This window comes from Actinophytocola sp. (assembly GCF_050699935.1).
Lineage (GTDB): Bacteria > Actinomycetota > Actinomycetes > Mycobacteriales > Pseudonocardiaceae > Actinophytocola.
In genome coordinates this window covers 1-47765 of sequence record NZ_JBOHGB010000040.1, presented here as the reverse complement: position 1 = coordinate 47765, position 47765 = coordinate 1, and the positions used below count along the sequence as shown (strand labels likewise).

Below are 47765 nucleotides of genomic sequence, written 5' to 3'. Positions count from 1 at the left end.
GACGATGGGCTGGCGGCACACCGACGCCCTCGTCCGCGCGGTCGCGTGCGGCTTCGGGCTGGCCGTCGCGGGCGTCCTGCTGCACCGGCTGGAGCTCCTGCTCGTCGGGGCGCCGCTGTTGGTCAGCGCGCTGCTGGTGACGCCGCCGACCGGCCGGCCCAAGATCACCGCCGCCACGCTCGTGGATACCGCCGAGGCCGGGCGGACCAACGAGGTGACCGTGACGATGGAGCCGGGGCAGGGCGCGGTGCTGGCCGCGCTGCGGATGCCGATGCCGTCGCGCTCGGGCGTCGGGCCCGTCCACCTGCTGCCCGCGGTGAACGGGCGGATCCACGCGAAGATCAAGTGGAGCACCTGGGGCCAGTCCGACTACCTGCGCCCGGACCATCTGATGGCCGCCCACGACGCGCTGTACGTGCTGGGCCCGGTGGTCGGCCGGACCGCGAGCCACGTCGTGCTGCCACCGGTCGAGCCGCTGCCCGCCGCGCCGCTGCCGCCCCGCGCCGCCGGGCTGGTCGGCGCGCACCGCTCCGCACGCCCCGGCGACGGCATGGAGCTGCGCGACATCCGGCCCTTCCAGATCGGCGACCGGCTGCGCCGGGTCGACTGGCGGGTCTCGCTGCGGTCCGCGGCGGCGACCGGGGGCGAGCTCGTGCCGGGCACGCTGCACGTCCGCGAGCGGCACGCCGAGTCCGACGCCGACCTCGTGCTGGCGCTGGACACCACGCTCGACGTCAGCCCGAAGATCGCCGAGTGGGCGGAGATCGCGCGGGGCGCCGAGGCGCGCGTGCACGGCAGCCTCGACCTCGGGGTGCGGGCGGCCTGCTCGCTGGCGGCGGCGTTCCTGCGGCAGGGCGACCGGGTCGGCCTGATCGACCTCGGTCACCCGCGTGGCGGTGTGCCGGCCGGGACGGGCCAGCGGCAGCTGCAGCGGATCCGGCACTCGCTGGTGCTCTCCGCGCAGCGGGTGGCCGGTTCGGGGGAGCCGGTGCTGCGCGCCTCGCAGTACCCGCCCGGCGCGACCGTGGTGGTGCTCTCGCCGTTCATGGCGGACGAGCTCGTCGACCTGGCCGTGACGGTGGCGCGGCGCGGCAACCTGGTGCTCGCCGTCGACCTGCTGCCGGCCGACCTGGTGGCGGACGAGGAGAGCCCGTGGGGCGAGGCGGTGCGCGCCATCATGGTCGCCGAGCACCGGGTCCGGCTCGCGGTGCTCGGCGAGCACGGCGTTCCGGTCGCGCGGTGGGAGGACGGGACCGCGGTCGGCACGCTCCTGCGCGCCGCGCGGCGTAGGCCGAGGGTGCTCCGGTGACCCGCCCGGTGACTCCCGGCGCGACTCGCCGAGCGACCCGCGGAGCGCCGCTGGACGTGCCCCGGCTGGGCCGCGGCGTACCCGCCTGGCTGCTGCGTCTCGCGGTCCTGCTCACCGGGGCGCTCGTGATCGCGATCCCGTCCACCGAGGGCGCCATGTCGGGCGCGCTGTTCATCCTCTGCCCGGCGATCCTCGCCTCGGCGTACGCGCCGGCGTCCCCGGTGCCCACGGCGGTGGTCATCGGCGCGGCCGTGCTCGCGGCGCTGACCGGCGACGACCCGCTGCGGCCCGCGGTGCTGGCGTTGATCCCGGCGGTGCACCTGTTCCACCTCTCGTGCGCGTTCGCCGGCCTCGTACCGATGCGCGGCCGGCTGCACGCGCGCGCGTTCGTCCGGCCCGCGATCCGGTTCGTCGCCGTCCAGGCCGTCGTGTTCGCGTTCGTGGGGGTGGCGGCGCTGCTGCCGGTCACCGAGATCCCGGCCACGCTGGAGATCATGGCGCTGGCCGGGCTGGTGGCGGTCGGGCTGATCATCGTGTGGTGGCACCGGCACCGTGGCGACGACTCTCACACCGGGGGCGGCGGGCGATGAGCAGGTAGAGGTGCCACGATGGAGTCATGGGGCGAGCGAAGACCGCGCCGACCCGGATCCTCATTCTCGGTGGCGGCTACGTAGGGCTGTACACGGCACTCGGCCTGCAGCGGAAGCTGCGTGGCGGCGAGGCGTCCGTGACCGTCGTCGACCCGCAGCCGCACATGACCTACCAGTCGTTCCTCCCCGAGGCGGCGGCCGGTGCGATCGAGCCGCGGCACGTGGTCGTGCCGCTGCGGCGCGTGCTCAAGCGCTGCCACGTGTTGACGGTCCGCGTCACGAAGATCAGCCACGGCGAGAAGAAGGTCACCGTGGAGGCCCCGGACGGGCACCAGGAGGACATCGCGTACGACGTGCTCGTCGTCGCACTCGGCTCGGTGGCCCGGGTGATGCCCATCCCCGGGCTCGCCGAGCAGGGCATCTCGTTCAAGACCATCGGCGAGGCGATCTACCTGCGCAACCACGTCCTGTCCAAGTTGGACGCGGCGAGCAGCTGCGCCGACGACGAGCTGCGCCGCAAGCTGCTGACGTTCACGTTCGTCGGCGGCGGGTTCGCGGGCATCGAGGCGCTCGGCGAGCTCGAGGACATGGCGCGCTACGCGACCCGCTACTACGAGAACATCGAGCCGTCGGACCTGCGCTGGGTGCTCGTCGAGGCGGCCGGGCGGATCCTGCCCGAGGTGCGGGAGAGCCTGGGCGTCTACACGGTGCTGCAACTGGAGCGGCGCGGCATCGAGGTGTATCTGTCCACTCTGGCCGAATCGTTCGAGCACGGGCACGTGATCCTCTCGGACGGCACGGAGTTCGACAGCGACACGATCGTGTGGACCGCCGGCGTGAAGTCGAACCCGGTGCTCGCAAGCTCGGACCTGCCCATCGACGACCGCGGCCGGCTACGTGCCAAGGCGACGTTGCAGGTGGACGGTGTGGCCGACGCGTGGACCGCGGGCGACAACGCCGCGGTGCCGGACCTGTCGCGAATCGACGAGGACCCGGCCGCGCTGTGCGCGCCCAGCGCCCAGCACGCGGTGCGCCAGGCCAACCTGCTGGCGAAGAACATCGTGGCCGTGCTGCGCGACCGCGAGCCCAAGCCGTACTTCCACCGCAACGTCGGCTCGGTCGCGACCCTGGGGCTCCACAAGGGAGTCGCGGACGTGTACAACGTCAAGGTCAAGGGCTTCATCGCGTGGGCCATGCACCGCGGCTACCACGTCGCGCGGGTGCCCACGTTCAACCGGAAATTCCGCGTAGTAGCCGACTGGTTACTGGGTGGACTGTTACGGCGTGAGGTCATCTCGATGGGTCAGATCAACAATCCGCGGGCCGAGTTCGATCGCGTCTCCCGGGCCTGACCACGCCATTTCCGGGCGTTGCCCCGGGTAGCCTTACCGAGCCATCTTCGGGTACAGCTAAATGGCGTATCCCGGGTTGGTCCAGCGGACCCAAGTTGTGGGAAACCCGTCCGTAGCCTAGTGATCACGGCTTAGGCTGCGCCTGCCCCCGTAGCCCAACTGGCAGAGGCAGCCCCCTTAAAAGGGGTGGAGTGCCGGTTCGAATCCGGTCGGGGGCACCGCGATCCGGCAAATTTTCTCGCCATCGCGTCGCGACTGTTAGCAATTGTTTTGACACTCAGCGTGGCGCGCATTCTCGACCCATTTTCTTCGCGAGTCCAACCCTCCCGACCCGCGAGTCCAACGCTCCCGACCCGCGAGTCCAACGCTCCCGACCCGCGAGTCCAACGCTCCCGACCCGCGAGTCCGACACTCGCGGTTGACACGGTGGACTGCCACGGCGCATAGTGAACCTGAAGGTTAATTAACTAGGTGGTTGAGCCCATGAGCGTTGATCAGCTGAGTGCCACGTTCGCCGCGCTGGCCGACCCGACCCGACGAGCGATCCTGGCCCGGCTGGCCAAGGGCGAGGCCACGGTCACCGAACTGGCCGCGCCGTTCGAGATGAGCCTGCCCGCCGTCTCCAAGCACCTGAAGGTCCTCGAGCGCGTAGGCCTCATCGCCCGCGGCCGCTCCGCGCAGTGGCGGCCCTGCCGGCTCGAGCCAGGGCCGCTGCGGGACGCGAACGAGTGGCTGGCGAGCTACCGGCGGTTCTGGGACGGCGGCTTCGACCGCCTGGACGAACACCTGCGCGAGCTTCAGCGCGGACAGGAGGAGCAGAAGGATGCGGACGATGAATGACCCGGCCACCGATCACGAGCTCGTGATCACCCGGCTGTTCGACGCGCCGCGCGAGCTGGTGTTCCGGTGCTGGACGGAGCCGGATCACCTCGCCGAGTGGTGGGGGCCGACCGGGTTCACCGCGCCGTCGGTCACGGTGAACGCGACCGACGGCGGTACCTGGCGGACGTGCATGCGCGACACCGAGAGCGGCCGCGAGTACTGGGCGAGCGGTGTCTACCTGGAGATCGTCCCGCCGGAGCGGCTCGTGTTCAGCTTCCGGTGGGACCGGCGGGAGGACCAGCCGGTCGAGGACACCCTGGTCACGATCACCTTCGCCGAACGCGACGGCAAGACCGAGATGACCTTCCACCAGTCCGGCTTCGCGACCGTGGCGTCCCGCGACGGGCACGCCGAGGGCTGGACCGAGACCTTCGACGACCTGCACGGCTACGTGCGACGCGGGCGGTCGTCCGAGACGTACGAGTCGTGATGGGAGCTGTGATGAGCCTGCCGAACGTGGTCTCCGCGCGGGAGTGGCAAGCCGCGCGGGATGAGTTGCTGGTCAAGGAGAAGGCGGCCACGCGAGCGCTCGACGCCCTGGGCGCCGAACGCCGCCGGCTGCCGATGGTCGAGATCACGAAGGACTACCGGTTCGAGGGCCCGGACGGCACGCGGTCCATGGCCGACCTGTTCGATGGCCGCCGCCAGCTGATCGTCTACCACTTCATGATGTTCGCCGGCGACGACCACCGCTGTCCCGGCTGCTCGCTGCTGGTCGACAACATCGCCGACCTCGCCCACCTGCACGCACGGGACACCACGCTGGTGCTCGCCTCGCCCGCGCCGCGTTCGGAGATCGAACCGTTCCGGCAACGGATGGGCTGGACCGTGCCCTGGTACACGGGCACGCAGGAGTTCGCCGACGACTGCGGCTCCGGGCGCGGCTTCGGCATCAGCGTGTTCCTCCGGGACGGCGAACGGGTCTACCGCACCTACTTCACCACCGGCCGGGGCGGCGAGTTCGTCCTCGCCACGCTGCGATGGCTGGACCTGACGCCGCTCGGCCGCCAGGAGGCCTGGGAGGAGGCCGGCCACGGCGACAGCGCCCCGGGCAGTTGGTGGCGCCTCCACGACGAGTACTGAACTGAGAGGCCGCGCGAGTAGGCATGGCGGCGCCCGCCGCACCGCGATGCATCCACCTCGATCACGGCGGGCATCCACCTGGCCCACTCGCGCGGCCTCTTATGTGTAAATCACGGTAACGTGTTCGGTCATGACTCGTGAGCCGATCGAGGTCGCGTTCGAGCGCCGGGGGAGCGGCAGCCCGCTCGTCCTGCTGCACGGCATCGGTCACCGCTGGCAGGCGTGGGAGCCGGTGCTGGACCGGCTGGCCGCCGCGCACGACGTGATCGCCGTGGACCTGCCCGGCTTCGGCAGCTCCCCGCCGCTGCCCGAGGGACGCGGGTACGACATGCCGAGCGCGGTGCGGGCGTGCGCGGACATCTTCGCGGATCTCGGACTGGACCGGCCGCACGTGGCGGGCAACTCGCTGGGCGGGGTGCTCGGTCTGGAGCTCGCCTCGCGCGGCCTGGTCTCGTCCGCGACCGCCCTGGCGCCGGCCGGGTTCTGGACGCCGCGGGACCGCGCGTGGGCGCTGTGGGTGCTGCGGATGATCAGGAGGAGCGGCCGGCTGCCCGGCGGGACGCGGCTGCTGCGCCGGCGGTACTTCCGGCTGGTCGCGGGCGCTCTGCTCTACGGGCACCCGTCGCGGACGACCGCGGAGATCATGCTCGCGGACCTGGTGTCGATGGTCGGCTCGCCAGCGTTCGACCTGGTCGCCGCGGCCGGGCGGGACTACGTCTACGACTCGCCCGCGCCGTCGGTGCCGGTGGCCGTGGCGTGGGGGACGCGGGACCGGGTCCTGTGGCCGCGGCAGGCCCGGCGGGCCGCGGAGCTGCTGCCGCGAGCCCGGCACGTGTGGCTGTACCGCTGTGGGCACGTGCCGATGATCGACGAGCCGGAGCACGTGGCGTCGCTGATCCTCGAGACCTGCGCGGCGGCGTCGGAGTCGGAGGCGGCTTGAGCTCGTGCGCGCTGGAGGTTGCAGAATCAGCGCCATGGAAGATCGCCTCATGGCCCTGCTGAGCGGTACCCGGAACGGCGTGCTGACGACGATCAAGCGGGACGGCCGCCCGCAACTGTCCAACGTGTCGTACACCTTCACGGACGGCGTCGTGCGCGTCTCGGTCACCGCTGGCCGGGCGAAGGTCGCGAACCTGCGCCGCGACCCGCGGGCGAGCTTCTACGTGTGCGCGCCGGACTTCCGCTCGTACGTGGTGGCCGAGGGCACCGCGCGGCTGACCGCGGTGGCGAAGGACCCACAGGACGAGACGGTCGAGGAGCTGGTGGACGTCTACCGCGGGATCACCGGCGAGCACCCGGACTGGGACGAGTACCGCGAGGCCATGGTCAACGACGCCCGCCTGGTGATTCGCCTCCCGGTGACCAGGATCTACGGCGCGATCGTCTGACCGCCGGTCGCGGGACTCGCGGGAGTCGTGACCGCCGAGCCGTTAGCGCTTCGCCGGCTGGGAACCCGGTTGGGACCGGCGGGCGCGCTGTGGCGGGACCCGTTCGCCGTTGCCGGATCCCGAGGACTCGGGTTTCCAGGCGGGGTCGGCCTTGCCGGGCTTGGCGGCCGGGGTGGTCGTCGGCTTGGTCGCGGGTTCGGTGGCCGGTCGGGTCGGTGGCTCGACGGGGGACTCGGTCGAGTCGGTGGCCAGCTCGGTCTCCGGCAGGCCGGGCTCGGGCCGGGGAACGGGCATCCGCTCAGGAGTCGGCTCGGCCACCGCGTCGGGCGTCGGCTCTGGCGCCGGCTCCGTCGCCTCGGGTGGCTCGGGCGCATCGGGCCGGGTCGGCGGCTCAGGCATCGGGAGCTGGCCCTCCTCGGTCAGCTCCGCCTCCTGCTCCGTCGGCTTCAGCAGGTCGACGCTGCGTTCCAGCAGCTCCTGCGTACCGCGCAGCCGCTCGGAGAGCTCCGTTCGCACCTTGGTCAGCCGCTTGACCTGCTCGGAAACCGTCGCCATGCGTTGCTTGGCCTCGACCTCGGCATCGCGCAGCTTCTTCTCGACCTCCGCCACGCACGCCTCGCGCCGCTGCGTCAGCTCACGCTCCAGCGCCGCCCGCTTCGCGTTCATCGACTCGGAGAACTCCCGGTCGATGCGCACCCGGTCGCGCTCGGCAGCCGCGTCCAGCTCGCGGCGGCGGCGCTCGGCGACCGAGGTCAGCTCCTCGGCCTGCCCACGTGCCGCGGTGATGATCGACTTGTGCGTGGCGTGGATCTCCGCGTGCTGGCCGTCCAGCTCGGTCAGCATCCTGCGGTACTTCTCCCGCAGCTCGCTCGAGGCCTTCTCCGCCGCCGCCCACGAGTCCTCCGCCGCGGCCCGCGCCCGCGTCGTGATCTCGCTGGCCTGCGACTTCGCTACATCCACCAGCCGCGCGGAGCTCGCCGACGAGTCCGCGTCCGGCGTGCCGAGCGCGTCGAGCCGCTCGGACAGCGCGGCGATCTCACGGCGCGCGATCTCGAGCTCGCCCTGCAACTCGGCGACCTGCTGACGCGCCTCGGCGCGGTCGGCGTCGGCGCGCTCGGCCCGGTCGGTCAGCTCGCGCACATGGGTCTTGACCTGGGTTCGGTCGAAACCGTGGCGGGTCACGGTGAAGCTGACATCCGGCGGAAGGTGGTCATCAGCCATGAAGTGACCGTACCGGTGTGAGCGCCGACCGCAACAGGATCAAACGTCGTAGTCCATGTAGTCCATAGTGGACATAGATCAGGGCAGGTCATACCCGGTGGCGTGCCGCGGCTCGTAGAGGCCGAGCGAACCGGCGCCGGGCACGTCGAGCGAGGTCAGCAGGCCCCAGCCCGCGTCGCTCACCTCGCTGGTGAACGTCACGCCCTTGGCCGCCAGCTCGGCCATGGTCTTCTCGATGTCGTCGCACATGAGGTACAGCTCGTGCTTGGGCGCCCCGTCGGTGGGGTGCACCGCCAGCTCGGCGGGCGGCGACCTGAAGATCAGCCAGCCGCCGCCGACATCCACATTGGACAGGCCGAGCACGTCGCGCAGGAAGGCCCGCGCCGCGTCCGCGTCGGTCGCGTAGAGGATGGTGTGCGCTCCGGTGATCACCAGTGGAAACCTCTCGTCAGCCGGGCGAGGGCCGTCGCCGCCGCGCCGAGGTGACGTTCACCCTTGCCGATCTTCAGCCGGCCGCCGCCGCCGGCCGCCGTGGAGTCCGGGAAGATCCGGTAGCCCTGGTAGGCGATGGCATCGACCAGACCCGGCGCGACAGTGTACGCGGCCGAGATCATCTGCCCGGTCGGTGTGCCGATGTGCTTGGGCCGCTTGAGCAGGGCCTCCAGCACCATGTCGGCGGCCTGCTCCGGCGACTTGGTCGGGAACGCGTCGTAGATCTTGGTCGGCCGGATCATTGGCGTGCGGACCAGCGGCATGTGCACGGTCGTGAACGTGATCCCGGCGCCGTGGGTCTCGGTCGCGACGATCTTGGAGAAGTAGTCCAGCGCCGCCTTGGACGCCACGTACGCGGAGAACCGCGGCGCGATGCCCTGCACGCCGATCGAGGAGACGTTCACGACGTGGCCGAACCGCCGCTCGATCATGTGCGGCAGCAGCGCGAGGATCAGCCGGACCGCGCCGAAGTAGTTGATGGCCATCGCGCGCTCGTAGTCGTGCATCCGGTCGTAGGACAGCTGCACCGACCTGCGGATCGACCGGCCGGCGTTGTTGACCAGCATGTCGATGCCGGGCTGTTCGCTCAGCATCGCCTCGACGGTCTTGGCCACCGACTCGTCGTCGGTCAGGTCGCACGGGTAGACGAAGGACTGCCCGCCGGCCGCCGCGATCTCGGCCCGGACCTCCTCCAGCTCGGGCTGGCGGCGCGCGACCAGCAGCGGGACCCCGCCGGCCGCGGCGACCTTCAGTGCGGTCGCCCGCCCGATGCCCGACGAGGCACCGGTGATCACCACGCGCCGGCCGTCGAGTTGGCCGCGGTGCCCGTGCCGGCGCGCGCGGAACGGGTCGAGGTGCTCGCGCCAGTAGCGCCACAGGACGTCGGCGTAGTCCTCCAGCGGCGGCACGTCGATGCCTGCGCCGTTGTCGCCGTCGGCCAGCTCCGTGCGGGTCGCGGTCGAGTCGAAGACCGGCTGGAAGGTCAGCGTGGACAACAGGATCGGCGGGATGCCGAGCCGGTCCAGCACCGCGTCGCGGGCGATCGTCACGCCCGGCATGTGCTCGGCGAGCTTGACGAGCCCGAGCAGCGGGTTCGCCAGCCGGTGGTCGAGCTCCACGGTTGCGAGGGGTGCACCGGCCGCGCCGGCGAACGCGTTGTAGACGCCTCGGGCCGACTGCGGCTCGGGGTTGACCAGGTGGAACGCGCGCCCGTCCAGTCCCGGCCGGGTGACCAGGTGCGCCATCGCGGCGGCCACGAAGTCGACCGGCACGATGTTGGTGTCGCCGATGTCCGGGAAGAGCACCGGCACGCTCGGCACCGAGCTCAGTCGGGCGAGCGCGGAGAAGAAGTAGTACGGCCCGTCGACCTTGTCCATCTCGCCGGTCGCCGAGTTGCCGACGACGATCGCCGGGCGGTACACGCGCCACGGCACCAGGTCCTGCGTGCGGACCAGCCGCTCGGACTCGAACTTCGTCCGGTGGTAGGCCGTGACCAGCCGCTGGCCGGCGTCGAACATGTCCTCGGTGAACCGCCCCCGGTAGTCACCGGCGACCGCCGCGGAGGACACGTGGTGCAGGCAGCCGGCCCGGACCGCGGCCGCGAGCTCGATGACGTGCCTGGTCCCGTCCACGTTGGCGGCGATGCTCGCGTCGTCGTCGGCCGCGATGTCGTACAGGGCGGCCAGGTGCACGAGGTGGTCCACCTTGCCGGTGAGCTCCGCGAGCGCGTCCTCGCCGACGCCGAGCCCGGGCGCGCGCACGTCGCCCAGCACCGGTCGGGTCAGCTCGACGTTCGGCCACGAGCGCGCGGCCGCGGCCAGCCTGTCCTGGGAGCGCTCGCGAACGAGCAGCCACACCCGCTCGGTGTCCGGCCGGGCCAGCAGCTCGGCGACGAAGTGCCTGCCGATGAGGCCGGTCGCACCGGTAACCAGATAGGTCGCCATCGCCTGTCCCTTCACCTCGGGTGACGCCGGTGCACAGCATTCCACCGCCGGGCCGCCGACGCCGCACCCGGCGGAAACCGGATGAGAACCGGCACGCGGACGGGCGACCATTGGCAGATGGTGTGGGACGGCGTCGGCGGCAACCGGGTCCGCTGGGCGGAGCTGCCGGACATGGTCCGGAAGTCGATCGAGGTCGCGGTCGGCTCGACCGTGGTCGACGCGGTGAGCCAGCCGGGCGGGTTCTCGCCCGGGCTCGCGGCGCGGCTGCGGCTCGCGGACGGCCGGCGGGTGTTCGCCAAGGCGGTCAGCGGCACGCGGCTCGCGGAGGCGGTGGCCTTCCACCGGCGGGAGGCCGGCGTCGCGGGCCGGCTGCCGGCCGGGGTCACCGCGCCCCGGCTGCTCTGGAGCGGCGGCGGAGACGACTGGGCGGCGCTGGTATTCGAGGACGTCGCCGGGCACACCCCGGCGCTGCCGTGGCGGCCGGCGGACTGGCGGCGGGTGCACGACGCCCTCGTCACGCTGGCCGCCGACCTCACCCCGAGCCCGGTGGACCTCCCGCCGATCGGTCACGACCCCGGCCTGTTCTCCGGCTGGCGCTCGCTAGCCGCCGAACCCGCGCTGGCGGCCGTGCTGGAACCGTGGGCCCGCGACGTCGACCGGCTTGCCGAGCTGGAGGCCGGCTGGCCCGAAGCGGCCGCGGGCGACACGCTCGTGCACTTCGACCTCCGCGCGGACAACATCCTGCTGGCCGGCGAGCGCGTGCTGTTCGTGGACTGGCCGCACGCGGCGGTCGGCGCGCCCTGGGTGGACCTGCTCTGCATGCTGCCCAGCGTGGCCATGCAGGGTGGTCCGGCACCGGCCGACGTCTGGCGGGCCTCGCCGCTCACGGTCCGCGCCGACCCGGCCGCGGTCGACCGCGTCCTGGCCGCGCTCACCGGCTTCTTCGTGCACTCGTCGCTGCTCCCCGCGCCGCCGGGGCTGGTGACCCTGCGGCGATTTCAGCGACTGCAGGGAGAGCAGGCCCTCGCCTGGCTGCGGTCGCGGCTCAGGTGAGCTGCGCGTGCGGCATGGTGCGGTAGGTGTCCAGCACCTCCGGGTCCTGCAGCTTCATCCACTTGATGACCTGGGTGTAGGTCGTGCACACGGTCTGCGTGCGGACGCAGACCTCGCGCATGAACTGCTCGGTCGCCGCGCTGAACGCGCCGCCGGACCAGTCGTTGAAGTGCGTGCCGACGGTCAGCGGCGCACGGTTGGTGTTCAGCGCGGCCTGGTAGGCGGCCCGGTACGTGTCGAGCGTCACCTCGGTGAACTCCTTGTCCCGCGACGGGTCCTCGCGGGCGCCGTTGAGCGCGTACCAGAGGTTGTAGTCGGCCATGATCACCTTCTTGCCGTCCAGCGCGGGCACGCGGACCACCGGGACCGCGAACTCCCAGATGCCGGCGCCGTCGGTGCTGCGCAGGTACGGCCACGCGATGCCGGCGGAGGTGAGGCTGGAGTCGTAGGCGAGGCCGTGCGTGGCGAGCGCGGGCGCGAGCTTGTCGAAGTCGCCCTCCAGGCACGGGATCCTGCTGCCCTCGATCATGCTCTCGTCGACCAGCAGGCCGTGGGTGACCGCGTCGCGGACGAAGTCGAAGAACTGGTCTAGCTCGGCGTTCCACTGCGCGGTCGACCAGTGCCGGCCGCTCGGCTCGTTGCCGGTGCAGAAGTGCCCGTTGTAGTGGGTGCCGATCTCGTGCCCGCGCTCGACGGCGTCGTTGAGGTCGGCGATGCGGGTGTCGACCTCCTGCTGGGAGCCGCCGAAGCTGATCGCCGCGCGCCCGGGCTGGTGCCCCGGCCCGATGTACTCGCCACGCCGGGAGTCGGGCAGCAGGTAGATGCCGGACAGGAAGCCGGTGACGCGCGCGTCGACCTTCTCGGCGATCGGGAGGATCCGGCGCCAGTGGCCGTGCGAGCCAGCGCCGTCGAAGGAGAACAGCACGAACTGGGGCGGCTTCTCGCCCGGGCGCAGCTTGCGCATCCAGTCCGGCGGTCCGGTGGAGCCCTGCGCGGCCGGGGTGTCCTCGTCCTGCCCGGGCGGTTCGACGGTGCCGAGCCCCACCAGGATCGCGAACGTCAGCGCCAGCGCTACGCCGGTGACGATCGGCCCCCAGCGACGCCTCATCGCACCTCCCGACTCTGCTGTCCGTAAAGGTTAGGGAGACTAGTAGGCGGGTTGGGGGACGCCCGGCCGGGGAGCCAATCACTTCTTGGCGTCACCGCTCGCGGTGGTTTCACCCGCACGACGGAGCGGTAGGGGCTACTGTGAGCAAGCGATCTCGGGTGCCGGGTTGCTTGGCAACGTTCTCGCGAAGGCGGGTAAAGTCATCTTTACCCGACCGGGGAACTGGCCGGCATGGTTGGTCGTTGAATCCGGTGCAGGAGCCATCAGGCCCAGGAGGAACAGGTGCGTTCTACCAGTAATCCCGCGTTCCGGAACCTGCCGAGCGGCGGGTTCGGCGGCGGCTACGCGGGCTTCCAGACTCAGCCGCAGGCCAGCACGCCGGGATACGGCGGCTATCAGGCGCCGCCGACCACGGACGAGCGCCCAATGACGGTGGACGACGTGGTCACCAAGACCGCGATGACCATCGGCCTGGTCCTGGTCACCGGCATCATCACGGCGTTCGCGGTGCTGAGCGAGAGCATCAGCCCGTATCCACCGATGATCGGCGGCCTGATCGTCGGCCTCGTCATGGCGCTGATCATCATCTTCAAGCGGACCCCCAACCCCGCGCTCGTGTTGACGTACGCGGCCGCGGAAGGCGTGTTCCTCGGCGCGATCACCGGTGTGTTCGAGGCGTTCTTCCCGGGCATCGCGATCCAGGCGATCCTGGGCACCGCTCTGGTGTTCGTCGTGATGCTGACCCTGTACAAGACCGGCGCGGTGCGGGTGACGCCCAAGCTGACCAAGTGGGTCATCGGTGCGGCCATCTCGGCCGCCGCGATGATGCTGATCAACCTGCTGTTCGGTGGCGCGCTCGGCATCCGGAACGACAGCCCCCTCGGGCTCGTGTTCAGCATCGTGGTGATCGGCATCGCAGCGTTCATGCTGCTGCTCAACTTCGACGAGACGGACCAGATGATCCGTGCCGGCATGCCGGTCAAGTGGGCCTGGTACGCGGCGTTCGGTCTCGTCGTCACCCTGGTCTGGCTCTACCTCGAGATCCTGCGGCTGCTCGCGATGCTGCAGAGCGAGTAAGACTCTTCCCGGAGAAGGGGCGTCCGGCCAACCAAGGCCGGACGCCCCTTCTGTCATGCAGGGGGGAAGTTGGTTGGGAGTAAGGGGATCTGGCTTCGCGAGGGGTTTGGGCGGGTTCTAGACTGGGGCAGGACGCCTTGTGAAGCGCTTCACAACCTAGCTTGTGAATGTTTTCACAAGCTAGACGGCCCGTCAGGTTAGGTGCGCCTAACCACCGGCCGTCGGATGACCACCCCATAGGGTGCCCGGCGAGGGAGCGGGAAAGGACGGCGATGGTGTCAGTACTCGCAGTCAGCACATCTGTAGCACAGAACGCGGAGGTGTCGGCAGGCCTGGGGAGCTATCTGCCGCTGTTCCTGCTCTTCGTTCTCGCGGGGGCCTTCGCGTTGTTCTCCGCGTTGCTCGGACCCCTCCTCGGACCCCGGCGCTACAACAGGGCGAAGTTCGAGGCCTACGAGTGCGGCATCGAACCGTCGCCGCAACCGGTCATCGGCGGCGGACGGGTGCCGATCGCCTACTACCTCACCGCGATGCTGTTCATCCTCTTCGACATCGAGATGGTGTTCCTGTACCCGTTCGCCGTGTCGGCGGACGCGCTCGGTTTCTTCGGGCTGGTGGAGATCGTGCTGTTCATCGCGACGCTCGGCTTCGCGTACGCCTACGTGTGGCGGCGCGGCGGCCTCGACTGGAACTAGGAGGGACGGCATGGGTCTCGAGGAGCGCCTCCCGAACGGAATCCTGTTGGCCAGCCTGGAGAAGCTGGTCAACTGGGGCCGCAAGAACTCGCTGTGGCCGGCCACCTTCGGCCTGGCCTGCTGCGCGATCGAGATGATGACCACCGGCGGCCCGCGCTACGACATCGCGCGCTTCGGCATGGAGCGGTTCAGCGCCACGCCCCGCCAGGCCGACCTGATGATCGTCGCCGGCCGGGTGACCAACAAGATGGCCCCGGTGCTGCGCCAGATCTACGACCAGATGGCCGAGCCCAAGTGGGTGCTCGCCATGGGCGTGTGCGCCTCCTCCGGCGGCATGTTCAACAACTACGCGGTGGTGCAGGGCGTCGACCACGTCGTGCCGGTCGACATGTACCTGCCCGGCTGCCCGCCGCGGCCGGAGATGCTGCTGGACTCGATACTCAAGCTGCACGCCAAGATCCAGGACGAGCCGATCAACGCCCGCCGCGCGGCACTGCGGGCCGAGCGCGGGGACCGCACCCCGATGATCGCCTCCTCCGTGAAGTACGCGAAGAAGTGAACGACATGGCTAGCGACGACAAGCCCGAGAACAGCACGCCGCAGCCCGGCGGCGAGCAGTCCAGCGCCGAGCGGACCAGCGAGGTCGAGCAGCGCCCGGCCGGGGACGCCGCCCGGCCCGCGGCGCCGGCCGAGCCGCTGGTCGCCGGCAAGACGCGTCGCGGCATGTTCAACGTGTCCGGCAGCGGCGATACCTCCGGCTTCGGCGGCCTGCGGCTGCCGGCCCACGTGGCCGCGCCGGCCGAGCGTCCCTACGGCGGCTGGTTCGACGAGTTCACCGACCAGCTGCTGGCCGGCATGCGCGACAAGAAGATCCCGGTCGAAGCGATCCAGCAGGTGACCGTCGACCGCGGAGAGATCACCTACCACGTCCAGCCCGAGCACCTCGTGGCACTGTGCAGGCTGCTGCGTGACGACCCGACGCTGCGCTTCGAGCTCTGCGCCTCGGTGTCCGGAGTGGACTACGGGGTGGACGTCCCGCAGCGGATCCACTCCGTCTACCACCTGACCTCGATGACCTACCGCCGCCGCATCCGGCTGGAGGTGGCCATCGACTGGTCGCCCGAGGACGGCGGCAACCCGCGCTGCCCGTCGGTCGTCGAGGTCTACCCGACCGCCGACTGGCACGAGCGCGAGGCCTGGGACATGTTCGGCATCGTCTACGACGGGCACCCGGCGCTCACCCGGATCCTCATGCCGGACGACTGGGACGGCTACCCGCAGCGCAAGGACTACCCGCTGGGCGGCATCCCCGTGGAGTACAAGGGCGCGGAGATCCCGCCCCCAGACCAGCGGAGGTCCTACTCATGAGAACGGGTCGTCGCGCAACACGGAAGGCGCACGAATCGCGTGGCTGCCAGCCGCGCCTAAGGGGAACGGGACGCAAGCCAGCCACTGGTACGCGCCGAACCGTGTGGTTTCACTCGAAGGTGACCACAAGTGTTAATTCCGGGGAGGCGGAACAGTCGTGACCGACCCGTATGCCACCGAACGCGAGACCACCGAGGGCCGCATCTACACGGTCACCGGTGGGGACTGGGACTCCGCGCTCGACGACGCGGTCAGCGACGAGCGCATCGTCATCAACATGGGCCCGCAGCACCCGTCCACGCACGGAGTGCTGCGGCTGGTGCTCGAGCTGGAGGGCGAGGCCGTCACGCAGGCCCGGTCGGTGATCGGCTACCTGCACACCGGGATCGAGAAGAACTGCGAGTACCGCAACTGGACCCAGGGCGTCACCTTCGTGACGCGCATGGACTACCTCGCCCCGCTGTTCAACGAGGCCGCCTACTGCCTCGGCGTGGAGAAGCTGCTCGGCATCACCGCCCCGCCGCGCGCGCAGGTCATCCGCGTGCTGCTGATGGAGATCAACCGGATCGCCTCGCACCTCGTGGCCATCGCCACCGGCGGTATGGAGCTCGGTGCGCTGACCGGGATGACGTCCGGCTTCCGCGAGCGTGAGGAGTGCCTGCACCTGCTGGAGTTCCTGACCGGCCTGCGGATGAACCACGCGTTCATCCGGCCCGGCGGCCTCGCGCAGGATCTGCCGGAAGGCTACGAGCACGCCGTCGGCGAGTTCGTCAAGACGATGGACAAGCGGCTGCCGGACTACGACAAGCTGCTCACCGGCCAGCCGATCTGGAAGAACCGGCTGATCGGCATCGGCTACCTGCCGCTCGACGCGTGCGTCGCGCTCGGCGTCACCGGCCCGATCCTGCGCTCCGCGGGCCTGCCGTGGGACATGCGCAAGGTCGAGCCCTACCTCGGCTACGAGGACTACGACTTCGAGGTGCCGACCTCGACCGCGGCCGACGCCTACGCGCGCTACCTGCTGCGGGTCGAGGAGATGCACCAGTCGCTGCTGATCATCCGCCAGGCGCTCAAGAGGCTGGAGCCCGGTCCGGTGATGGTCGACGACGGCAAGGTCGCGTGGCCGGCGAAGCTCTCGATCGGCGCGGACGGCATGGGCAACTCGCTCGAGCACGTCCGCAGGATCATGGGCCAGTCGATGGAGGCGCTGATCCACCACTTCAAGCTGGTGACCGAGGGTTTCGCGGTGCCGGCCGGCCAGGTCTACACCGCGGTCGAGTCGCCGCGCGGCGAGCTCGGCTACCACCTGGTGTCCGACGGTGGCACCCGGCCGCTGCGGGTGCACGTCCGCGAGCCCAGCTTCGTGAACCTGCAGTCGATGCCCGCGATGTCGGAGGGCGGCCTGGTCGCCGACGTCATCGCGGCCATCGCCTCGATCGACCCGGTGATGGGAGGGGTTGACCGTTGACCGGTAAGGAAAAGCTGTCCACCGGGGCCACCTACGGAGGGTCCAGCGTCGGCGCGGGGGAGACCCACGTGGCCGCCGGCCCGGACGTCGACGTGGTCGCGGCCTCCGCGGTCACTCCGGCCGAGACCGAGCGGCTGGTCTCCGAAGCGAAGCCGGGGGCGACACCGGACCTGTCGGTGTTCGGCCCGGACATCGAGGCCAAGGCGGCCGAGCTGATCGCCCGCTACCCGGAGTCCCGTTCGGCGCTGCTGCCGATGCTGCACCTCGTCCAGTCGGTCGAGGGGTACGTCAGCCAGGCCGGCATCCAGTTCTGCGCGAACCAGCTCTCGCTGTCCGACGCCGAGGTCAGCGGGGTCGTCACGTTCTACACGATGTACAAGCGCAAGCCGTGCGGCGAGCATCTGGTCAGCGTGTGCACCAACACACTGTGCGCGGTGCTCGGCGCAGATGTGATCTACCGGACGCTGGCCGAGCATCTCGGGGAGGACGGCGAGGCGCTCAAGCACGAGGACACCGCCGGCGCGCCCGGCGAGACCGGCTCGATCACCCTGGAGCACGCCGAGTGCCTCGCGGCCTGCGACCTCGGCCCGGTGTTGCAGGTCAACTACGAGTTCTACGACAACCAGACGCCGGACTCGGCGGTGGCGCTCGTCGACGCGCTGCGCCGCGGCGAGAAGCCCGCACCGACCCGGGGCGCCCCGCTGACCAGCCTGCGTGACGTCTCGCTGCAGCTGGCCGGGTTCTTCCCCGCGGACGAGGCGACCTATCGGTCCGATGTGGACGGTCCGTCGGCAGCGGTGGAGACCCTGCGCGGCGCTCAGCTCGCCGCCGACCGCGGCTGGACCGCCCCGACGATGCCGGAGAAAGCCCCAGCACTCCCGGAGGTCGAGAAGAAATGACAATCGATGTGTCGGCCTCAGGTCGTCGGGCGGCGCGGAGCCCGGGGGACCTCCGTGGCTGCCAACCGCACCCAAGGGGAACGGGACGCAAACCAGCCACAAGTACGTGGTCGACGGGACCGTCATATCCCAACGGAACCAACAGTAGGAATTCCGGGGAGGCGGAACAGTGACCCCGGACCCGGTGACCCCGGTGCTCACCAAGCGCTGGCTCTCGCCGAAGTCGTGGCGGCTCGCGACCTACGAGCGGCTCGAGGGCTACACGGCGCTGCGCACCGCGCTCGCCGGCACCCCGGAGCAGCTGGTCCAGCTGGTCAAGGACTCGGGCCTGCGCGGCCGCGGCGGCGCGGGCTTCCCGGCCGGCGTGAAGTGGTCGTTCATGCCGCCCAACGAGGACAAGCCGCACTACCTGGTGATCAACGCCGACGAGGGCGAGCCGGGGACCTGCAAGGACATCCCGCTGATGATGGCCGACCCGCACTCGCTCATCGAGGGCTGCGTCATCACCGCCTACGCGATGCGCTCGCACCACTGCTTCATCTACGTCCGCGGCGAGGCGCTGCACTGCTTCCGCCGGCTCTACGCGGCGGTGCGCGAGGCCTACGACGCCGGCTACCTGGGCAAGGACATCCTCGGCTCGGGCTTCGACCTGGACATCACCGTGCACGCCGGCGCCGGCGCGTACATCTGCGGCGAGGAGACCGCGCTGCTCGACTCGCTCGAGGGCCGCCGCGGCCAGCCCCGGCTCAAGCCGCCGTTCCCGGCCGCCGCGGGCGTGTACGGCATGCCCACCACGGTCAACAACGTCGAGACGATCGCGAGCGTGCCGTTCATCGTGAACGGCGGTGCGGACTGGTTCCGCACGATGGGCTCCGAGCGCTCGCCCGGCCCGAAGATCTTCTCGATCTCCGGCCACGTCGAGAAGCCCGGCCAGTACGAGGCGCCGCTGGGCACCACGCTGCGCCAGCTGCTCGAGCTCGCCGGCGGCATGAAGGACGGCGTCCCGCTCAAGTTCTGGACCCCGGGCGGCTCCTCCACCCCGCTGTTCACCTCGGAGCACCTCGACGTCCCGCTGGACTTCGAGGGTGCCACGGAGGCCGGCTCGATGCTCGGCACCACCGCGATCATGGTCTTCGACGAGACGGTGTCCGTGCCGTGGGCCGTGATGAAGTGGACCGAGTTCTACGAGCACGAGTCCTGCGGCAAGTGCACGCCGTGCCGGGAGGGCACCTACTGGCTCGCCGGGATCCTGCGGCGGATGGTGGCCGGCCACGGCACCGAGTCCGACATCGAGACGATGCTCGACGTCTGCGACAACGTGCTCGGCCGGTCGTTCTGCGCGCTCGCCGACGGGGCGGTCAGCCCGATCACCAGCGGTATCCAGTACTTCCGGGACGAGTTCCTCGCCCTGTGCGAGCGGAAGGCCGTCTCGGAGAACCCTGCACTCGCGGGAGCTCACTAAATGACTGCGATCGAAGAGAAGCCTGCCGCCGCCGCGGTGCCCGAGGGCCATGTGCTGCTGACCATCGACGGCCAGGAGGTCATCGCGCCCAAGGGTGAGCTGCTGATCCGCACCGCCGAGCGGCTGGGCACGGTCATCCCGCGGTTCTGCGACCACCCGCTGCTCGACCCGGCCGGTGCGTGCCGCCAGTGCCTGGTCGAGGTGGAGATGGGCGGCCGGCCGATGCCCAAGCCGCAGGCGTCGTGCACGATCACGGTCGCCGACGGCATGGTCGTCAAGACGCAGAAGACGTCGCCGGTGGCCGACAAGGCCCAGCAGGGCATCATGGAGATGCTGCTCATCAACCACCCGCTGGACTGCCCGATCTGCGACAAGGGCGGCGAGTGCCCGCTGCAGAACCAGGCGATGTCCAACGGGCGGGCCGACTCCCGGTTCGTGGAGGCGAAGCGAACCTGGCCCAAGCCGATCCCGATCTCCTCTCAGGTGCTGCTGGACCGCGAGCGGTGCGTGAGCTGCGCGCGGTGCACCCGCTTCTCCGACCAGATCGCGGGCGACCCGTTCATCGACCTGTTCGAGCGTGGCTGGCACCAGGAGGTCGCCATCGCGCAGGACAAGCCGTTCCAGTCCTACTTCTCCGGCAACACGATCCAGATCTGCCCGGTCGGCGCGCTCACCAGTGCCGCCTACCGGTTCCGGTCGCGGCCGTTCGACCTGGTGTCCACGCCGAGCATCTGCGAGCACTGCTCGTCGGGCTGCGCGGAGCGCACCGACTGGCGGCGCGGCAAGGTCATGCGCAAGCTCGCCGGCGAGGACCCCGAGGTCAACGAGGAGTGGATCTGCGACAAGGGCCGGTTCGCGTTCCGGTACGTGACCGCGGCCGACCGGATCACCCGGCCGATGGTGCGCGACGCCAAGACCGGTGAGCTGGTCGAGACCTCCTGGACCGACGCGCTGCGGGTCGCCGCTGAGGGCCTGACCAGGGCGCGGGACGGCAAGGGCGTCGGCGTGCTGCCCGGCGGCCGGCTGACGGTGGAGGACGCCTACGCCTACGCGAAGTTCGCCCGGATGGCGTTGCGCACCAACGACATCGACTTCCGGGCCCGCCCGCACTCGGCCGAGGAGCTGGACTTCCTCGGGTCCACCGTGGTCGGCGCGACGCCGGAGACCGGCGTGACGTTCCGGGCCATCGAGGCGGCGCCCGCGGTGCTGTGCGTCGCGCTGGAACCGGAGGAGGAGGCGCCGATCGTCTTCCTGCGGCTGCGCAAGGCCGCCCGCAAGGGCCGGACCAAGGTGTTCCACATCGGACAGTGGACGAGCCCGTCGGTGGCGAAGACGATCCGGCCGCACGGACCGGACAAGCCCGCCGCCGGCTCACTGCTGGCCTGCCCGCCCGGTGGCGAGGCCGCCGCGGTCGAGGGCCTGCCGAGCCACGCGCCGGACGTCGCCGACGCGCTCGGCGGCGCGGGTGCGGTCATCCTGGTCGGCGAGCGGGCCGCGCAGGTGCCCGGTCTGTACACCGCGATCGTGAAGCTGGCCGAGACCACCGGCGCGCGCGTCGCGTGGATCCCGCGCCGGGCGGGCGAGCGGGGCGCGCTGGACGCCGGCGCGGTTCCGACGTTGCTGCCCGGCGGCCGGCTGGTCAGCGACACGAAGTCCCGCCTGGAGGTCGAGAGGACCTGGGGCATGCAGGCCGGCACGCTGCCCGGCCGCCGCGGCCGGGACACGAACGGGATCCTCGAGGCCGCGACCGCCCGCAAGCTCGACGGCCTGGTGGTCGGCGGCGTGCAGCTCGAGGACCTGCCCGACCCGGCACTCGCCGAGCAGGCCCTGGCCGAGGTGGGCTTCGTGGTCAGCCTGGAGCTGCGGGCGAGCGCGGTCACCGAGCGCGCCGACGTCGTGCTCCCGGTGGCGCCCGCGGTGGACAAGTCGGGCAGCTACCTCAACTGGGAGGGCCGCCGCCGCGACTTCGGCACCACGCTGGAGGGCACGGGCGCGCTGTCCGACTGCCGCGTCCTCGACACCCTGGGCGTCGAGATGGACATCGACCTGTTCACCCAGACCCCGCGGGCCGCGGCCGCGGACCTCGCCCGGCTGCCCGCGGTGCTGCGCGCCGCGCCGCCACCAGCCGAGGTAGCCGCCGACGTGCCCACCCCCGAGGACGGGCAGGCGCTGCTCGCGACCTGGCGGCAGCTGCTGGACAACGGCTCGCTGCAGTCCGACGAGCCGCACCTGGCCGGCACCGTCCGCACCACCGTGGCCCGGCTCTCGCCGGCCACCGCCGAGCGGATCGGCCTCAACGGCACCGTGACCGTCAAGACCGAACGCGGTTCGATCACCCTGCCGGCCGAGCACGCGGACCTGCCCGACGAGGTCGTCTGGCTGCCCGCGAACTCGGGTCCGTCGACCGTCGCGCGCACGCTCGGCGCGGGCCACGGCGAAGTCGTCACGGTTGAGGCGGGAGAAGAAGGGTGATGATCTCCCTCATGTCAGAGCCGCGTGCTGCCCAACCGCACCTAAGGGGAACGGGACGCAAACCGGCCACAAGTACGTGGTCAAGGGAAACATCAGATCCCAACGGAACCAACCGTAAAAATTCCGGGGAGGCGGAACTGTGACCAGGGCCGAGCTTCTCGCCGATGACCCGCTCTGGCTGATCCTGATCAAGGTCGTCGTCCTGCTGCTGATCGGGCCGATCATGACGATCTTCCTGATCATCTGGGAGCGCAAGGCGATCGGCCGGATGCAGCAGCGGCCCGGCCCGAACCGGGTCGGGCCCGGCGGCTACCTCCAGTCCATCGCGGACGCGATCAAGCTGCCGTTCAAGGAGCAGATCATCCCGGCGAGCGCGGACCGGAAGATCTACTTCCTCGCGCCGGTCATCGTGGTGATCCCGGCGATCGTCGCGTTCTCGGTGATGCCGTTCGGCCCGCAGGTGTCGATCTTCGGCGAGCAGACCGTGCTCCAGCTGGTCGACCTGCCGGTCGGCGTGCTGCTGGTGCTGGCCTGCTCCTCGCTCGGCGTGTACGGCATCGTGCTCGCCGGCTGGTCGTCCGGCTCGCCCTACCCACTGCTCGGCGGACTGCGCTCGGCCGCGCAGATGATCTCCTACGAGATCGCGATCGGCATGTCGATCGTCGGTGTGGTGCTCTACGCGCAGTCTCTGTCCACAGGGGACATAGTCCAGGCGCAGCAGAGCGGCTGGTACTTCTACCTGCTGATACCGAGCTTCCTGATCTTCCTCGTGTCCATGGTCGGCGAGACCAACCGTGCCCCGTTCGACCTGCCGGAGGCGGAGTCCGAGCTGGTCGGCGGGTTCCACACCGAGTACAGCTCGATGAAGTTCGCGCTGTTCTTCCTCGCCGAGTACGTGAACATGGTGATCGTCTGCTCGTTCGCGACGACGCTGTTCCTCGGCGGATACATGGCGCCGTGGCCGATCTCGCTGATCGGCGACAACTACTTCAACAGCGGCTGGTGGCCGATCCTCTGGTTCTTCGCCAAGACCTTCCTGCTGCTGTTCGGCTTCATCTGGCTGCGCGCCACGCTGCCCCGGTTCCGCTACGACCAGTTCATGAAGATCGGCTGGAAGGTCCTGGTGCCGGCCAACCTCGTGTGGATCGTGCTGATCACGGGCCTGCGGACGCTGCGTGGCGAGAGCGAGGTGTCCACCGGTCAGATCCTCACCTACGGCGGCATCGTGCTGCTCGTGATCGTCGCGCTGGGCTTCGTGTTCGACCGGGGCGGCCGCGTCGAGGAGGACACCGACCAGGTGCCGATCACCGGCGGCGGCCACCCGGTCCCGCCGATCGACCTCGAGATACCGAAGCCGTCCAAGCGCCGGGCGGTTCGCGGCCGGTCGGCCGATGGTCGTCGCCGGCGGCGACCGGCCACCGTCGGCGGCGGCCAGGATGCCGAGAAGGAGTCAGACGATGGGGATCTTTGATCCGTTCAAGGGCTTCGGCGTCACCTTCTCGACCATGTTCAGGAAGGTGGCCACCGAGGAGTACCCGGAGGCCGGCGCGCCCGCCGCGCCCCGCTACCACGGACGCCACCAGCTCAATCGGCACCCGGACGGGCTGGAGAAGTGCGTCGGCTGCGAGCTGTGCGCCTGGGCCTGCCCGGCCGACGCGATCTTCGTGGAGGGCGCGGACAACACCGAGGAGGCGCGCTACTCGCCCGGTGAGCGCTACGGCAAGGACTACCAGATCAACTACCTGCGGTGCATCGGCTGCGGCCTGTGCATCGAGGCGTGCCCGACCCGGTCGCTGACGATGATCAACGACTACGAGATCGCCGACGACAACCGGCAGGACCTGATCTACACCAAGGAGGACCTGCTCGCCCCGCTGCTGAAGGGGATGGAGCAGCCGCCGCACCCGATGCGCCTCGGCGACTCCGAGCAGGACTACTACGTCGACTCGACGCGCCTGGCCCGCAAGTGGGGCTACCCCGACCCGGTGAAGGGGGAGACCAAGTGAGCCACCCCGTCCCCCCGCCCCCCAATGCCCGGAAGGCGTCCTTCCCGGCACTGGGCGTCCGGAAGGCGTCCTTCCTGGCATTGCCGGCCGACCCGGTGAAGGGGGAGGTCAAGTGAGCACGACGATGGTGCTCGCCCAGGGCGTGGAGAACGCCATGTCCACGGGCGAGTCGATCTCGTTCTGGGTACTCGGGCCGCTGTCCCTGCTCGGAGGACTGGGGATGATCTTCGCGCGGAACGCGGTGCACTCGGCGCTGTTCCTGGTGCTCACGATGCTCTCGCTCGGGATCATGTACATGGTTCAGCAGGCGCCGTTCCTCGGCTTCGTGCAGATCATCGTGTACACGGGCGCGATCATGATGCTGTTCCTGTTCGTGCTGATGCTGGTCGGCCGGGACTCGTCGGACTCGGTGGTCGAGGTGCTGCGCGGGCAGCGGTTCACCGCGACCGTGCTCGGGGTCGGCCTCGCCGGCATCGTGGTCGCCGCGGTGGCCCGGTCGCTCACCGACGTCACGCCGGTCGGCCTGGCGGGGGAGCAGGCCAACGGGGGCAACGGGAACGTGGAGAACCTCGGCCGGTCGATCTTCACCGACTGGCTGTACCCGTTCGAGCTGACCTCGGCACTGCTGATCACGGCGGCCGTCGGCGGGATGGTGCTGGGCTACGTCGACCGGCACACCCGCGGCCGCAAGACCCAGCGCGAGCTCGTCATCGCCCGCTTCCGCGGCGAGCACGACCGCCCGTCGCCGCTGCCCGGCCCGGGTGTGTTCGCCACCTCCAGCTCGGTCGCCACGCCGGCGCTGCTGCCCGACGGCTCCGTCGCGCCGGAGTCGCTGTCCCGGCTGATCGACTCGGCCGCCGCGGAGGAGTTCGGCGAGGAGCGCAAGGCCGTCGCCGGAAGCGCGCACGCACCGGAGGGCCGCGCTCTCAATCCGTCGTCGTCCACACACGAAGGCGAGTCCTCATGAGCCCGACCGTCTACCTGCTGCTCTCCGCGCTGCTGTTCACCGTGGGTGCGGTCGGCGTCCTGGTGCGGCGCAACGCCATCGTGGTGTTCATGTGCATCGAGCTGATGCTGAACGCGGTGAACCTGTCGCTGGTGACGTTCTCGCGGATCAACGGCTCGCTCGACGGTCAGATCATGGCGTTCTTCGTAATGGTGGTGGCCGCCGCGGAGGTCGTGGTCGGCCTCGCGATCATCATGGCTATCTTCCGTACCCGGCGCTCGGCCTCGGTCGACGACTCCAACCTGCTGAAGTACTGAGGGGAAGGCCGTGACTGCAACACACCTGGCGGCACAGCAGGTCGCCGAGGTCACCGAGGCGAGCGGTCTCGCGGGCTCGGCGTGGCTGCTGATCCTGTTCCCGGTGATCGGCGCCGTGGTCCTGCTGCTCGGCGGCAAGGCCACCGACGCCTGGGGCCACCTGCTCGGCTGCCTGACGGTCGTCGCGTCGTTCGGGTACGGCCTGATGCTGTTCCTCTCCTCGACCGGCACGGCGGAGGGCGAGCGGGTCCAGAACGTCTCGCTGTTCGAGTGGATCCCGGTCGAACAGCTCCAGGTCGAGTTCGGGCTGCGGATCGACCCGCTGTCGATCAGCTTCGTGCTGCTGATCACCGGGGTCGGCGCGCTGATCCACATCTACTCGATCGGCTACATGGCCGAGGACCCGGACCGCCGGCGCTTCTTCGGGTACTTCAACCTGTTCGTCGCCGCGATGCTGATCCTGGTGCTGGGCAACGGGTTCGTGACCCTCTACCTCGGCTGGGAGGGCGTGGGCCTCGCGTCGTACCTGCTCATCGGCTGGTACACGAACCGCCCGTCCGCGGCGACCGCGGCCAAGAAGGCGTTCCTGATGAACCGGGTCGGCGACGTCGGCCTGGCGCTGGCGATCTTCATCATGTTCGCCGAGCTTGGCACCACGCAGTACACCGAGGTGTTCGCGAACCTCGACCAGCTCTCGTCCGGCACGATCACCGCGCTGACGCTGCTGCTCCTGCTCGGCGCGTGCGGCAAGTCCGGCCAGTTCCCGCTGCAGGCGTGGTTGCCCGACGCGATGGAGGGCCCGACCCCGGTCTCCGCCCTGATCCACGCCGCGACCATGGTCACCGCCGGCGTCTACCTGGTGGCCCGGGCGAACCCGATCTACATGCAGAGCGCGGACGGCCGGCTCGTGGTCGTCATCATCGGCGCGGTGACGCTGATGGTCGGGGCGATCATCGGGTGCGCCTACGACGACATCAAGAAAGTCCTCGCGTATTCCACGGTCAGCCAGATCGGCTACATGATGCTCGCCGTCGGACTCGGCCCGTTCGGGTTCGCGCTGGGCATCATGCACCTGCTCACGCACGGCTTCTTCAAGGCCGGGCTGTTCCTCGGCGCCGGTTCGGTCATGCATGCCATGAACGACGAGGTCGACATGCGCCGCTACGGCGGGCTGGCGCGGCTCATGCCGGTCACGTTCGCCACGTTCGGTCTCGGCTACCTCGCGCTGATCGGCATCCCGCCGTTCTCCGGCTTCTTCTCCAAGGACGCGATCATCGAGGCCGCGTTCGGCGAAGAGGGCTGGCGCGGCTGGGTGTTCGGCGGCGCGGCACTGCTCGCCGCCGGGCTGACCGCGTTCTACATGACCCGGCTGATGCTGATGACGTTCTTCGGCAAGCAGCGGTGGAAGGAGCGCAAGTCGGAGGACGGCCGCGACTTCCACCCGCACGAGTCGCCCGCGGTGATGACCGTGCCGATGATCCTGCTGGCGGTCGGCTCGATCGGTGCCGGCTGGTTCTTCGCGAGCGGCGACCTGCTGGCCGAGTGGCTCTCGCCGTCGCTGGGCACGCTCGAGGAGGTCGAGCACACGGTCATCGATCATTCGCTGATCCCGTGGCTGACCGTCGGCCTGTCGGTGCTCGGCGTGCTGATCGCGTGGCTGGCCGTCGGCCGCCGGGACGTGCCGGTGACCAAGCCGGAGCCGGTGAGCTTCCCGGTCCGCGCGGCACGCAAGGACCTGTACGGCAACGCGCTCAACGAGGCGCTGGTGGCCCGGCCGGGCACCTGGCTCGCGCGCGCACTGGTCTATGTGGACAACAAGGGAGTTGACGGACTGGTGAACGGCATCGCCGCCGCGCTCGGCGGCAGCTCCGGCCGATTGCGCAGGCTGCAGACCGGGTTCGTGCGCTCCTACGCCGCGACCATGCTCGGCGGCTCGATCCTGGTGCTGATCGCATTCCTGGCGGTGAGGTACGCATGAGCGGCCCGCCTCCCCGGAATTTTTACTGTTGGTTCCGTTGGGATATGAGGTTCCCGTTGGCCACGTACTTGTGGCTGGTTAGCGTCCCGTTCCCCTTGGGTGCGGTTGGGAAGCACTCGACTCTTACACAGGGGGCGATGGCATGACCTCCACATCCGGCGCGGCGCTGCTTGTCGCGTTGCTGGTGATCCCGCTCGTCGGCGCGCTCGTCGTCATGTTCCTGCGGGACAACGACAAGCTCGCCAAGCAGACCGCGCTCGGCTTCTCGCTCGTCGAGTTCGCCGTCGCGGTGGCGGCCTGGATCTCGTACGACCCGGACGGTACGCGGCTGCAGCAGTCCTTCTCGATCGACTGGATCCCGGCGTTCGGCGTGCACCTGTCGTTCGGCATGGACGGCATCGCGCTCGTGATGGTCGCGGTGATCGGCCTGCTGGTGCCGCTGGTGATCGGCGCGGGCTGGACGGAGAAGCTGCCGGCCGAGCGCAGCGCGGGCGGCTTCCTGTCGCTGATCCTGCTGCAGCAGGCGCTCACGATCGGCGTGTTCGCCGCGACCGACGTGTTCCTGTTCTACGTGCTGTTCGAGGTCATGCTGATCCCGATGTACTTCCTGATCGGGAACTACGGCGGGCCGCGCCGGCAGTACGCGGCGGTGAAGTTCTTCCTGTACTCCTTCCTCGGCGGCCTGATCATGCTGGCGTCGGCCATCGGCGCCTACTCGATGGCCTCCGACGAGCTGGGGTCCGGCACGTTCGACTGGGCCACGCTGGTACAGGTCGTCAGCAACGCGCCGCTGGAGAACCAGATCTGGATCTTCCTCGGCTTCTTCCTCGCGTTCGCGGTGAAGGCGCCGCTGGTGCCGCTGCACACCTGGCTGCCGGACTCGGCCGCGGAGGCGCCGATCGGCGTGGCCGTGCTGCTGGTCGGCGTCCTGGACAAGGTCGGCACGTTCGGCTTCCTGCGCTACCTGCTGCCGATGACCCCGGACGCGAGCAGGACGCTCGCGCCACTGGTGCTCGTGATGGGCGTGGCCGGCATCCTCTACGGCGCGCTGCTCGCGACGATGCAGCGGGACATGAAGCGGTTCATCGCGTACGTGTCGATCGCGCACTTCGGGTTCATCGCGGTCGGCATCTTCGCGTTCACGGCGCAGTCCGAGGTCGGCGCGGTGACCTACATGCTCAACCACTCGATCGCGACCGGCATGCTGATCCTGGTGATCGGCATGGTCATCGCGCGCGGCGGCTCCACGCTGATCGCGGACTACGGCGGCATGGCCAAGCTGACCCCGCTGCTCGCCGGCACGTTCATGGTGGCCGCCCTCGCGACCCTGTCGCTGCCCGGCACCGGCTCGTTCATCAGCGAGTTCCTCGTGCTGGCCGGGTCCTACGGCCCCGAGCCGGTCTACACGATCCTCGCCACGATCGGCATGATCCTCGCGGCGATGTACGTGTTGTGGCTCTACCAGCGGGTGTTCCACGGTCCGGTGCGCGGCAACGCCCTGATCGACGTGGCGGGCGGCCCGGGCACGGTGGTCGCGCCCGAGGTCGGCGCGCGCAAGGCGATCCGCGACCTGGGCGGCCGGGAGAAGCTGGTGCTCGCCCCGCTGGTGGCGCTGGTCGTGGGCATCGGGATCTACCCCGCGCCGGTGCTCGACGTGATCACCCCGACCGTCCAGTCCACTCTGGACGCCGTCGGTGTTTCGGACAGTGGTTCGGACGGAGGCAACTGAGTTGTCCGCACTCGTTTCCGTGGTCTCTGTTGCCCAGGAGGGTAAGGAGACACTCGCGCCGATCAGCTACCCGGCGATCATGCCGATGTTGATCATCCTCGGCGCGGCGTGCCTCGGCGTGCTGCTCGAGGCGTTCCTGCCGCGCCATCAGCGCTGGCAGGCGCAGGTCGCCCTGACCCTGCTGGCGCTCGCCGGCGCCGGCCTCGCCCTCGTGGTCTACGTCACCGACGCCCCGGCGGAGGGCGTGGTGACGCTGTCCAACACGATCGCGGTCGACCGCCCGGCGCTGTTCCTGTGGGGCACGCTGCTGGCGCTCGCACTCGGCGCCGTGCTGATGATCGCGGACCGGTCGGTGGAGCCGGGTGGCGCGTTCGTGGCGCAGGCGGCGATCCGGCCGGGGACCGTGCAGGACCGCGAGCAGCGGCTCGGCGCGCAGCCCCACCGCCGGGACGCCGCGCGGTACCAGATGCAGACCGAGGTCTTCCCGCTGACGCTGTTCGCGCTCGGCGGCATGATGGTCTTCTGCTCGGCGAACGACCTGCTGACCATGTTCGTGGCGCTCGAGGTGCTGAGCCTGCCGCTGTACCTGCTGTGCGGCCTGGCGCGGCGGCGACGGCTGCTGTCCCAGGAGGCGGCGGTCAAGTACTTCCTGCTCGGCGCGTTCGCGTCGGCGTTCTTCCTGTACGGGCTGGCGCTGCTGTACGGCTACGCGGGCTCGGTGCGCCTGGCGGACATCGCGAACGCCGCGGCCGGCACGGACCGCTCGGACACGCTGCTGTTCGGCGGGATGGCGCTGCTCGTGGTCGGCCTGCTGTTCAAGGGCTCGGTGGGTCCGTTCCACGCGTGGACCCCGGACGTCTACCAGGGCGCGCCGACGCCGATCACGGCGTTCATGGCCGCGTGCACGAAGGTCGCGGCGTTCGGTGGGATCCTGCGGGTGCTCTCGGTCGGCCTGGAGTCGACGCAGTGGGAGTGGCGCGGCGTGCTGTGGGGCGTGGCGATCGTGTCGATGGTCATCGGGGCGGTGCTGGGCCTCACGCAGACCGACATCAAGCGGATGATCGCGTACTCGTCGATCGCGCACGCCGGCTTCCTGCTGATCGGCGCGATCGTGCTGACGCCCGACGGCCTGTCCTCGACGCTGTTCTACCTGCTGGCGTACGGCTTCACGACGATCGCCACGTTCGGCGTGATCTCCCTGGTCCGCGACGCCGACGGCGAGGCGACGCACCTGTCGCAGTGGGCGGGCCTGGCGAAGCGGTCGCCGCTGGTGGCCGGCGTGTTCACGTTCCTGCTGCTCGCCCTGGCCGGCATTCCGCTGACGTCCGGGTTCATCGGCAAGTTCGTGGTGTTCTCGGCGGCGCTGTCGGACGGCATGGCCCCGCTGGTGGTCGTGGCGCTCGTCGCGTCCGCGGTGGCGGCGTTCTTCTACCTGCGGGTGATCGTGCTGATGTACTTCAGCGAGCCGGCCCCCGACGGCCCGTCGGTGACGGTGCCGGGCGCGTTCACGACGGCCGCCATCACGCTGGGCGTCGTGGTCACGCTGCTGCTGGGCCTGATCCCCGCGTTCGCCCTCGACTGGGCCAACGCCGGCACCTTCGCCCTCCAGTAACCCGCGAGTCCAACGCTCCGGACCCGCGAGTCCAACGCTCCGGACCCGCGAGTCCTCCGTTCGGACCCACGGGTCTCGTTGTACGACGGGCGGGTCCGGCCAGCCGTGGTGAGTCCGGCCACCCGCGCGTGACTTCGTGACCTACCCGAATCCCCCGGACATTAGGCTGTGACGAGGATTCGAGGTGGGGAGCGATGCCGACGTGACAGCCGACCGAGCCGCGCCGCGGCTACCCGCTTCGCTCGGGCTGGACCGGGCCGACCCGGCCCTCGTCGAGTCCGTGGGCGGCGGCCTGGTCAAGGTGGAGGACCTCCTGCGCACGACCGTGCGCAGCGACATCGACTTCGTCGACGAGGCCGCGACCCACCTCGTCCGGGCCGGCGGCAAGCGCTTCCGCCCGCTGTTCACCCTGCTCTCCGCCGCGGTCTCCGGCGAGATCACCGACGACGTGGTCACCGCCGCGGCCGCCGTGGAGCTGGTCCACCTCGCCACGCTCTACCACGACGACGTCATGGACGAGGCCACCATGCGCCGCGGCGAGGAGAGCGTCAACGCGCGCTGGGACAACACGATCGCCATCCTCACCGGCGACTTCCTCTTCGCCCACGCGTCCGGCCTCGTGGCCGACCTCGGCACGCAGGCCGCGCGCATCATCGCCGAGACCATGCGCGAGCTCGTCACCGGCCAGATGCGGGAGACCGTCGGCCCGCTCCCGGCCGACGACCCCGTCGTGCACTACCTCGCCGTCATCGCGCAGAAGACCGGCTCGCTCATCGCCACCGCCGGGCGCTACGGCGGCATGTTCTCCGGGGCGCCGGCCGCGCACGTCGAGGCCCTGCACCGCTTCGGGGACCTGATCGGCACCGCCTTCCAGATCTCCGACGACATCATCGACATCGCGTCACCGGCGGACGAGTCCGGCAAGACCCCGGGCACCGACCTCCGCGAGGGCGTCCTCACCCTGCCGATGCTCTACGCGCTGTCACCGGAATACACCGGCGGCGAGCCCGGCCCGCGGCTGCGCGAGCTGCTGGCCGCGCCGGTCACCGACGACGACCTGGTCGACGAGGCGTTGACGCTGTTGCGGAAGTCTCCCGGACTCGAGCAGGCGGTCCGCACGCTGTCCGAGTACGCCGACCGGGCCCGCGCCGAGCTCGCCGACCTTCCCGAATGTCCGGCGCGAGAGGCACTGGACATGCTGGCTCACTACGTGGTAGCCCGTACCCGGTGAGCCACGCGTCCGTGGTCACACAGCGTGTCGCGAGCACGGAAACGACCGTCTGGTGCTGGCCGCAACACCGACCGCAGTAGCCTGAGCACCGCTTGCAGCGTCGCGGCGGCGCGCGGAGGGAGTAAAACCCATGCCGATCTTTGGGCAGGTCTGGTTGTGGAGTTCGCTGGCCTTCCTGCTCGGAGCCATTCTCTGCTGGGCCCTGGTCGCCCTCCCGGCCCGCAGAAGGGTCGGTGAGCTCGAGGAGGAGCTGGACTCGCGGCCCCACCGGTCGCCGACCCCCGAGCACCACACCTCCCGCCGCCGTCGGCTGCTCGACGACGGCTACGGCGAGGACGAGCACGAGGGCAGACACGAGGGCAGACACGAGGGCGACCGGTACGAGGACGACCGGCGACCGCGGGTGCCCGACCTGCCGGAGGGGCCACCCGAGCCGCTCACCCGCGCGTACGCGTTGCCCACCCGGCAACCGGGTGCGAACGTCCGGCCGTCCGGCATCGTCTCCGCGCTCGACGACGCGCCGTCAGCGCGGCCGGAGACCGACCCGGCCGGCACCGAGCTCGCCGACGGCCCGGGCGCGACCACGCAGTACATCAACGTGGGATCGGGCTCCCTCGGTGACGCGGAGGCGCCGCCGGAGATGCCGCGCCAGCCCGAGGGCCGCGGCTGGTTCGACGACGACGAGGAGTCCGGCTCCTCAGAGCCCCTCGAGGCCATCGGCCGGCTGCTCGCGCGCGAACGGGCCGAGATCGACGGGCGCCTCGTCGACGACGAGGCCGACGCCGAGCCCGAACCCGCTGGCGGCGGCACGATCTTCACCCAGCACACCCACCCGATCCCGGGCGAGGTGATCCGGCGGCTCGACGAGGCGGGCCAGGCCGACACGCCGTCCGACGAGCCGGCGGACGCGCTCGTGGACGACCTCGCGGACGGCGACACCCACACCGACACCGCGGGCCGGGCGGAGCAGACGATCGCGCCCACGCCGGCCGCCACGCCGAGCGAGGCGGAGACACAGATTCAGGAGGCTGTGGGGGTAACCTCCGAGCCGAAGCCGGAAGCCGAGCCGAGAGGAATGGCTCCGGCCCACGGTGCGCACGACCAGACCGAGGTCATGCCGGTGCACACCACCGAGTCGCCGACCGAGGTGGTGTCCGCGAGCGGACTGCGTTCCGGCGCCGACAGGAGCCGACTAGGGACCGACGAGCCGAAGATCATGCCTGGTGTGACCGTCCGCGCCGATCCGAGCGAGAATCCCTTACCGAAGCGTGTGCCGGGCAAGCCCCGGGGCCACACGCCGTTCGGTGTCGAGACATCCGACCCGCCGCCGGCCGCCGCCGGCGAGTCGGGCGAAGGCGACGTCACCCGGGCACTGTTCGAGCCCGTCGTGGCGGCCGAGGACTCGCCCGTCGTGCCGCCGCCGCACCGCGTGCGGGGTGAGGGCAACGGCCGCGGGCCGTTCGGCCCCGGCTCGGCCATGCCGCTGCCCGGCGGCGCGTCGCCGTCGCCGGAGTTCACGATCAAGGCAAGCGTGAGCGCGTTGCGGTACTGCACGCCCGAGTCGCCGCAGTTCGGCCGTACCGTGGCCGAGGTGTGGTTCAAGACGCCGGCCGACGCCGAGCGGGTCGGCTTCCGCCCCGTCGGCTGAGAGAGCGACGCCGGAAAAAGTGACGATCACCTGTGCCCTATTGTTCTCGCCACATCGGTGATCGTGACCCATCCGCCGTTCGCTAGGAGGCAGGCGCCGTGAAGTGGTTCACCCGGCTGTTCGGCAAGATCAAGTCGTCCTTGATGGGGGACACCGCGACCACCACGGACGCGACACCCGCCCCGGATCCGGCGAAGGTCGAGATGACCGAACCCGCGCCCGCCGAGCCGGCGAAGACCGAGGCACCGGCCGAGTCCGCGAAGGTCGAGGAGCCGGCCGAGACCAGCAGCGAGGAGCCGGCGGCGTCATCCGACAGTGCGGCGACCACATCCACCGACGACGCGCCGGCTGACACCTCGACCGCCACGTCTGCCGACGAGGCCCTGGCCGACCCTGCTGACACCTCGCCCGCCGAGGAGGAGCCGGCCGACCCCGCGATCAACACGCTGGACCGCGAGCACGAGGCGGCCAAGCTGCCGGAGTCCCCGGCCGCGGAGGAGACGCCCGCCGCCGAGGACACCACGGCCGCCGACGACACCCCGGCCGCCGAGTCGGCCGTCGCGGAGGTCGTCGACGCGCCCGCGGCCGGCGAGGAGGGCCCGTTCGGACCCGGCTCCGCCAAGCCGCTGCCCGGCGGTGCCGCCCCCGGCGAGGAGTTCACCGTGAAGGGCAAGCGCTCCTCGAAGCTGTTCCACACCGCGGAGTCGCCGTACTTCGGCCGCACGAAGGCCGATGTCTGGTTCAAGACGCCGGCCGACGCCGAGAACGCCGGCTTCGCCGCCTGGAACCACAAGAAGAAGGCCGCTGCCAAGTAGCACAAGACAGAAAGGCGACAGCCCAGCAACGCCGGGCGGTCGCCTTCTTCGTAGCTAGCGCTCAGCTCACCGTCCAGGTGTCGTTGCCGTTGAGCAAGGCTTGCAGGTTCGGTGGTTTCGTGTCCGCGGCGTGGGTGACCTGGGTGCGCGCGGCGTCGTCGTAGGTGGGCCGGCTGATGGAGCGGTAGATGCCGGTGACCGCGTGCCCCAGATCCTGTGTCGAGAGCCGCGACAGCGCGAAGGCGTAGGACGGGTCGTCCAGGGTGGCGTCGTGCACGACGATCTCGCTGCGGTCGATGTCGGCGGTCTTGGTGACCTCCAGCCCGTAGTCGGTGCGCACCACCGCGTGGTCCCCGTCGGCACCGAACACGATGGGTTCGCCGTGTGTGAGTGGGATCAGCCGTTGTTCCTTCTGGCCGGGTTCCTTGAGCACGTCGAAGGCGCCGTCGTTGAAGATCGGGCAGTTCTGGTAGATCTCCACCAACGCCGACCCGCGGTGCGCCGCCGCCGCGGACAGGATCTCGGTCAACTGCGCGCGATCGTTGTCCAACGTGCGCGCCACAAACGTGGCTTCCGCACCCAAGGCCAACGACAGCGGGTTGAACGGGTGGTCCAGCGACCCCATCGGCGTGGACTTGGTCAGTTTCCCCTCTTCCGACGTGGGGGAGTACTGGCCCTTGGTCAACCCGTAGATCCGGTTGTTGAACAGCAGGATCTTCAGGTTCACGTTCCGCCGCAACGCGTGGATCAGGTGGTTCCCGCCGATCGAGAGCGCGTCCCCGTCGCCGGTCACGACCCAGACGGACAGGTCCGGGCGGGTCACCGCGAGACCGGTCGCGATCGCCGGAGCCCGACCATGGATGGAGTGCATCCCGTAGGTGTTCATGTAGTACGGGAACCGAGACGCACACCCGATCCCGGAGATGAACACGATGTTCTCCCGCCGCAACCCCAGCTTGGGCAGGAAGGCTTGCATCGCGTTCAGCACCACATAGTCACCACAGCCCGGACACCACCGCACCTCCTGATCCGACTTGAACTCCTTCGCCTTCTGCGGCTCGTCGGTGGTGGGCACGTGGGCCAGCCCGCCCAGCTCGGGTAGCCCGAGGTCCACGGCGGTCATGCTGGAACTCCTTCCAACTTGTTCAGCTGCTCGGTGAGCACGTGCTGTAGCTCCTCGGCCTTGAACGGCAGGCCCGCGACCTTGTTGTAGGACACGGCATCCACGAGGAACCTGCCGCGGATCAACAGCGCGAGCTGCCCCAGGTTCATCTCCGGAACCACCACGCGGTCGTAGGAGCGCAGCACCTCGCCGAGGTTGGCGGGGAACGGGTTCAGGTGCCGCAGGTGCGCCTGCGCGACCCGCAGGCCCTGGCCGCGGACCCGTCGGCACGCGGCGCCGATCGGGCCGTACGTCGAGCCCCAGCCCAGCACGAGCAGCCGCGCGTCGCCGGTCGGGTCGTCGACGGTCAGGTCGGGCACGTCGATGCCGTCCACCTTCGCCTGGCGGAGCCGGACCATGCGGTCGTGGTTGTCGGGGTCGTAGGAGATGTCGCCCTTGCCGTCGGCCTTCTCCAGCCCGCCGATGCGGTGTTGCAGGCCCGGTGTGCCGGGGATGGCCCACTCGCGGGCCAGCGTCTCGGTGTCGCGGACGTACGGCCAGTGTTCGTCGCTGCCGTCGAGCGCGTTGGGCTCGGTGGCGAAGGTGACCCGCAGGTCTGGCAGGTCCTCGACGTTGGGGATCAGCCAGGGCTCCGAGCCGGTCGCGATCGCGCCGTCGGAGAGCAGCAGCACCGGGGTCCGGTACTTCAGCGCGATCCGGGTCGCGTCGAGGGCGGCGTCGAAGCAGTCACCCGGCGACCGCGGCGCCACGATCGGCACCGGCGACTCGCTGTTGCGGCCGAACATCGCCTGCAACAGGTCCGCCTGCTCGGTCTTCGTCGGCAGCCCGGTCGACGGACCACCACGCTGCACGTCGATCACCACCAACGGCAGTTCCGACATCACCGCGAGCCCGATCGTCTCCGACTTCAGCGCGATACCCGGGCCGGACGTCGTGGTGACGCCCAGCGAACCGCCGTAGGCCGCGCCGAGAGCGGCGCCGACACCGGCGATCTCGTCCTCGGCCTGCATCGTGGTGATGTTGAAGTTCTTGTGCCGGGACAGCTCGTGCAGGATGTCCGACGCCGGCGTGATCGGGTAGCTGCCGAGCAGCACGGGCAGCCCGGAGCACTGCCCCGCGGCCACGATCCCGTACGCCAGCGCCGTGTTCCCGGTGATCTGCCGGTAGGTTCCGCGCGGGAACTCCGCCGGCGGAACGTCGTAGGTGACCGTGAACGACTCGGTCGTCTCGCCGTAGTTCCAGCCCGCCCGGAACGCCAGCACGTTCGCCTCGGCGATCTCCGGCTTGCGCGCGAACTTCTCCCGCAGGAACCGCTCGGTCCGTTCGGTCGGCCGGTGGTACATCCACGACAGCAGACCCAGCGCGAACATGTTCTTCGACCGCTCGGCGTCCTTCTTCGACAGCCCGGTCTCCTTGAGCGCGCCCTGCGTGAGCGTGGCCATGGCGACGGGGAAGACCTGGAAGTTCGACAGCGAGTCGTCCTCGAGGGGGTCGCTGTCGTAGCCGACCTTCGTGAGGTTCCGCTTGGTGAACTCGTCGGTGTTCACGATGACCGTGCCGCCGACGGGCAGGTCCGCGATGTTCGCCTTGAGCGCGGCCGGGTTCATCGCCACCAGCACGTCCGGCCGGTCGCCCGGGGTGAGGATGTCGTAGTCGGCGAAGTGGATCTGGAAGCTGGACACGCCGGGCAGGGTGCCCGCGGGTGCGCGGATCTCGGCTGGGAAGTTGGGCAGCGTCGCGAGGTCGTTGCCGAAGGCGGCGGCCTCGGAGGTGAACCGGTCACCCGTCAGCTGCATACCGTCGCCGGAGTCCCCGGCGAACCTGACCACAACGCGGTCGAGCTTGGTGACCTGTGTGGCTCGAAGGCTCTCCAGCTCGCCGGTTCCCCCGTTCTCGCTGGTCTCCATGATCTGCCGGTACCTCCATCGCACTGCTACGTGCTACCTGTCCACCCTATCCGCGCCAACGCCGAAGGCCCTCTGCCGCCAAGGATATTCGCGTCCCAGGTCACAGTCGGACGTCTCAGATAGCGGGACGCCGGTTGCGCCTGGCGGGACAACGCCGTGCATGGCGGTGCTGATCGTAGGCGGCGCGGGGTCCGGGCGTTCGCGTTTTGGCAGGGCTGGGCGCACCAGTGCCACCGCACTAGCCGCCGACCTCCGGCGCGGGTGGCCGCTCGAGCAGCGTGGACAGGACGACCGTGGAGACGGTCCGGTCGATCATGTCGACCGCGCGGAGGCGCTCGAGCGCGTCCTCGAGGTGGTGGATGTCGGCCGCGCGCAGGTGCACGATGGCGTCGGCCGCGCCGGAGACCGTGTAGGCGGCGACGACCTCGGGGAGGGGGCGCAGGCGGTCGCGGATGCGGTCCGGGGTGACGTTGCCGATGCAGTGCACCTCGACGAACGCCTCGGTGCCCCAGCCGAGTGCCTCGGGGTCGACGACCGCGGTGAACCCGCGGAGCACGCCGGTGTCGAGGAGCCGGTCCACGCGCCGCTTCACCGCCGGCGCGGACAACCCGACCGCCTTCCCGATCTCGGAGTAGCTGGATCGGGCGTCGGTGACCAACTGCGAAACGATTCGCTGATCTATGCTGTCCACGCGCAATATTCTGCCGGTCTCACTGCGGGTTTGCGACATTGATCGCCTGTCGCGTGCGCCCTTACATTGGATTCATGCGCGAGTCGACCGAGCGACGCTACCTGATGTGCGATCCGACGTACTTCACCGTCGAGTACTCGATCAACCCGTGGATGGACCCGAGCCAGCCCGTGTCGACGGAGCTGGCCGTCAAGGAGTGGACCGAGCTGGCGGACACCTACCGCCGCTGGGGCCACCGCGTCGAGTTCATCCAGCCCCAGCCGGGCCTGCCGGACATGGTGTTCGCCGCGAACTCGGCGACCGTGGTGGACGGCCGCGTGCTGGGCGCGCGGTTCCGGGCCGCGCAGCGAGCCGCCGAGGCCGACCACTACCGCCGCTGGTTCCTGGACCACGGCTACCGCGACGTGATCATGCCGACCAAGATCAACGAGGCCGAGGGCGACCTCGCCTGGACCGGGGAGGTCCTGCTGGCCGGGACGGGCTTCCGGACGGACCCCGGCGCGCACGCGGAGGCGCAGGAGATCCTCGGCGTGCCGGTGGTGTCACTGAACCTGGTGGACCCCCGCTTCTACCACCTGGACACGGCGCTGTGCGTGCTGTCGCCGGCCACCGACGGGCGGCGTGCGCACGTCGCCTACTACCCGGAGGCGTTCTCCCCGGGCTCGCAGCGGGTCCTGTACCGCCTCTTCCCGGACGCGATCATCGCGACCCCCGCGGACGCGGAGTGCCTGGGCCTGAACGCGGTGTCCGACGGTCGCAACGTGGTGCTGCCGATCGAGGCCACGCACCTGGCGGACCAGCTGATCAACCACGGCTACGAGCCGTCGTTCGTGGACATCTCCGAACTCCGCAAGTCCGGCGGCGGCCCCAAGTGCTGCACCCTGGAGATCCGCGACTGAGGCGGGCGCCCGGTTCTTCCGCAGTCCGTTCAGGGCCACCTGGACCTCGGACCTGGCCACCGAGTCGATCTCCTTCCAGCTCATCGCAGCTCAGTTGTCGAGGGCTGGGTTACCGGTGCTGGAGCTGATCGGGGCCGTGTCGGTCGGGGACTGGGAGTCGTCGATGGTGGCGACCGCGAAGCCGGCCACACCGATGCCGACTCCCGCCACGAGTCCGATGACGCCGGCGATGATCGGACCGGTCCTTCTACCACCGCCCGGCGGCGTCGGATACGACGGCTGCGGCCGGTAGCCGGGCTGTCCTGGTCGCCTGCCGGTGGGCCGGACCGGTGCGCGGTGGGATCGGCATCGTCCGGCGTCGGCTGATCGCCAGGTTCTTGCGGGGAAGTCGTCACGCGTGTTGCCCCCGCGGCTCTCGAAACGGCCCGGCGAGCATCCAGCCCATCACGATCCGCAACCCGTTGCTGTCGGTGTACGGACCTGAAAGAATCATTTCGAAATGATCCTTTCAGATTTGGAGTCGCCGTGACCGAGCTGCCGCCTCGCCGCAAGGTCAGGGACGTCGAGATCATGGGTGCGCTCGCTCATCCGCTGCGGGCCGCCCTCCTGCGCTACCTCATGGCCGTCGGGCCGCGGACCGCCAGCGAGTGCGCCGACGCGGTCGGGTCGACGGCCTCCAACTGCAGCTGGCACCTGCGCCAGCTCGCCAAGTTCGGCCTCGTCGAGGCCACCGGCGGCGGCGACGGGCGGCAGCGGCCGTGGCGCGCGTCGGTCGTCGGCATCGACCTCGGGGAGTTCGCGGACGACCCGGCGACCCGCGCCGCGCAGCTCGCCGTGTTCGGCACCGCGCTCGGTGAGGAGCAGAAGCTCACCCAGCGCTTCCTGGAGCGCGTCGACGAGCTCGACGCCGACTGGCGCCGCGCCAGCGCCCTCAACGGGTACACGCTCACCCTCACCGCGAGCGAGCTCGCGGACCTCGTCGCGAAGGTCGACGCGCTGGTTCGGCCCTACGCCAGCACGATCCGCGAGGACGCGCCGCCCGGCGCGAAGCCCGTGTACGCCGGGTTCCGCGCCTTCCTCCGGCTCGAGCGGTGATCCGCCTCTGGCTCGCCGCCGTCTGCTCCGAGACCGGCGAGTGGATGCTCCAGATCGCCCTGCCGATCCTCGTCTACCAGACCACCGGCTCCGCCACCTCGACGGCCGCCATGATGATCGTCGGGCTCGTCCCCGCCGTCCTGCTGAGCCCCGCCGCCGGCGTCCTCGCCGACCGGGTCGACCGGCGCAAGCTCCTCCTCGCCGTCAGCGTCGGCCAGGCCGTCGTCGCCGCCCCGCTGCTCGTGTCCGACGGCGCGGCCTACCTCGTCATGGCCGGGCAGGCGAGCTTCGCGGCGCTGTTCGAACCCGCGCGCAACGCGCTCGTCCGCGACCTCGCCGGCTCGGACGGCGTCACCGCGGCGAACGGTCTGTTCGGCAGCGGTACCAACGTCTCCCGGCTCGCCGGCGCCGGGCTCGGCGGCCTGCTGTTCGCCGCGGGCGGCATCACGACCGTCTACCTCGCCTACGCGGCCGTGCTGCTCGTCGCGGTCGCCGCGCTGTGCCGGCCGTTCGGGATCCGGCCGGCGCCCGCGCCGCGCGCGGCGGCGGTGCGCGAGTGGCTCGACGGGCTCGACCTGATCCGCCGCGACCGCGGGTTGTGGGTCACCGGCACGGCCATGATGCTCGGCGCGATCTCCCAGGGGATGCTCCTGGTGCTGTTCGTGCCGTTCGTGCTCGACGTGCTCCGGGCCGGCCCGGAGGGCGTCGGCCTGCTGCGCGGTGTGCAGGCGGTCGGCGGGTTCGCCGCCGGGGTCGGGGTCGCCGTGCTGGCCCGCCGGGTCGCGCCGCACCGCCTGCTCGGGTGGGGCGCGGTCGTCTTCGGCGGCTGCACCACGCTGATCTGGAACGGCCCGCTCGTCACCACCGCGCTCGCCGTCTACATTGGACTATTCGTGGCCGTCGGCGTACCGGCCGTCACGGCGCAGTCCGGTCTGCTGTCGACCTTGCAGACCGCGGTGCCGCCTGCGGCGACCGGGCGGCTGATGAGCTCCGCGTTCGCCGCCATGGCGCTCGGCAACGCGCTCGGCATGCTGGTCGCGGGCGCCGGCGCGGACGCGTCGTGGTTCGTCGTGCTGCTGAACGTCCAGGCCGGGCTCAACGTGCTGTCCGGTCTGCTCGTGCTGCTCGTCCGGCCGCGCTCAGCCCTCGACGCGACCGACCGCGCCGTAGCCGAGCAGCCGAGCCGGTGACGTCGACGGGCCCCGGTCCGGCCGCCACTCGTCGAGCAGCGTCAGCCCCGGCTCGACCAGCGACGTGCCGGCGAACCAGCTCTCGATCGTCTCCCGGCCGCGCGGGGTGACCCGCTCGCCGGCGTCCTCGTACAGGCGAAGCAGTCCGGTCAGCTTCTCGCGCGTCACGGGGTCCGCCTCGTCCTGGCTCATCGTCGAGATCGCGAGGTAGCTGCCCGCCGGGCACGCGGACCGGTACGTCGCGACCAGCCCCGCCGGGTCGTCCTCGTCGTCGATGAACAGCAGGAGGCCGGCGAGCAGCAGGCCGACCGGCTCGGAGAAGTCGATCAACCGGGCCACCTCGGGGTGTGCCAGCACGGCCCGAGGGTCGCGGATGTCGGCCACGCGATCGCGGCGTTGTCGTTGTCCCGCAACAGCTCGAAGCTGTGGTGGACGGCGACCGGCTCGTAGTCCACATACACCACGCGCGCGGCCGGGTCGTCCCGCTGCACGACCTCGTGCACGTTGCCGACCGTCGGGATGCCCGAGCCGAGGTCGAGGAACTGCCGGATGCCTTGGGACAGCAAGAAGTCGAGGACCCGCCGCAGCCATGCGCGGTTGATGTGGGCCACGTCCCTGACGAACGGCGCCACCAACCCGACCTGCGTCGCGAGCGCGCGGTCCGGCTCGAAGTTGTGCGCGCCGCCGAGGTAGTAGTCGTACATGCGGGCCGCGTTCGGCTTGCGTATGTCGACCGTGGGTACGTCCGTGGGGATCTGTGGCCTCATCGCGGACTCCCTGTGTGTGAACGGCGACCTTCCGCTACACGCGCACGAGCATGGTAACGGCGTCGGCAATGCTCGTAGCGCCAGTCGAGCCGGTCGCGAGCCGGCGCAGCTGCAGCCCGGCGATCAGCGCGACGACCGGTCCGGCCAGCCGCTCCGGGTCGGGCAGGCCGAGCCCGCGCAGCACGGTGACCGCGATCCGGTCGTACGCGGCGAAGCACTCGGCCGCCGCGTCCCGCAGGCTCGGGTCGCGGCCCGCCTGGATGTACAGCTCCAGCGGCGCGATCTCCTCGTGCCCGAACCGCGTGTGCACCGCCACCTGCTCGACCAGGGCGGCCGCCTGCTCCAATGTCACCGGCGTGCCGAGGTGCCGCTCCGCGACGCCGGACAGCCGTGCGGTCTCCTCGGCGACGAACATCAGCATGGCCTCGCGCAGCAGCTCGTGCTGCGACGCGAAGTGGTAGGTGATCGAGCCGAGCGACACCCCGGCATCGCGCGCCACCCGCCGGTTCGTCACGCCCGCCACGCCGTCGGTGCCGATCACCCGCAGCACCGCGTGCAGGATCCGCTCGCGAGTCGTGACCGCCTCGGTCAAGGAAGGACGCCTTCCTGACGTCGCGCGTCCGGAAGGCGTCCTTCCTGGCCAGGCGGCGTGCGGTCGGCCCAGCGCAGAACGGACTCCAGCTGCGCGGCCAGCGAGATCAGCAGCTCCTCGTCGCCCGCCGGCCCGAGCAGCTGCGCGCCCACCGGCAGGCCCGCCGAGGTCAGGCCGGCCGGGACGTTCACCCCTGGCCAGCCGAGCACGTTCCACGGCCACGTGTACGGGCACGCGCTGATCACCCTCCGGTCGGTGCCCCAGCCGCTCAGCCCGTCGATCGCGCCGACCGGCAGCGGGGGAGTGGCGGTCGTCGGCGCGAGCACGACGTCGACCCGGTCGAAGATCCGGCCCACCCGCCACTGGAAGAATCCCAGCGACCGCCGGGAGATCCGCAGCGCGCGGCCGGCCAGCCGAGCACCCATCCGCCCCGCGTCGCGGGTGCGGAAGTCGAGCAGCTCCTGGTCGGGGGTCGCGCCGCACCAGTCGTGCACGCCGGCGAGCGAGCGGGGGAGGAAGTTCAGCCCGATCAGCCCGTAGTGCGGGTCGGTGACGACGATCTCGTGGCCGAGCTCGTGCAGCCGCCGCGCGACGCCGATGACGGCCGCGCGCACCTCCGGGTGCGGCGAGAGCCCGGGGACCAGCGAGAACGCCGTGCGCAGCGACAGCGCGACCCGCAGCCGGCCCGGTTCCCGGTCGGCGGCCGCGCGGAACCGGCCGCGCTCGCCGCCGGCCAGGACGTCCAGCAGCAGCGCGGCGTCGGTCGTCGTGCGGGCGAGCGGGCCCCACTCGGTGATCCCGTTGAACGCCTCGGGCGAGGGCAGCGTGCCGCGGCCCGGCTTGATGCCGACCAGGTGCGTCCAGCTGGCGGGGATGCGGATCGAGCCGGCCCCGTCCGAGCCGATCGCGGCCGGCACCAGGCCCGCGGCGACCGCGGCGGCCGACCCGCCCGACGAGCCGCCGGGCGTGTGGCCGAGGTGCCACGGGTTGCGCGTGACACCGAACGCCTCGCCCTCGGTGATCGGCCAGAGCCCGAGCTCGGGCGTGTTCGTCTTGCCGACGATCACCGCCCCGGACGCCCGCAGTTGGCGGACCAGCTCGGCGTCCCGCTCGGCGACGGGGAACTCGCCCGCGCAGCCGAACGCGGTCGGCAGGCCGGTCAGGTCGAGGTCGTCCTTGATCGCGACCGGCACGCCCAGCAGCGTGGTGCGCTCGCCGGCCGCGAGGCGTTCGTCCGCCGCGCGTGCCTCGGCGCGTGCCTGCTCGGCGCGGACGTGCCGGAAGGCGTTCAGCGTCGGCTGGGTCGCCTCGACCCGCCGCAGCGCCTCCTCGATCAGCTCGACCGAGGTGACCTCGCCCGCGGCCAGCCGCGCGGCCTGCGCCTCGAGCCCGATGAACAGTTCCGCCTCCCCGGAATTCATGCTGTTGGTTCCGTTGGGATGTGACGGTCCCCTTGACCACGTACTTGTGGCTGGGTTGCGTTCCGTTCCCCTTGGGTGCGGTTGGCAGGGCGTCACGACGTCTCCTTGTTCGTTCGAACGAACGGTACCGTGGCGCGGGCTCGCTTGGCCAGGTGCGAAGATTGGCCAGGTGAGTACGCAGACGGCGGGCCGGCGCACCCGCCGGCCTGAGACCAAGCTGTGGCGGGTACCGGTGGTGCGGGTCGAGCGGGTGACCCCGCGGCTCGCACGCGTGACGGTCGGCGGCGGCGAGCTGGCCGACTTCGTCAGCGCGGGGACCGACCAGAACGTGATGCTGTACTTCTACCCCGACGACGCCGAGCTGCCCGAGCCGCTGACGCTCGAGTCCGCGCGCGCGATGTGGTCCCGAGTCCGCCCGCTGACCAGGACCTATACGATCCGCCGGCACGACCCCGACGCGAACGAGATCGACTTCGACTTCGTGCTGCACGACGCCGCCGGTCCCGCGTCGGACTGGGCGAAGGCGGCACGGCCGGGCGACCGGCTGATCTTCGTCGGCCCGTCGCCCGCCTACCGCCCGGACCCGACGGCGGACTGGCACCTGCTTGCCGGCGACGAGACCGCGCTGCCGGCCATCGCGGCGATCCTCGACGTGCTCCCAGCGGACGCCGTGGTCAGGGTGTTCGCCGAGGTCGAGGACGCGGCGGAGGAGCTGGCGCTGCCCACGCCGGTGACCTGGGTGCACCGGTCCGCCGGCGACGCGCTCGCCGGCGCCGTGGCCGCGGCGGACCTGCCGCCAGGACGCATGGACGCGTGGCTCGCGGGGGAGCGGTCGTCGATGGTCGAGCTGCGGGCACATCTGCTGGACGAGCGCGGGTTCGACCGGCGCGCGGTACGTCCGACGACCTACTGGCGGCGGGGTGAGGCAGGCGGCTGACCTGCACCGTCGGAACTCAAGTCCGATCAGGAACGTTGCACGGTAAGGGAGTTGGGTTCGCGGAGTAGTCTCACGGAGTCACGGAGGGTGCGGAAGGTGCACAAGCACTACAACGGGCTGAAGACCGCGCTGCTGCTCGGCGGCATGAGCGCGCTCATCATCGCGATCAGCTCGCTGTTCGGCCGTACCGCGTTGTTCATCGGCCTGGGGATCGCGCTGCTGATGAACGGCTACGCCTACTTCAACTCCGACAAGCTCGCACTGCGCGCGATGCGGGCGCGGGCGGTGTCGCAGGCCGAGCAGCCGGCGATGTACCGGATCGTGCGCGAGCTGGCCACGTCGGCGCGGCAGCCGATGCCCAGGCTGTACGTGAGCCCCACCCAGGCGCCGAACGCGTTCGCGACGGGCCGCAACCCCCGCAACGCCGCGGTCTGCTGCACGACGGGGATCCTGGAGCTGCTCGACGAACGCGAGTTACGGGCCGTGCTGGGGCACGAGCTGTCGCACGTGTACAACCGCGACATCCTGATCTCGTGCGTCGCGGGCGCGCTGGCCAGCGTCGTCAGCGTGCTGGCGAGCCTGGCGATGTTCGCGGGCGTGTTCGGCGGCTCGGACGAGGACCGCCCGAACCCGATCGCGTTGCTGCTGCTCGCCTTACTGGGCCCGATCGCGGCGGGCATCGTGCAGATGGCCGTGTCGAGGTCGCGGGAGTACCAGGCGGACCTGTCCGGCGCACAGCTGACGGGTGACCCGCTGGCACTGGCGTCGGCGCTGCGCAAGCTGGAGTACGGCACCCGGATCGTGCCGCTGGCTCCCGAGCCCAAGGTCGTGTCCCAGTCCCATCTGATGATCGCGAACCCGTTCCGCCCGGGCGAGCGGGCCACCCGACTGTTCTCGACCCACCCGCCGATCGCGGACCGCGTCCGCCGCCTGGAGGAGATGGCCCGCCGCGGCCTGCGCTGACCGTCGACCCCGGTCATCCCGTGGCACCGGCCGCCTTGGCGACGGCCATCACGTAGTCGCCGTAGCCCGACTTCACGAGCTTGGTACCGAGCGCGTAGCAGTCGTCCGCGCTGATGAAGCCGCGGTCGAGCGCGATCTCCTCGAGGCAGGCCATCCGCACGCCGGTGCGGTGCTCGAGCACCTGGACGAACTGGCCGGCGGCGAGCAGCGAGTCGTGCGTGCCGGTGTCCAGCCAGGCGAACCCGCGGCCGAGGTCGATCAGCCGCGCGCGGCCCTGCCGCAGGTAGGTGAGGTTGACGTCGGTGATCTCGAGCTCGCCGCGCGCGGACGGCGTGAGCCCCTTCGCGATCTCGACGACGTCGTTGTCGTAGAAGTAGAGCCCGGTGATCGCCCGGTTGGACTTCGGCTCGGCCGGCTTCTCCTCGATCGAGATGAGCATGCCGTTCGCGTCGACCTCGCCGACGCCGTAGCGGTGCGGGTCCTTCACCGGGTAGCCGAACAGCACGGCGCCGTCCATGTCGGCGACGTACTCGTGCATGACGGCGGAGAAGTCCGCGCCGAAGAAGATGTTGTCCCCGAGCACGAGCGCCACGTCGTCGTCGCCCACGAAGCTCTCGCCGATGAGGAACGCCTCGGCGAGCCCGTTCGGCTGGGGCTGCTCGGCGTAGGAGAGCTCGATGCCGAACTGGTTGCCGGAGCCCAGCAGCCGCTGGAAGTTGGGTAAGTCGTTCGGGGTAGAGATGATCAGGATGTCCCGGATGCCGGCCAGCATGAGGACCGACATCGGGTAGTAGATCATCGGCTTGTCGTAGACCGGCAGCAGCTGCTTGGACACGACCTGGGTGATCGGGTGCAGCCGGGTCCCGCTGCCGCCGGCGAGGATGATGCCCTTCATCGCGGCGGCCTGGTCAGCGGTAGTTGGTGAACTGCAGGGCGATACCGAAGTCGGAGCTCTTGAGCAGGGCGATGACCTCCTGCAGGTGGTCCTTCTTCTTGCCGGAGACCCGGAGCTGGTCGCCCTGGATCTGTGCCTGGACGCCCTTGGGGGCCTCGTCGCGGATCTTCTTGGCGATCTGCTTGGCCTTCTCGGACGAGATGCCCTGCACGATGCTGCCGGTGACCTTGTACGTCTTGCCAGACGGCGCCGGCTCGCCCACGTCGAAGGCCTTCAGCGAGATCTGGCGCTTGACGAGCTTGTCCCGGAACACCTCGATGGCGGCCTTGCAGCGCTCCTCGGTCTCGGCCTCGATGGTGACAGCCTCGTCGCCGGCCCACTTCACGGAGGCGCCCGTCCCCCGGAAGTCGAACCGGGTGGACAGCTCCTTGCTCGCCTGGTTGAGCGCATTGTCGACCTCCTGCCGATCGACCTTGCTCACCACGTCGAAAGACGGATCCGCCACCGCTTCGCACCTCCACGTACCTGGCACTTCTCCCGAGCCCGGATGCTACCGCTGGCCCGCTATCGCCCGGCTAGGAAGCCGGTTGGTCGGCCCACGGGGGCGTTGGGTATGGTTTTCGCCGTCCAGCATGGCTGGTCACTCCCGGCGGGTTGCCCGAGCGGTCAAAGGGAGCAGACTGTAAATCTGTCGGCTTACGCCTACGAAGGTTCGAACCCTTCACCCGCCACATCAGCCAAGCCAGCCCGGTGACCTGGGAACAGGTGACCGGGCTGTTCGCTTGTGGTCCAGTCGAATTAGGTCGTGGCCAGTCGCTACGGCTGGTGTGTTGAATACGTGCCCACTTTCGTCAACCGATCATGGCCTGCTGGAAATCCGTGGTCTCGGTGCTGTCAGTCATCGGGCGGTGGCTGCCGCCAGACCGCTAGGGTCTGGCCGGCCGGTGCGCGACCGGCAGGTACCGAACATGACCGGAAGCAGGGGGAGCCGTTCTCGTGGGCCGGGCAAATCTTCGCAACATCAAGTTCACTCCGCTGGGTTGGGGGTTCGTCGCGATCGCGTTGCTGGGTCTGGTGGCCAGTCTCGCCGTGTACGCGGTGAGCACGTTCAGCTCTACCAGGGTCAGCGGCGACTACAAGA

46 protein-coding genes and 2 tRNA genes are annotated in these 47765 nt (G+C 70.5%); 35 read left to right on the top strand and 13 right to left on the bottom strand.

The features are described 5' to 3' along the window. From ACRDTB_RS15755 to ACRDTB_RS15715, 9 genes are all read left to right on the top strand, one after another. Positions 1 to 1309 (top strand): DUF58 domain-containing protein (locus tag ACRDTB_RS15755; RefSeq protein WP_431431032.1); only part of this gene is annotated, 1309 nt, incomplete at its 5' end. Beyond that, complete coding sequence (locus ACRDTB_RS15750; protein ID WP_431431030.1) at positions 1306 to 1899, top strand: hypothetical protein; 594 nt, start codon at positions 1306 to 1308, stop codon at positions 1897 to 1899. The genes ACRDTB_RS15755 and ACRDTB_RS15750, both read left to right, overlap by 4 nt. A gap of 26 nt (positions 1900 to 1925) precedes the next feature. Further along, complete coding sequence (locus ACRDTB_RS15745) at positions 1926 to 3251, top strand: NAD(P)/FAD-dependent oxidoreductase (protein ID WP_431431029.1); 1326 nt, start codon at positions 1926 to 1928, stop codon at positions 3249 to 3251. 144 nt (positions 3252 to 3395) lie between these two features. After that, positions 3396 to 3469, top strand: a tRNA-Leu gene (locus tag ACRDTB_RS15740). Between the two features lie 265 nt (positions 3470 to 3734). Next, the gene (locus tag ACRDTB_RS15735) at positions 3735 to 4091 is read left to right on the top strand and encodes an ArsR/SmtB family transcription factor (RefSeq protein ID WP_431431028.1); all 357 of its coding nucleotides are present in this window, start codon (positions 3735 to 3737) and stop codon (positions 4089 to 4091) included. Further along, positions 4075 to 4563, top strand: a complete 489-nt coding sequence (locus ACRDTB_RS15730) for an SRPBCC family protein (protein ID WP_431431027.1) — start codon at positions 4075 to 4077, stop codon at positions 4561 to 4563. The genes ACRDTB_RS15735 and ACRDTB_RS15730 overlap by 17 nt, the downstream gene beginning before the upstream one ends. A gap of 11 nt (positions 4564 to 4574) precedes the next feature. Then, positions 4575 to 5216 (top strand): DUF899 domain-containing protein, encoded by a 642-nt coding sequence (locus tag ACRDTB_RS15725; protein WP_431431026.1) that lies wholly within the window; start codon positions 4575 to 4577, stop codon positions 5214 to 5216. A 130-nt stretch (positions 5217 to 5346) separates the two neighbouring features. Further along, positions 5347 to 6156 (top strand): alpha/beta fold hydrolase, encoded by an 810-nt coding sequence (locus ACRDTB_RS15720; RefSeq protein ID WP_431431025.1) that lies wholly within the window; start codon positions 5347 to 5349, stop codon positions 6154 to 6156. 34 nt (positions 6157 to 6190) lie between these two features. After that, positions 6191 to 6604 carry a PPOX class F420-dependent oxidoreductase gene (locus ACRDTB_RS15715; protein ID WP_431431024.1) on the top strand — a complete coding sequence of 138 codons (414 nt, stop codon included), beginning with the start codon at positions 6191 to 6193 and terminating at the stop codon, positions 6602 to 6604. A gap of 42 nt (positions 6605 to 6646) precedes the next feature. Here the strand turns inward: ACRDTB_RS15715 and ACRDTB_RS15710 are convergent, their stop codons facing one another. The 3 genes from ACRDTB_RS15710 to ACRDTB_RS15700 all read right to left on the bottom strand — a co-directional run bounded on the left by ACRDTB_RS15710 (position 6647) and on the right by ACRDTB_RS15700 (position 10260). Next, complete coding sequence (locus ACRDTB_RS15710) at positions 6647 to 7825, bottom strand: hypothetical protein (RefSeq protein WP_431431023.1); 1179 nt, start codon at positions 7823 to 7825, stop codon at positions 6647 to 6649. A gap of 78 nt (positions 7826 to 7903) precedes the next feature. Then, positions 7904 to 8257 carry a VOC family protein gene (locus ACRDTB_RS15705; protein ID WP_431431022.1) on the bottom strand — a complete coding sequence of 118 codons (354 nt, stop codon included), beginning with the start codon at positions 8255 to 8257 and terminating at the stop codon, positions 7904 to 7906. Further along, complete coding sequence (locus ACRDTB_RS15700; protein ID WP_431431021.1) at positions 8254 to 10260, bottom strand: SDR family oxidoreductase; 2007 nt, start codon at positions 10258 to 10260, stop codon at positions 8254 to 8256. Before ACRDTB_RS15700 ends, ACRDTB_RS15705 begins: the two co-directional genes overlap by 4 nt. Before the next feature lie 81 nt (positions 10261 to 10341). On the opposite strand from ACRDTB_RS15700, the gene ACRDTB_RS15695 reads away from it, so the two are divergent. Next, the gene (locus ACRDTB_RS15695; RefSeq protein WP_431431020.1) at positions 10342 to 11313 is read left to right on the top strand and encodes a phosphotransferase family protein; all 972 of its coding nucleotides are present in this window, start codon (positions 10342 to 10344) and stop codon (positions 11311 to 11313) included. Here ACRDTB_RS15695 and ACRDTB_RS15690 read toward each other — a convergent pair. Continuing rightward, entirely contained in the window at positions 11306 to 12421 is a 1116-nt protein-coding gene (locus tag ACRDTB_RS15690; protein ID WP_431431019.1) for a polysaccharide deacetylase, read from the bottom strand. The two genes, ACRDTB_RS15695 and ACRDTB_RS15690, sit on opposite strands and share 8 nt — an antisense overlap. 282 nt (positions 12422 to 12703) lie before the next feature. On the opposite strand from ACRDTB_RS15690, the gene ACRDTB_RS15685 reads away from it, so the two are divergent. The 18 genes from ACRDTB_RS15685 (at position 12704) to ACRDTB_RS15600 (ending at position 34144) form a co-directional block, all read left to right on the top strand. After that, positions 12704 to 13498, top strand: coding sequence for a Bax inhibitor-1/YccA family protein (locus tag ACRDTB_RS15685; RefSeq protein ID WP_431431018.1), 795 nt, complete (start codon positions 12704 to 12706; stop codon positions 13496 to 13498). A 272-nt stretch (positions 13499 to 13770) separates the two neighbouring features. Then, positions 13771 to 14193 (top strand): NADH-quinone oxidoreductase subunit A, encoded by a 423-nt coding sequence (locus ACRDTB_RS15680; RefSeq protein WP_431431017.1) that lies wholly within the window; start codon positions 13771 to 13773, stop codon positions 14191 to 14193. 10 nt (positions 14194 to 14203) lie between these two features. Further along, entirely contained in the window at positions 14204 to 14752 is a 549-nt protein-coding gene (locus tag ACRDTB_RS15675) for a NuoB/complex I 20 kDa subunit family protein (RefSeq protein WP_431431016.1), read from the top strand. A 5-nt stretch (positions 14753 to 14757) separates the two neighbouring features. Beyond that, positions 14758 to 15561, top strand: a complete 804-nt coding sequence (locus tag ACRDTB_RS15670; RefSeq protein ID WP_431431015.1) for an NADH-quinone oxidoreductase subunit C — start codon at positions 14758 to 14760, stop codon at positions 15559 to 15561. A gap of 157 nt (positions 15562 to 15718) precedes the next feature. Next, entirely contained in the window at positions 15719 to 17029 is a 1311-nt protein-coding gene (locus tag ACRDTB_RS15665; protein WP_431431014.1) for an NADH-quinone oxidoreductase subunit D, read from the top strand. A 134-nt stretch (positions 17030 to 17163) separates the two neighbouring features. After that, positions 17164 to 17928, top strand: coding sequence for an NADH-quinone oxidoreductase subunit NuoE (gene nuoE, locus ACRDTB_RS15660; RefSeq protein WP_431431035.1), 765 nt, complete (start codon positions 17164 to 17166; stop codon positions 17926 to 17928). Positions 17929 to 18097: 169 nt separating this feature from the next. Then, entirely contained in the window at positions 18098 to 19390 is a 1293-nt protein-coding gene (nuoF, locus tag ACRDTB_RS15655; RefSeq protein WP_431431013.1) for an NADH-quinone oxidoreductase subunit NuoF, read from the top strand. After that, positions 19391 to 21862 (top strand): NADH-quinone oxidoreductase subunit G, encoded by a 2472-nt coding sequence (locus ACRDTB_RS15650; RefSeq protein ID WP_431431012.1) that lies wholly within the window; start codon positions 19391 to 19393, stop codon positions 21860 to 21862. Between the two features lie 139 nt (positions 21863 to 22001). Then, entirely contained in the window at positions 22002 to 23333 is a 1332-nt protein-coding gene (gene nuoH / locus ACRDTB_RS15645) for an NADH-quinone oxidoreductase subunit NuoH (RefSeq protein ID WP_431431011.1), read from the top strand. Beyond that, positions 23320 to 23868 carry an NADH-quinone oxidoreductase subunit NuoI gene (gene nuoI / locus ACRDTB_RS15640; RefSeq protein WP_431431009.1) on the top strand — a complete coding sequence of 183 codons (549 nt, stop codon included), beginning with the start codon at positions 23320 to 23322 and terminating at the stop codon, positions 23866 to 23868. The genes nuoH and nuoI overlap by 14 nt, the downstream gene beginning before the upstream one ends. A 124-nt stretch (positions 23869 to 23992) precedes the next feature. Beyond that, a complete protein-coding gene (locus tag ACRDTB_RS15635; protein ID WP_431431034.1) occupies positions 23993 to 24835 on the top strand; it encodes an NADH-quinone oxidoreductase subunit J in 843 nt (280 codons plus the stop codon). Beyond that, positions 24832 to 25131, top strand: a complete 300-nt coding sequence (nuoK, locus tag ACRDTB_RS15630; protein ID WP_431431008.1) for an NADH-quinone oxidoreductase subunit NuoK — start codon at positions 24832 to 24834, stop codon at positions 25129 to 25131. The genes ACRDTB_RS15635 and nuoK overlap by 4 nt, the downstream gene beginning before the upstream one ends. Before the next feature lie 10 nt (positions 25132 to 25141). Next, positions 25142 to 27109 carry an NADH-quinone oxidoreductase subunit L gene (gene nuoL, locus ACRDTB_RS15625; RefSeq protein ID WP_431431007.1) on the top strand — a complete coding sequence of 656 codons (1968 nt, stop codon included), beginning with the start codon at positions 25142 to 25144 and terminating at the stop codon, positions 27107 to 27109. Between the two features lie 142 nt (positions 27110 to 27251). Beyond that, entirely contained in the window at positions 27252 to 28838 is a 1587-nt protein-coding gene (locus ACRDTB_RS15620) for an NADH-quinone oxidoreductase subunit M (RefSeq protein ID WP_431431006.1), read from the top strand. Positions 28839 to 28857: 19 nt separating this feature from the next. Continuing rightward, a complete protein-coding gene (gene nuoN / locus ACRDTB_RS15615) occupies positions 28858 to 30450 on the top strand; it encodes an NADH-quinone oxidoreductase subunit NuoN (protein WP_431431005.1) in 1593 nt (530 codons plus the stop codon). Positions 30451 to 30652: 202 nt separating this feature from the next. Next, positions 30653 to 31681 (top strand): polyprenyl synthetase family protein, encoded by a 1029-nt coding sequence (locus tag ACRDTB_RS15610; protein ID WP_431431004.1) that lies wholly within the window; start codon positions 30653 to 30655, stop codon positions 31679 to 31681. A 130-nt stretch (positions 31682 to 31811) separates the two neighbouring features. Next, the gene (locus ACRDTB_RS15605; RefSeq protein WP_431431002.1) at positions 31812 to 33329 is read left to right on the top strand and encodes a hypothetical protein; all 1518 of its coding nucleotides are present in this window, start codon (positions 31812 to 31814) and stop codon (positions 33327 to 33329) included. Positions 33330 to 33427: 98 nt separating this feature from the next. Then, on the top strand, positions 33428 to 34144 hold the full coding sequence (locus ACRDTB_RS15600; RefSeq protein WP_431431001.1) for a hypothetical protein: 717 nt from the start codon (positions 33428 to 33430) through the stop codon (positions 34142 to 34144). A 61-nt stretch (positions 34145 to 34205) separates the two neighbouring features. Here the strand turns inward: ACRDTB_RS15600 and ACRDTB_RS15595 are convergent, their stop codons facing one another. The 3 genes from ACRDTB_RS15595 to ACRDTB_RS15585 all read right to left on the bottom strand — a co-directional run bounded on the left by ACRDTB_RS15595 (position 34206) and on the right by ACRDTB_RS15585 (position 37865). Continuing rightward, positions 34206 to 35267, bottom strand: a complete 1062-nt coding sequence (locus ACRDTB_RS15595; protein WP_431431000.1) for a 2-oxoacid:ferredoxin oxidoreductase subunit beta — start codon at positions 35265 to 35267, stop codon at positions 34206 to 34208. Continuing rightward, positions 35264 to 37174 (bottom strand): 2-oxoacid:acceptor oxidoreductase subunit alpha, encoded by a 1911-nt coding sequence (locus tag ACRDTB_RS15590; RefSeq protein ID WP_431430998.1) that lies wholly within the window; start codon positions 37172 to 37174, stop codon positions 35264 to 35266. Before ACRDTB_RS15590 ends, ACRDTB_RS15595 begins: the two co-directional genes overlap by 4 nt. 238 nt (positions 37175 to 37412) lie before the next feature. Beyond that, positions 37413 to 37865 carry an Lrp/AsnC family transcriptional regulator gene (locus tag ACRDTB_RS15585; protein WP_431430997.1) on the bottom strand — a complete coding sequence of 151 codons (453 nt, stop codon included), beginning with the start codon at positions 37863 to 37865 and terminating at the stop codon, positions 37413 to 37415. 74 nt (positions 37866 to 37939) lie between these two features. On the opposite strand from ACRDTB_RS15585, the gene ddaH reads away from it, so the two are divergent. From ddaH to ACRDTB_RS15565, 4 genes are all read left to right on the top strand, one after another. Further along, positions 37940 to 38764 (top strand): dimethylargininase, encoded by an 825-nt coding sequence (gene ddaH / locus ACRDTB_RS15580; RefSeq protein WP_431430996.1) that lies wholly within the window; start codon positions 37940 to 37942, stop codon positions 38762 to 38764. A gap of 115 nt (positions 38765 to 38879) precedes the next feature. Beyond that, a complete protein-coding gene (locus ACRDTB_RS15575) occupies positions 38880 to 39056 on the top strand; it encodes a hypothetical protein (RefSeq protein WP_431430995.1) in 177 nt (58 codons plus the stop codon). 233 nt (positions 39057 to 39289) lie between these two features. Further along, entirely contained in the window at positions 39290 to 39859 is a 570-nt protein-coding gene (locus ACRDTB_RS15570) for an ArsR/SmtB family transcription factor (protein ID WP_431430994.1), read from the top strand. Beyond that, complete coding sequence (locus tag ACRDTB_RS15565; protein WP_431430993.1) at positions 39856 to 41049, top strand: MFS transporter; 1194 nt, start codon at positions 39856 to 39858, stop codon at positions 41047 to 41049. The genes ACRDTB_RS15570 and ACRDTB_RS15565 overlap by 4 nt, the downstream gene beginning before the upstream one ends. Here the strand turns inward: ACRDTB_RS15565 and ACRDTB_RS15560 are convergent. Genes ACRDTB_RS15560 through ACRDTB_RS15545 form a run of 4 tightly spaced genes read right to left on the bottom strand, consistent with a single transcriptional unit; the run spans position 40999 to position 43829 of the window. After that, positions 40999 to 41406: an SAM-dependent methyltransferase gene (locus tag ACRDTB_RS15560; RefSeq protein ID WP_431430992.1), complete on the bottom strand. Its 408-nt coding sequence runs from the start codon at positions 41404 to 41406 to the stop codon at positions 40999 to 41001. The genes ACRDTB_RS15565 and ACRDTB_RS15560 overlap by 51 nt on opposite strands. Continuing rightward, positions 41376 to 41816 carry an SAM-dependent methyltransferase gene (locus ACRDTB_RS15555; protein WP_431430991.1) on the bottom strand — a complete coding sequence of 147 codons (441 nt, stop codon included), beginning with the start codon at positions 41814 to 41816 and terminating at the stop codon, positions 41376 to 41378. Before ACRDTB_RS15555 ends, ACRDTB_RS15560 begins: the two co-directional genes overlap by 31 nt. A 34-nt stretch (positions 41817 to 41850) precedes the next feature. Further along, the gene (locus ACRDTB_RS15550; protein ID WP_431430990.1) at positions 41851 to 42408 is read right to left on the bottom strand and encodes a TetR/AcrR family transcriptional regulator; all 558 of its coding nucleotides are present in this window, start codon (positions 42406 to 42408) and stop codon (positions 41851 to 41853) included. Then, on the bottom strand, positions 42405 to 43829 hold the full coding sequence (locus ACRDTB_RS15545; RefSeq protein WP_431430989.1) for an amidase: 1425 nt from the start codon (positions 43827 to 43829) through the stop codon (positions 42405 to 42407). The genes ACRDTB_RS15550 and ACRDTB_RS15545 overlap by 4 nt, the downstream gene beginning before the upstream one ends. 169 nt (positions 43830 to 43998) lie before the next feature. Between ACRDTB_RS15545 and ACRDTB_RS15540 the strand changes: the two genes are divergently transcribed. Next, positions 43999 to 44766 carry a siderophore-interacting protein gene (locus ACRDTB_RS15540; RefSeq protein ID WP_431430988.1) on the top strand — a complete coding sequence of 256 codons (768 nt, stop codon included), beginning with the start codon at positions 43999 to 44001 and terminating at the stop codon, positions 44764 to 44766. 96 nt (positions 44767 to 44862) lie between these two features. Continuing rightward, positions 44863 to 45729, top strand: coding sequence for a zinc metalloprotease HtpX (gene htpX, locus ACRDTB_RS15535; RefSeq protein WP_431431033.1), 867 nt, complete (start codon positions 44863 to 44865; stop codon positions 45727 to 45729). 13 nt (positions 45730 to 45742) lie between these two features. Here the strand turns inward: htpX and rfbA are convergent, their stop codons facing one another. Together rfbA and ACRDTB_RS15525 are read right to left on the bottom strand one after the other, a co-directional pair. Then, complete coding sequence (rfbA, locus tag ACRDTB_RS15530; RefSeq protein ID WP_431430986.1) at positions 45743 to 46624, bottom strand: glucose-1-phosphate thymidylyltransferase RfbA; 882 nt, start codon at positions 46622 to 46624, stop codon at positions 45743 to 45745. Between the two features lie 13 nt (positions 46625 to 46637). Then, entirely contained in the window at positions 46638 to 47129 is a 492-nt protein-coding gene (locus tag ACRDTB_RS15525; RefSeq protein WP_431430985.1) for a YajQ family cyclic di-GMP-binding protein, read from the bottom strand. Between the two features lie 143 nt (positions 47130 to 47272). On the opposite strand from ACRDTB_RS15525, the gene ACRDTB_RS15520 reads away from it, so the two are divergent. After that, positions 47273 to 47355: transfer RNA gene (locus ACRDTB_RS15520), tRNA-Tyr, on the top strand. The last annotated feature ends 410 nt before the right edge of the window (positions 47356 to 47765 follow it).

Bases quoted from the DNA above. Each gene is read 5' to 3' on its own strand.
- ACRDTB_RS15710 (WP_431431023.1), bottom strand. From the start codon at position 7,825: ATGGCTGATGACCACCTTCCGCCGGATGTCAGCTTCACCGTGACCCGC.
- nuoK (WP_431431008.1), top strand. From the start codon at position 24,832: ATGAGCCCGACCGTCTACCTGCTGCTCTCCGCGCTGCTGTTCACCGTG.
- ACRDTB_RS15720 (WP_431431025.1), top strand. From the start codon at position 5,347: ATGACTCGTGAGCCGATCGAGGTCGCGTTCGAGCGCCGGGGGAGCGGC.
- ACRDTB_RS15690 (WP_431431019.1), bottom strand. From the start codon at position 12,421: ATGAGGCGTCGCTGGGGGCCGATCGTCACCGGCGTAGCGCTGGCGCTG.
- ACRDTB_RS15595 (WP_431431000.1), bottom strand. From the start codon at position 35,267: ATGACCGCCGTGGACCTCGGGCTACCCGAGCTGGGCGGGCTGGCCCAC.
- ACRDTB_RS15695 (WP_431431020.1), top strand. From the start codon at position 10,342: ATGAGAACCGGCACGCGGACGGGCGACCATTGGCAGATGGTGTGGGAC.
- ACRDTB_RS15745 (WP_431431029.1), top strand. From the start codon at position 1,926: ATGGGGCGAGCGAAGACCGCGCCGACCCGGATCCTCATTCTCGGTGGC.
- ACRDTB_RS15715 (WP_431431024.1), top strand. From the start codon at position 6,191: ATGGAAGATCGCCTCATGGCCCTGCTGAGCGGTACCCGGAACGGCGTG.
- ACRDTB_RS15605 (WP_431431002.1), top strand. From the start codon at position 31,812: ATGCCGATCTTTGGGCAGGTCTGGTTGTGGAGTTCGCTGGCCTTCCTG.
- nuoI (WP_431431009.1), top strand. From the start codon at position 23,320: ATGGGGATCTTTGATCCGTTCAAGGGCTTCGGCGTCACCTTCTCGACC.
- ACRDTB_RS15730 (WP_431431027.1), top strand. From the start codon at position 4,075: ATGCGGACGATGAATGACCCGGCCACCGATCACGAGCTCGTGATCACC.
- rfbA (WP_431430986.1), bottom strand. From the start codon at position 46,624: ATGAAGGGCATCATCCTCGCCGGCGGCAGCGGGACCCGGCTGCACCCG.
- ACRDTB_RS15675 (WP_431431016.1), top strand. From the start codon at position 14,204: ATGGGTCTCGAGGAGCGCCTCCCGAACGGAATCCTGTTGGCCAGCCTG.
- ACRDTB_RS15680 (WP_431431017.1), top strand. From the start codon at position 13,771: ATGGTGTCAGTACTCGCAGTCAGCACATCTGTAGCACAGAACGCGGAG.
- ACRDTB_RS15735 (WP_431431028.1), top strand. From the start codon at position 3,735: ATGAGCGTTGATCAGCTGAGTGCCACGTTCGCCGCGCTGGCCGACCCG.
- ACRDTB_RS15620 (WP_431431006.1), top strand. From the start codon at position 27,252: ATGACCTCCACATCCGGCGCGGCGCTGCTTGTCGCGTTGCTGGTGATC.
- ACRDTB_RS15635 (WP_431431034.1), top strand. From the start codon at position 23,993: ATGGTGCTCGCCCAGGGCGTGGAGAACGCCATGTCCACGGGCGAGTCG.
- ACRDTB_RS15700 (WP_431431021.1), bottom strand. From the start codon at position 10,260: ATGGCGACCTATCTGGTTACCGGTGCGACCGGCCTCATCGGCAGGCAC.
- ACRDTB_RS15590 (WP_431430998.1), bottom strand. From the start codon at position 37,174: ATGGAGACCAGCGAGAACGGGGGAACCGGCGAGCTGGAGAGCCTTCGA.
- ACRDTB_RS15650 (WP_431431012.1), top strand. From the start codon at position 19,391: ATGACTGCGATCGAAGAGAAGCCTGCCGCCGCCGCGGTGCCCGAGGGC.
- ACRDTB_RS15545 (WP_431430989.1), bottom strand. From the start codon at position 43,829: ATGAATTCCGGGGAGGCGGAACTGTTCATCGGGCTCGAGGCGCAGGCC.
- ACRDTB_RS15670 (WP_431431015.1), top strand. From the start codon at position 14,758: ATGGCTAGCGACGACAAGCCCGAGAACAGCACGCCGCAGCCCGGCGGC.
- ACRDTB_RS15555 (WP_431430991.1), bottom strand. From the start codon at position 41,816: ATGAGGCCACAGATCCCCACGGACGTACCCACGGTCGACATACGCAAG.
- ACRDTB_RS15725 (WP_431431026.1), top strand. From the start codon at position 4,575: ATGAGCCTGCCGAACGTGGTCTCCGCGCGGGAGTGGCAAGCCGCGCGG.
- ddaH (WP_431430996.1), top strand. From the start codon at position 37,940: ATGCGCGAGTCGACCGAGCGACGCTACCTGATGTGCGATCCGACGTAC.